The following is a 55,055-nucleotide window of genomic DNA, read 5'->3' as shown; positions in this document are numbered from 1 at the left end:
GCGCTGGTCGCTGCATGTACGTTGGCGTCGGTGATGTCGGCGAACTGGTGCGTCAGCTGCGTCAGGTTGCCATAGGTGGTGGTCGAGGCGTCGAGCACCGACTTCAACGCCGCGGCGAAGACATCGCCACCGAGCGGCGCATTGGCCGAGGTCTTCTCGATCGCCACTGCGGCATTGCGGGTGAAGACGTCGTATTGCGCTTCGACCACTGTCGCGAGTTCCTTCTGCAGCTTGGCGGTAAGCGCGTAAACCTTGCTCGAATAGTCGATCAGCTTTTCGATGTTCGGCTGCGCCAGCGAGGCATTTAGCTTCGCCAGATCCTGCGGGTCCTTGGCGCTGAGCAGTTGTTGCGTGCTGCTGACGCTGGCATTGAAGAAGTCGCGGCTGGCGGCGATATTCAGCGCGGTCAGTTGTTCGACGCCGCTGAAAGCCGTGCGCACCAGAGAAGAGAGTACATCGGCGCTGGCCTTTTGCGTCTGGGCCAGTTGTTCAAGAGGGTTGTCGCTCATGATTGCTCCTTACGATCGTGGATCGAAAAAGTGCGCTGGCGCAGGCTACTGGTCCGGCGCGTAAAAAAGCCCCGGCCGTGGCCGGGGCTTTCAGTCTTGCGTCCTGCTTGACTCCGTTCCGGCTTACTTCTTTTTACCGGCAGCGCTTGCAGCAGCGGTCGTCGCGCCGACAGCCTTGACCGTCGCGTTGGTGGCGGCGGCAACATTGGCTTCGGTGATTTCGGCGACTTGCTTGGCGGCCTTGTTCAGGCTGTCGAAAGCCGAGTTGGCAGCGGCGAAGGCCGACTTGACGGCGGCGACGGCGACGTCGGAACCGGCCGGGGCGTTCTTCGAAGCCTGGTCGAGCAGACCGGCAACGGTCTTCTGGAATTCGCCGTATTGCGCTTCGAGCAGCTTGGCGACTTCTTCCTGCGACTGGGCAGAGATTTCGTAGAAGCTGCGCGAGTAGGAAACGACCTTCTCGACGTTCGGTTGTGCCAGCGACGCCTGCACGGCGACGACTTCCTGCACGTCCTTGGCGCCGAGCAGCGCCTTGGTGTTGTTGACGCTGTCTTCGAGCAGCGAGCGGGCGGTGTTCAGGTTGAGCGCGGCAACGCGTTCGGCGCCGGCCAGCGCGGTGTTGGCAAGGCTCAGCAGCGCTTCAACGGAAGCCTTGTTGGCGGCGGCGAATTGTTCCGGGGTGGTAAACAGCGACATGGCGATTCTCCAGAGAGGTAGTTTGAATTCGGTCCTGAATGGCGATCGGCTACGCATCCGCACGGACGGCGCTGCCGGGCTACTGCGGGTTCTGCTGCGCGACTGGTGCCGCGTCGGCATTGCTGCGCTGCACCATGATTCCGATTATAGGTCGGAAGATGCGCCTGTCAAGTGCTTTTTGCTGCGCCGCACAAAAAATTAGCGCTTTGTTATTGCTTTAGTTTTTATATCGATTTGCGCGAGTGCGGTAGCAATGGCCGAGCCCGTTCGTGGAGTTCTCGGCGGGTGTTGCGAGGCTAGGCAGGTGGCCTGAAAAGGCGGCGGAAACCCGGATTCCCCGGGCCGGAGCGGCGCCACCGTTCCGGCTGCCCGCGCCGACGAGTCTAGCGGTGGCGGAACTCCGGAGGCCGCTTTTCGCTGAAGGCGGCCATGCCTTCCTTCTGGTCCTCGAGGCCGAAACTGGCATGGAAGCTGCGCCGTTCGAAGAGCAGTCCTTCCTGCAGGCTGCTCTCGAACGAGCGATTGACCGCTTCCTTGATCATCATCACTACCGGCAGGGAGAAAGAGGCAATGCGCGCAGCCGTTGCCAGCGCTTCCTCAAGCAGACTGGCGGCGGGAACGACGCGCGCAACCAGGCCGGCGCGTTCGGCTTCTTCGGCGTTCATCAGGCGACCGGTCAGGCACATCTCCATGGCTTTCGCCTTGCCCACCGCGCGCGGCAGCCGTTGCGTGCCGCCGGCGCCGGGCAGCGTGCCGAGCTTGATCTCCGGCTGGCCGAACTGCGCGCTGTCAGCGGCGAGGATGAAGTCGCACATCATCGCCAGCTCACAGCCGCCGCCGAGCGCATAGCCGGCGACCGCGGCGACGACCGGCTTGCGACAGGTCTTGACGCGTTCCCAGTTGCGCGTGATGTAGTCGCCGCGGTAGGCGTCCATGTGGCTGAAGTCCTTCATCGCCGTGATGTCGGCGCCGGCGGCGAAAGCCTTTTCCGAGCCGGTGATGACGATGGCGCCGATGCCGTCGTCGGCTTCGAAGTCGTCAAGCGCGGCGACCATCTCGTCGACCAGCGCGTCGCACAGGGCGTTGAGCTGTTTCGGCCGGTTGAGCTGGATCAGGCCGACGCGCTCGCGCCGTTCGACGATCAGGTACTGGTATTCCATGGCCTTACTCCTCGCGCGGACGGACAGTTTGTGCAGGTTTCAATGTCAGCGACTCAGCGGCGACTGGCGCCGGTGTCTTCTCGTCGCCATGCGACTTCGGCATCAGCACGGCACGCACACGGCCGGCCGGGACGCCGGGGACCTTGGCGGCGGTGCCGGTGGTGCTGCTGCCGGCGGTGACGAGATACTTTTCGGTCAGCGAGTCGTAGGCGATGTAGTTGCCGCGCACTTCGTCAGCGCCGTTCTTGACCCAGGCACGGACGAAGAACTCGGTCTTTTCGTTGCGCGCGTCGTGCTCGATGGTTTCGCCTTCTCCCTCGACGTACTCGTCCTTGCCCTCGCGCTTCTGGCGGAAACGGGCAAGGCCCTTGGCGCCGCCGATGGCCTTGCCGCGCTGGAAGCCGTCGGCGTCCTGGGTGACGATCAGGCGGTCGGTGCGGATCTGCAAGGTGCCCTGAGTCAGGACCACCGCGCCTTCGTAGATCTGCACCTTCTTGATGTCGTCGACGCTGATGCGGTCGGCTTCGAGGTTGATCGGTTTTTCGCGATCGGCACGCTCGGCCAGCACCGGCGTCGTGCCGCTGGCGAGCGCAATGCCGAACAGCGCGACGCTGAAGATTTGGCGCAGCGGTTTGACGCCGCTCTTGACGGTGGAGGTCTGCGGGAAAACAAGCGGGCTGGGCATGATCTTCTAGCGTTTCTTGGCGTGGGGGCTCTCGAACTGGCCGACGGCCTGCGAGTCGAGGAAGTAGGTTTGCGTCGCATTGTCGATGCGCATGCCGACGCCGGTCAGCCATGAACTGCCCTCGGTAATGCGCACCGGGCTTTTCGTGAACGCCTTTTCGTCGTCGGGCAGCACCGTCAGTTGCGGCATCGTTGCCAGCATCGCGTCGCGCTTTGCCGTTGCCGCGCGCTGCACGCGAACGTTGTCGTAGAGATCGACGCGCTCGCCGTCCTGGCTCATGTGCGCGCGGTCAGCCGACATCGTTGTCGTCGGCTTGCCGGGGCCGACGTGCACCAGATGCGGCAGCGTGATGTCGGTCGTGTCGTCGTCCGGATAGTGGCGGACTTCGCGGCTGGTCAGCGTGTACTGCAGGCGCCCGTGCTCGTCGAGCTTGCGCAGTTGCGAATCCTCGATGATGTAGTCGGGGTCGTGGCGCGTCTTGCCGTCGTGCTTTACCGCGGGCAGTTCGACCGCACCGCGCAGCCACCAGGTCAGCGCTGCCAGCGCCAGCAGCACCGCGAGCGGAAAAAACGCGCTGGAAAGGCGGGCGCCGGCAAAGGGATTCATCAGTTCGCCGAGGGCGGAGTGGGCAGCCACGGGGCGAGCGCGTCTTCAAGCAGTCCTTGCGCGTCGAGGATGAACTCGCAGACTTCGCGCACCGCGCCGCGCCCGCCGCTTTTCTGCGTGACCAGCGCCGCCTGCCGCTGCGCCAGTTCGTGTCCGTCGCCCGGTGCGGCGGAAAAGCCGCAGATGGCCATCACTTTCAGGTCGACGATGTCGTCGCCCATGTAACCGGCCTGGCTGGCGTCGATGCCGAGTTCGGCGAGCAGCCCGGCGAGCATCGTCGCCTTGTCGCCAACACCCTGGAACAGATGGGTGATGCCGAGATCGGCAGCGCGGTTGGCGACGCAGGGCGAACGCCGGCCGGTGATGATCGCGGTGACGATGCCGGCTTCCTGCAGCAGCTTGATGCCGAGTCCGTCGCGTGTGTTGAAACCTTTCAGTTCGATGCCGGCGTCGGAATAGAAGAGCGATCCGTCGCTCATCACGCCGTCGATGTCGAAAGCCATCAGGCGCAGGCGGCGCGCGCGTTCGATGGCGTCGTTGCGTGAAGCCATCAGATCACCTTGGCCTTGAAGAGGTCGTGCATATTGAGTGCGCCAATCAGCGCGCCGGCGTCGTCGACCACCGGCACCTGGTTGATCTTGAACTGTTCCATCATTTCCACTGCTTCGACGGCGAGCTTGTCGGGGCCGATGCAGCGCGGACGGGCGCCCATCACTTCGCCGATCGTGAGGCCGCGCAGGTCGATGTTCTGCGCGAAAGCGCGGCGCAGGTCGCCATCGGTGAAGATGCCGAGCACTTGCAGCTGCGGTGAGACGATCACGGTCATGCCGATGCCGCCGCGCGAGATTTCGAGAATGGCGTCGGCGACGCTGGCTTCCGGCACGACCGCCGGCACGTCTTCGCCCGCGCGCATGACGTCGCGCACGTGCGTCAGCAGACGGCGGCCAAGCGAGCCGCCGGGATGCGAGCGGGCGAAGTCGGTCGCCGAAAAACCGCGCGCATCGAGCAGCGCCACGGCCAGTGCGTCGCCCAGCGCCAGCGCGGCGGTGGTGCTCGCCGTCGGCGCCAGGTTGAGCGGACACGCTTCCTGTGCGACGCCGGCGTCGAGGTGCACGTCGGCTTCACGTGCCAACGACGAGGCGGCGTTGCCGGTGATGGCGATCAGCTTGGCACCCTCGCGCTTGACGATCGGCACGATGGTCAGCAGTTCGCTGGCTTCGCCCGAGTTGGAGAGCGCGATCAGCGCGTCGTCGCGAGTGATCATGCCGAGGTCGCCGTGAATCGCTTCGGCGGGGTGGACGAAATAAGCGGGGGTGCCGGTCGACGCCAGCGTCGAGGCGATCTTGCGGCCGATATGTCCGGACTTGCCGATGCCGCTGACGATGACGCGGCCACGCCGCGAGAGGATGAGGGCGACGGCGGCATCGAAGCTGCCGTCGATGCGTTCGGCGAGGGCGCTGACGGCGTTGGCTTCGATGCGCAAGACCTGCCGTGCCAGCGTCAATGCCGGCGAGGAAGACTGAGTTTGGTTCATCGGGAGTGAGCGGTTATGATTGCAGCGAGTATAGCAGAAGCGAATTCCGCGCCTTGACCTGACTCCGGGCGCAGCCAGCGCCCACCGGCGCGCGCTGCCGCCTGTCGGTGGCCTGCCGCAGCGCCGGCTTCCCCGGGCACGCAGTCTCCGGCCTCACCCCAGATACGTATCTGGCCTGCCGCCCTTATTGCTTCGCGTACGCACTCCGTCTTTATGGAAACACTGCCGATCGTTCTGCTGCTGCTCGGCGCCTCGGTGGCGGCGGTCATCGTCTTTCGCCGCCTGAACCTGCCGCCGGTTCTCGGCTATCTGTTTGTCGGTGCCTTGATCGGTCCGCACGCTTTCAATCTGATCCACAAGGTGTCGGCGGCGCAGCATCTGGCCGAGTTCGGCGTCGTCTTCCTGATGTTCTCGATCGGCCTCGAGTTCTCGCTGCCGAAGCTCTACGCGATGAAGCGCATCGTCTTCGGGCTGGGCTTCCTGCAGGTGGCGCTGACGCTGGCGGCGACGACGGCGATCGTGCTCGCTTTCGGTCTCACCTGGCAGGCCGGCGTCGCGCTGGGGGGCGCATTGGCGATGAGTTCGACGGCGGTGCTGACCAAGCTGCTGACCGACCGTCTCGAACTCGATTCGGCGCACGGCCGCGAAGTGATGGGCGTGCTGCTCTTCCAGGATCTGGCGGTGGTGCCGCTGCTCATCCTGATTCCCTCGTTCTCGCGGCCGCCCGAGGAAATGGCGGTGATGATGGCACTGGCGCTGCTCAAGGCGGCGGTGGTGCTGGCGGTGGTGCTGTTCCTCGGCCAGCGGCTGATGCGCAAGTGGTTCTTCATCGTCGCGCGTGGCAAGTCGGCCGAACTGTTCATGCTCAACGTGCTGCTGATCACGCTGGGCCTCGCGCAACTGACCGAACTCGCCGGACTGTCGCTAGCGCTCGGCGCCTTCGTCGCCGGCATGCTGATCTCGGAAACCGAATACCGGCATCGCGTCGAAGAGGACATCAAGCCTTTCCGCGACGTGCTCATGGGTCTCTTCTTCGTCACCATCGGCATGCTGCTCGACATGCCGCTGGTGCTCAAGAACCTGCCGTTGATCCTGGCGGTGCTGGCGAGTCTGCTGCTCGTCAAGTTCGCGCTGGTCGCCGGCCTGTCGCGCCTGTTCGGTTCGCCGACGGCGACGGCTTTGCGCTCGGGGCTGTGGCTGTGCGCCGGCGGTGAGTTCGGCTTCGTGCTGCTCGCCGAGGTCAAGAAGATGCATTTCGCGCCGTCGACCGCGCTGCAGGCGGTGCTGGCGGCACTGGTGCTGTCAATGCTGCTGGCGCCGATCATCGTCCATTACAGCGACCGCCTGGTGCTGCGCTTCGCCGCCAGCGAATGGATGCTGCGCTCGATGGCGCTGACCAATATCGCGGCGCAGTCGATGGGCGCCGAGAAGCACGCGGTGATCTGCGGTTTCGGCCGCAACGGCCAGTATCTGGCGCGCTTCCTCGCGCAGGAAGGCGTCAGCTACGTCGCGCTCGACCTCGATCCGGAGCGCGTGCGCGAGGCCGCCGCTGCCGGCGAGACGGTGGTTTATGGCGACGCGACGCGGCGTGAAACGCTGGTGGCCGCCGGGCTCGCGCGCGCCAGCGTGATGATCCTCACCTTCGCCGATACGCATTCCGCCGAAAAGGCGCTGGCGCACGCGCGCGAACTGCATCCTGGCTTACCGGTGGTGGTGCGCACGCACGACGAGAAGGACTACGAACGCCTGCAGGCCGCCGGTGCCGCCGAGGTGGTGCCGGAAGCGATCGAGGCGAGCATGACGCTCGCTTCGCACGCGCTGATCCACGCCGGCGTGCCGATCAATCGCGTCCTCAAGCGGGTGCGCCAGACGCGCCTCGCGCGCTATCGCACGCTGCGCGGCTTTTTCCGCGGTGGCAGCGACCGCGACGAAAAACTGCACGAAGCCGAGCAGGCGCGCCTGCATTCGTTGCCGCTCGCTGCCGGCGCCTGGGCGATCGGCCGCACGCTCGGTAGTACCGGCGTTGCCGCGATGGGCGTCGAGGTGACCGCGGTACGCCGGCGCAATATTCGTGCTCTCGAGCCTAGCGACGAGTTGTGCTTCGAGATCGGCGATATCGTCGTCCTGCTCGGTTCGCCAGCGGCGCTGGCGGTGGCTGAGGCGCGGTTGCTGAAGGGCTGAGGTCCCTTCAGGGTCAGTCCTTCCTGGCTCGCGGAAACGCGACGAAAAAAACCCGCCGGGAGGCGGGTTTTTTCTGGATGGGCATGCTTACATTGACATGCACACCGTGTAGGAGTCGTCGTCAAGAACTGCTGTTGTCGCCAATGCAGGATCCCCTCGCTTGTGGCTGGTGCTGACGACGCGCAGCGAACCGGTGTTGGTTACGCCGTCGTCGAGGGTGATATCGAGTTGTTTGGCAAACTTGCCAAGAATGCTCTTTGAGCAGACAACATACGATCCGGTAAGCGCGGCCGTAGCGGGGACGGCCGGTGGCCCGGAAGATCCTGCCGTGGCGCCAATATAGCCCGACAGGCCGGACTCAATGCCGATGATGCCGCCTTCTGCGTTTTTCGGGAGGTAAGAGGCGTCGGCAGTGGCGGTCGGCCCTGCTGCAAGACCTGCAAGCCTGACGTGCTGCCAGAACAGGTAAGACTCGTCCGTGACGGTTGTCGAATCCCAATTGCCGTTGATGACACCATTGCCAACGGTCGTGGTTGCAGGCGAAGTTGCCAGCGTGGCGGCGCTAAGGTGAGTGGTCACCGATTTGTCGTCGCCGGGAATTGCCTTGAACTTGTCCTGGTAGCCATAGATGAACAGCGGGATATTGCGGAAGTCAGTCGCAAAGTTCTTAACTTTCGCGCTGTTGATCAGCTCCTGCCCCTTCAGCACCCCACCGAGAAGCAGGCCAATGATGACGAGTACAATGGCAATCTCGACCAGCGTGAAGCCCGACTGTTGCCTTTGCATGTTTTTCGCTCCGATGACGATGGTTATGGACTTGTATAAGCATATGCCGTGCCTACGTTTGAAGGGGATTTCACGGCCAGACGCGCGCGAAAGTGTCGGCTATCTGGCGCTTGTGTCGAGAAATCGTCACTCGCGGGCTTTTGCCGCCCATTTCTGCACAAAGGCCGGGGCGTGAACAGTTTTGCCGCGATCGGCGAGTTCCTGATGCGGCGCCAGCGTTGGGTGCTGATTGCCCTGCTGGCTCTGCTGCATGTCACCCTGGTAAACGGTGTCAGCTCGCTCGGCCTGACCGCGTGGATGGTCGACGTCGGCCTGTTCATCCTCTGGCAGCCTTTCATCCGTGCGCAGCGCAAGCTGGGTGTCGTCGGCATTGCGCTACTGGTCGGCGGGCTTGCCGTTGGCGCATTGTTCTTCGGCTGGTGGCTGTTGATCTGCTGGTGCCTGGTGCTCGCCGCGCTCGTTGGCGGGCGGGTGATGTTCACCGAGCACCGGCTGACGCGCGTCTTTTATCTCCTGGCCTTCTCCTATCTGCTGCTGGCACTGCTGCTTTGGCTGCTGCCACGCGTGGCGCCGGATGGATTGCGCGTCGATCACGTGCTCGAGGTGATTTTCATCTGGGGCTCGTCGCTCGTTTTCCTGCTGATGGGCTTGCTGCCGGACGATCCGGAGAGCGCAGCGGGCGGGCCGGCGGTTGTCGATTTCTTTTACAGCCTGTTCATCTTCCTGCTGCTCGCCGTGCTCATGTTCGGCAGTCTGGCTTTCATGTTCCTGCGCCAGGCGGGCTACGTCGAGTCGCTGATTTATGCGCTGATCGGTCTGGCTGCGATGCTCTTGCTGATCGGCTGGGCGTGGAACCCGCGTCCGGGATTCAGCGGTGTCGGCATGGTTTTCTCGCGCTACTTGCTCACGGTCGGCCTGCCTTTCGAGAAATGGTTGCATCGATTGACTGCCGAGGCCGAAGGCGAGGCCGATCCCGAGCGTTTTGTCGGCAAGGCGCTGGCGGCGATGGCCGAATTGCCGTGGGTTGAGGGCGGCAGCTGGCGGACCGCTCGCAGTGCCGGCGAGTTCGGCACGCAGAGCCGACACTGCCAGAATTTTCGCAGTCCGCCGCTCGCGCTCGCGCTTTACACCCGCTATCCGCTCAGCCCGGCGCTGGTCTGGCACTTTCACCTGCTGGTGCAACTGGCTGCCGAGTATTACCAGGCGCGGCTGCGCGCACGCGAACTGCAGCATCTGAGCTACCTGCGCGCTGTTCATGAAACGGGTGCCCGCCTTACGCATGACGTAAAGAACCTGCTGCAGTCGCTCAACAACCTGTGCTACCTGGCGCAGAACAGTGGTGGCAGCGATGCTGCCGAACTCAACCAGCTATTGCTGCGGCAGTTGCCGCAGATCAGTCAGCGCTTGCGGCAAACACTGGACAAGCTGCAGAAGCCGCAGAACGCCTCACTCGAAACCCAGCCGGCGGCGCAGTGGTGGGAAAACCTGCAGCAACGCTACGCCGGCGGGGCAATCGACTTTTCGCCCTCGCCCCTGGCGGCGGATGCGAGCGTGCCGGCGGCGCTGTTCGACAGCGTGGTCGATAACCTGCTGCAGAACGCGCTCGACAAACGCCAGCACGAATCCGCTTTGCGCATCGCAGTCGCACTGGCCGCCGATGGCGAAGTGCTTGCCGTTGCCGACGATGGCAGCCCCCTGCCGGCGGCGTTGCTGGCCGATCTGCTGCGCGCGCCGGTCGCATCCGAGAACGGTCTCGGCATCGGCCTCTACCATGCCGCGCAGCAGGCGGCGGTCGCCGGGTTTGCGCTGGCGCTGGTATCCAACCGTCATGGTGACGTGCGTTTCGAGTTGCGGCGCAACCAGCTTTAGCGCTCTTCCGCCGTTCGCTTGCTGGGCGCGCAGCGACCGGCAAGGCGATGCACCAGCATCGGCCCCTTGCCCTTGAAGTTCCCCGTTTCTGCCGGCAGGAAGGCGAAATGGCCGGCGATGCGGCGATAGGTGCAATCGTCGACCTGCACCTTGCCGGGAACGCCTTCGCTGGTGATGCGACTGGCGATATTGACGGTGTCGCCCCACAGGTCGTAGATGAACTTCTTCTTGCCGACGACGCCGGCAACGACCGGGCCGCTGCCGATGCCGATACGCACCTCGATGCGTGGCTCGCCGACAGCGAATTCGCGCTGCAATAGCTCGCACATGTCGAGCGCCATGTTGGCGATTGCCACCGAATAGTTGCTCTGCTCGCCGTTGAGGCCGCCGGCGACCATATAGGCATCGCCGATGGTCTTGATCTTCTCCAGTCCATAGCGCTCGGCCAGTTCGTCGAACGCCGAAAAGATGCGGTTGAGCATCGAGAACACCTGCTGCGGTGTCAGTCCGGCGGCGAGCTCGGTAAAGTTGACGATGTCGGCGAACATCACCGTGACGTCGGCAAAGCCGTCGGCGATCGTTTGGCTGCTGTTTTTCAGTCGCTCGGCGATGGGGCCGGGGAGGATGTTGAGCAGCAGCCGCTCCGAGCGCTCCTGTTCGATCTGCAGCAGGCGGTGCGCATCCTGCAAGCGCGCCTGTGCCTTCTGTTTCTCTGCCGCCGAGTAGCGTAGCAGCAGGTAGACGATCGTCGATACCGACGCAAAGTTGAGCGCAAAGAAAAACATCGTCGCCTGCGCCGGAACCGCACTGCGGCCGGGCAACAGCGAATCGGCGAGATAGATGTCGAAAGCGCCGGAAAGCGCGGTGAGGAAAATGTAGGCGAAGAACCAGGCCAGCGACTCGTGTGCGCCGATCACCAGCACCGCACCGATCGGCGCCAGCAGTCCCCACAGGCTGATGCCGCTGGCGGTGATGAAGTTGCCGATACTCCATTGCGCGACGAAAGGCAGGAACAGGAAGATCGACAGCTGGCTGACGCGAAAGGCGTTGAAGTTCTGCGTCTTCAGGAAGAGCAGCAGGTTGCCCGCGAGCAGCAGTTGAAAGACGAAAGGAATGGTCGAGGAAAAGCGCGGGCCGACCTGCCAGTAAAGCAGCAGCCAGAGCACCGAAGTCAGGCAGGCCAGACCGGTGGCAAAGATCAGCAATGATTTCTGCAGCTGAAGCTCTTCCGTGTCGCTCGGCGAAATGCCGGCAATGCGGAGCTTGTGCAGCAGGGAATCCGGTGTGCTCATCTCGCGGCGCTAAAAATGTGACAAATGTCACAGAAGAAGCGGCGATTTGAACGCAAAGACCGGGGTCGGTCAATGGCGGCGGGATGGCCGGAGGAAGAGGCGTGGAGGCCGCGGCGCTCAGCGGGAGTCCGCGGCGGCGTGCGCTGTTGACCTCCGATTCGTCGGCCTTCCAGGCTGTGTCAGGGCAAGCGGCCGGCTGCGATCATGCGGTTGTAAAGGGTGAAAGGAGGTATCCAGACGAGAATGTCGTCGAATTCTCCTCCCGTCACTTCCGTGTTGTCGGTTGGCGTGCGTGCCATAAACAGAGTGCCGTTGATCGAACCCGTATCGTTTGCCTGTTCATCCGTGTTGCTAGCAGTGACACCTGACAGTGCTGTTCCGTCGATACTGGTACCGAATCTCTTGCTCCCGTGCGAAAAGACAACGGCAGCTGAACATGCTTGATCGGTGGAGTTGCATGCGGCTGCCTGCCCTACGAGATAGACGCTAGTGCCGGTATTGTCTCGAGTCTGAACCTTTTTGCTGGCTTTGCTCGACAGATTGAAAGTGGCATTAGCGAAATCAGGGCTGACACTGTAACGGATAAGCTTTCCCCGGCTGTCGGCCCTCTGTGTTCCCAGTACCTGCCAGGGAATAAATCCTGTGCACTGGGTATCACTAGCGCATAAGCCGCGTTCAGTGCCGTCAGTCGCCGAGACGGCTGGCCGTGGCAAGCGGCCGTTCGCAACGGCAAAACCAATCAACGCCTCCCTTGTTTCATCGAGTTGCCTCTTAGTCTCCGCGTCGTTTCGGTTTTCCTGCAGCGTGCTTAGCGAAACCATCATGCCGCCGAGCAGCAGGCCGACGATGACCAGCACGATGGCGAGTTCAACGAGAGTGAAACCGGCAGTGCCACGTTGGGGCTTTGGTGTCATGAAGGAGGAGGGTATGTGAAGTCCGTGACAAGACGGACTCAGATCATTACGCAAAAAGAGTAGCGGACGGTGCGGCAATGCTATGGGAGATTGATGCAAAGTACGACATCGACCGTAGGCGTCAGTTTGTTATAGGCCATCGCGCCTGTAAGCACGTTTGAGTTAGAGGTGATTGCGCCGAGAACGCTGCCCTCAAAGTAGGACGAGAGATCGGCTTTCTGTGCTGCAGTACGCGGCCCGCCACCGTTGCGTTCGCCGCTGAAAACCAAGGCGCCCCCGCAGGCCATACCATTGACGAGCATACATTCGGTCTGTGGCGAGCAGACTAGATAGCGGATCTGATCGTTCCACTTGCGTTGCCATTCTTCAAAAAGTGGCAGCGGGGCGCTGCCGCTCGCGGGAACGTAACCGACCAGCTTTGCGCCCTGCGCTACGGAGCCTGTTGGATTGGGGAGCTTTGCAGTCTTAAGCCAGGCCGCGATTTGCCCCAAGAACGTGTTCGTTTGTGTGGCAAAGTCATTGTTTCCGCGCTGTTTGATACGCGTGAATATCTCGCGTGGTGTGATCCACAGTAGTTGGTCGTTTGTCGCCACGTCGCCGCGTCGGCCTTGTTTGACCGTGGCGACGCCGTTGGTGGGGAAGGTGCCCGAATCGACATAAGCAGAGTAGTCGTTGTCGATAGAGCCGCTGCAGGCCTGGTCGCCGATTTGTCGCGCTTGCCCGGTGATCGGTGCTCCCGGCGCAAAAATCACCGCCGCCGCGCCTCCATCGTTGCCTGCGAGATCGTCAGCGGCGGCGAGCACGGTGCCACTCTGTGCATCAACGATGCGTAGGCTGCCCGCACTGTCCCAGTTCAGTAGGTCCGGTTTGGGATTGTTTTTAAAGCTGCCCGAAACGGCGTACCACAGACACTCGCCGTCAGCGTCGCGAAGGTCTGGCAGTTCAAGTGTGCGCCAGGGTAGATGGCCGACGACACTTTCGTCCATCTTGCCGCAGCTACCAGGGTCTGCACTGCCATCGTTATTGGTGTCTGGACAGGGAAGGAAGCCGAACGGTTGTCCAGGATGAGTTTCGCTGTAGGTGATCGCATACCCGATCAGCGCGTCACGCGCTTGCGCGAGCGCGGCGGCGGTCTGTTGATCGCGTGCTGCATTGGGCGCGCTGTTCAGGCGCTGGAACAGCATGCTCATGCCGGTCAGCAGGATGATGAGAAAAACGATCAGCAGTGCCGCACCGCGCTGGCGGCCGGGATGCTGGCGGTGCTCGACGCGGCAGGCCATGGCGCGCCTCAGCGGCGCTCGTCGCCGCCGCGGCGATGGACGACGATCCGCCCGTCGTCGAGCAGGCTGTGTGTTTCGCCGGTGCTGCGGTTGATCGTCTCGCCAACTCTGGCGCGGGTGGCGGGCGATTCTCCCGGGCGCACGACCACACTGGCGGGGTCGTGCGCGCGCGGTGTTACGGCCACCCCCGAGTCGATGTCGTTCTCGTTTTGCGGCACGCCGTTGATCCAGGCCGTGCGTTTGCCACTGCTGCGCGTGACGACGCCGTTTATCGTCAGCGTCGCGTCTTCGCTGGCCTGCGCCCGGTCCTCCTGGTGCAGGGCGCGCTGGCGGTCAAGCGCCTGCCGTCGCTCCGGGGTGAAGAACAGGCGGCCGAGGCTTTCCTCTGTCGCGGTCGCCGGCGAGCCAACGGCAAACAGCAACAGCAGTCCGAGCCAGCTCCGCCGGCCGCGGACGAGAATGGACAGAATGCGCCGTAGCGCGGCCTGTACAGCAGGCTGGGCGTTGGTGGAAGGACGGGGCGGGGCGAAGCTCATGGCTCGGTTCAGGGCGTGGCACTGGTGCGAACGGTGATCCAGTCGATCTGGCATTCTGCCTGCAATTGGGCGGCGCTGCCCGCGCGCTCGATGCCACTTCGCGGCAGGCGGGTTACTCCGCAACTCTTCACCTGGATCAGCGCTTTTGCCCGCTGCTGAAGTTCTTCGACCAGCCGGATCAGGTCTTCCTCATGCAGGAGTTTCAGCTGCAGCTTCATGCTGCTGACGTAGAAACGGAAGCCCGCCGCATCGCCGGCACTGTTGGCGTCGCCGTTCCTGCTGTCGCTCTCGAGCGGGCGTTGCGGCGAGATTTCGTACTGCAGGTCGATCAGGCGGTGGGTGTCGCGAATGTCGCGGAGCAGTTCGACCCACTCGAGGCGCTGCTCTTCGCCGATGACGCCGCGCCTCTGCAATTCGCCGAACAGCGAGGACTTGAGCTTGATCTCCTTTTCTTCCTCGCTGACGCGCTGCAGCTTCTGCTCGAAGGAACTGCGTTCGGCGGCGGCGGCGCGTTCGTCGCGTTCGGCATTCATTGCCCGGTCGCGTGCGCCGATGACGCATGCCGCGCCGATGGCGATCATCAGTACGCTGGCCAGCAGGCTGCCCTGCACTGCGCGCAGATCGCTCAAGGCGAACTTCATCGTTCAGCCCTCCGTCCGATGGCGATGGTGAAGGCGCGCGGTTTTTCATTGTCGAAAAGTATCTCGCCGCCGCGCAAGCTCTTCCCTGACTCGACGTCAAAGGGCTGCTGGACGACGCTGACGCGCCATTGCGGATCGGCTTTCAGCGAGGCGACAAAGGCATTGAAGGCTGCCAGTACCTGCCGTGGCGGCGCTGCTGCATCGAGGCGCAGAAAACCGCGCAGCACGGCGCCGTCGATCTCGCCGGCGAGCAGACCTTCGCCGCTGCCGCTTGTCGCCGGTGCGCCGCTGCTGCTGGCCGCCTGCCAGTCGATCGCTTCGAGTTCAATCTGCGGCGCGCTGTCGAGCGCGTGACTGAGGCGGCGGTAAAACGTTTGCGGTGTGCTGCTGTGCGTTTCGATCTCGGCGTAACGGTTGATGATGCGGCGCAGCGTCTCGTTGTCGGTGGGGATTGCCGGAAAGGTACGCACGATGTCGGCGTAACGCAGACGGGCGCTCGCTGCTGCTGCGCTGAATTCTTCCTTTTGCGCCAGGCGCTGTTCGCTGTCGATCAGTTGCTTGCCGGCAAACAGCAGACAGGCAGCCAGCGTTACCGCGCCAATGCCGACGATGCCGCGTCGTAGCTGCTGCAGGTGGAATGCGTGGCGCTGGTCGTCGTCAGCGAACTGCGCCTTCGGCGGGGCAACGGCGAGCAGGTGCAGGAACAGCGTCTCCGAGCGGCAGTCCGCAGGCGGGGTTTTCAGGCCGCAGCGGTGCGCCGCGTCCGCAAGGTCGAGCAGCCGGAAGCGCAATGTTTCGCCATCGACGCAGCTGGCGGCGATGGTCTTGTGTGCACTGGCGTGTGCCAGCAGGCAGGCAGTGATCGGCTGGTTGCGCGCGACCAGCCGCTGGCTGGTGAGGTACTGCTGCAGCTTTCTCGCTTCGCCGGCCAGCGCCTGCGCGATGCCGCTGATGCTGCTGTCTGGCAGCGAAGCCTGGCGGGAAAAGCGCAGCTCGCCTTTCTCGAAGTAACTCTGCCGGATGCTCTGATCCTGTACCGTCAGCAGCAGGCAGCGTTCCTCGTCGACGTGCAGGCGGCGCAACAGTGTGCTGCCGAGCAAGGCCTGCGTATAGATTCCCGACAAGGCGCAACCGGCTTGCTGCAGCGCTGCCAGCCACGGCGTGAAGAATCCCGGATTGGTCAGCCCGGCGAGCAGCAGGCGCTCCTCGCGTCGCCGGGTCTGCTCGCGTCCGAGCGAGACGGCGGTGCTCAGGCTGCTGCCGAAAAACTGTTGCCCGAGCTTGCGCCGGATGACGGTGGCGCGGTCTGCGCCGCTGAGGAAGGGGATGGTTTCCAGCTGGAATCCCTCCTCGGCGACGTTGGCGAGCAGGGCGAAGCTGTCGCGCGGGTGGCGCGCGAGGTAAGCGGCGAACTGCGCTGCACCGCGTTCGCCGATCTCGAAGCTTTCTTCCTCGTCAAGCTTGGCCGCCTGCCAGCGGTAGGCAGTCAGGTGATAGGCGTTGAGGTAGAGAAGGCGACGGCTAGCCATGGCTTACGTCTTGATGTGGCTGATCACGTCATACACCGGTCCGAGCACCGAAAGCATGATCCAGCCGAGCAGGCTGCCGAGCAGTACGGTGAGCAGCGGTTCAATGATCTGCTGCACCTTCTCGACAGATTCGCGCACGTCGCGGTTGTAGAAGTAGCTGACGTTGGCGAGCGCCTCGTCGAGCGCGCCGGTCGACTCGCCGACGCGCAGCATGCGGATCACCAGTGGCGGGAACAGGCCGACGGCGTGAAAGGCGCCGGTGACGTTGCGCCCCTCGCCGATCAGCTGTTCGGCACGCTCCAGTCCGCGGCGGATGACCAGATTGCCGACGACACCCTGCGTCGTGCGGATCGCTTCGAGGATCGGGATACCCGCGGCGTAGAGCAGGGCGAAGGTGTTGGCGAAGCGCGAGAGGATGATCTTGCGCAGGATGCCGCCGACCAGCGGCAGCCCCAGCTTGAACGCATCGTAGCGCAGGCGCGCCAGCGGGTTGCGCAGGATCATGAAGCGCAGCGCAAAGAGGGCGGCGACGGGCGCCAGCAGGAAGAGATACCACCAGGCAACGAGCAGGTCGGAGACGAAGAACAGCGCCTGCGTCTGCAGGGGAAGCGTCTGCCCCATGTTCTTCACGAAGATCTTGAGCTGCGGCACCATGTAGATCATCAGGAAGAAGGTCGCGGCGACGACGATGCTGCCGACGAAGGCCGGATAGAGCAGAACCTTCTTCGTCTGCGAGGCGAGTTCGTCCTCCCACTTCAGCGACTCGGTCAGCCGCTGCAATACCTCCGCCAGTCGCCCCGAACTCTCGCCGGCGCGGATCAGGCTGACGAACACCTTGTTGAAGTCGCGGCCCTGCCCGGCCATTGCCTGCGACAGTGTTTGCCCGCCCTCGATCGACTCGATCAGGTTGGCGACGACTTCGCGAAAACGCGCGTTTTCGAGGCTGTCGCGCAGGTCGCCGAGTCCTTCGAGGATCGGCACACCGGCGCGCGCCAGTTGTTCGAGGTGGAAGCAGAAGTTGATCAGCTCGCGTCGTGGCACGCGCTTGGCACCGAACAGGCCGCGATGGCTGACTGGTTCGCCGTCGATCAGGTCGAGCTCCATGCGCCGCAGGCGCATTTCGAGGTCGATCAGGTTGAGCGCGTCGATACGCCCGAGGGCGCGTTTGCCGCGGGCGTCGATCGCGCGATAGCTGAACAGCGGCATCGGCCTTACATCCGGTCGGTGAGGTCGATGACGCGGCCAAGTTCCTCGATCGAGGTCGAGCCGTCGAGCACGCGGCGCAGGCCGTCTTCGGCCAGCGTACGGAATCCCTGCCGGTCGGCGATGTGGCGCAGTTCGCGCGCGGTGGCGCGGCGCGCGATCATCTCGTCGAGATCGGCGTTGACGCGCAGCAGCTCCATGATCGCCAGACGGCCGCGATAGCCCTGGAACTCGCAGCGCTCGCAGCCGCAGGGACGGTAGAGCACCGGCCGCTCGCCGTCGCCAGCGATGCCGAGCAGACGGATTTCGAACGATTCGGCCTGATACGGCGTCTTGCAATGCACGCAGAGCTTGCGCACCAGTCGCTGGGCGACGATGCCGATGATGTTGCCGGCCATGATGTCGGGCAGGATGCCGATGTCGAGCAGGCGCGGGATGGCGCCGATCGCCGAATTGGTGTGCAGCGTGGTGAACACCTGGTGCCCGGTCATCGCCGCGCGGAACGCCATTTCGGCGGTGGCCGAGTCGCGCACTTCGCCAACCAGAATCACGTCCGGGTCCTGGCGCATCATCGAGCGGATGCCGTTGGCGAAGTCGAGTTTCGCCGATTCGGCGATCGACGTCTGCCGCACCATCACCATCGGGTATTCGACCGGGTCTTCGAGGGTCATGATGTTCAGACCCTCGGCGTTGATGTGATTGAGGATCGAATATAGCGTCGTCGTCTTGCCGCTACCAGTCGGCCCGGTAAACAGGACCATTCCTTCCGGGCGGGCGATCATCAGCTTGAGCTGGTCGAGATGGTCGGGCGCCAGCCCCAGGCCTTCGAGCGGCACCAGACCCTTCTGCCGGTCGAGGATGCGCAGGACGACGTTCTCGCCGTGAATCGTCGGCTGCGCGGCAACGCGGAAATCGATCGCCCGGCCGCTCATGTTGAGCGAGATGCGACCATCCTGTGGCGCGCGCGTTTCGGCGATGTTCATCCCCGACAGCACCTTGATGCGTACCGCCATCGCCGGCCAGTAGGATTTGTGCAGGGCGCGGATCTGCCGCAGCATGCCGTCGATACGGTAGCGGATGCGCAGGAAGCTCGCTTCCGGCTCGAAGTGGATGTCGGAAGCGTCGCGCTTGACGGCGTCGGTGAGGATCGAATCGACCAGTCGTACCACCGGCTGGCTGTATTCGTCGGTCGAGGCCTGCAGGCTGCGCACGTCGATTTCGCCGGTTTCGATCTCGTGCAGGATGCCGTCGATCGACAGTTCGTAGCCGTAGTACTGGTCGATGGCGCGGTCGATTTCCGAGTCGCTGGCAAGCAGCGTCTCGATGTCGATGTCGTCGCCCACCTGCGCGCGCACGCGGTCAAGGGCGACCAGGTCGTTAACGTCGGTCAGCGCCAGCGTCAGGCGCTGGCTGTGGGTGTCGTAGTCGAGCGGTAGCAGGCGATGACGCTTGGCCAGTTCGCGCGGGACGAGCTTGAGGCCGGCCGGGTCGACGATGGCGTGCGCGAGGTCGATGCTCTGCTTGCCGAGGCTTTCCGACAGCGCCTCGCGCAGCGTTGCTTCGGAGACGAAACCCAGCGAGACGAGCAGCTTGCCGACCGGCTGGTTCGACTTCATCTGCTCGAGCAGCGCGATGCGCAGCTGGTCCTCGCTGAGGATACCCTGAGCGATGAGAATCTGGCCGAGTGCGCGGTGCTGCGAAGACGGGGCGTTCATCGGGGACGAATTATCGGCAGTGCGTGAGCTGACGGGGAAAGCGTTGGGGCCGCCTGGGCATGCCGGGATCAGGGCTGCAGTTCGGCAATTCGGCGTTGTACGGCGGCACTGTCGAACGCCGCCGGGCGTCGGGCACTGGCGTCGAGCGCCATGCGGTAGTGCTGCGCGGCGAGCTTGCTTTGCCGCAGATGGTCAAGGCTGACCGCCAGGTTGTAGACAATGTCGGCGTTATCGGGCGCCGCCGTCCATGCCCGGAAATAGGACTGCTGCGCTTCGGCCCAGCGGCTTTGCCGCGACAGCACGTTGCCGAGCGCGAAGTTCAGCGCCGCGGATTCGGGCTGGCCGGAGAGCAGTATCTTCAAGCGGCTTTCCGCCTGCAACGGGTCGCCCTGAGCACGCAGATTGATCAGTCCGGCCTGCGCGTCCGGGTCGGCCGGGTTGGCTTCGAGCGCGCGCAGGTAGAGCGCCTCGGCTTGCGCGTAGCGTCCTTGCCGGCTGGCGACAAGGGCCAGACCGAGCAGGGCGTCGAGGCTGCGCGGGTCGCGCTGCAGCGCCAGTTCATAGTCGCGCTGTGCCTCGTCGGTCCTGCCTTCCTGCACGGCAAGATAAGCGCGCGTCAGGAGCGTGTCCGTTCTGGGTCCGCTGCTGCTCAGGCGCAGCGGCTGCTCGCTCTCGCCCGCGGCGGCTGTGGACGTGGCGGGCTGCCGCGAAGCGGACCGGCGAGCGGCAGGGCGCGCGTCAGCAGCCGCGGCGTCGACCGCGACCAGACCGGCAGCTGCCGCAAGGGCGGCGTTTGCCGCGGCCGGCTTTGCTGCGCCAACGGACATTTCTTCGCCGGGGCCGCTTTTGTCCGCCAGTGGCGGCTTGTCCGCGCCGCCTGCTTGCGCGCTGTCGCGGGGCGTTGCCGGAAGCGTCGGGGTGGCGTTGCCGGCGCTGGCGCCGGATTCATCTGGCGGCAGTGTCGCCGGGGTCGGGGCGGCAGTCACGCCGGCGGGCGCAAGCGACGAATGCTTGCCGGCTTGCAACTGCCACCAGAAGTAGCCAGTGATGAGCAGCGCGGCAAGTATGGCAAAGCCGATGAAAAGAATGATCGGCTGGCGCGTCGGTGCTGGCTGCTTGGCGGCGAACAGTTGGCGCGCGGCGGCACGTTCAGCGGCCTCGTCCGCAGCCGCGGCCGGGGGGGCGCTGGTCTTTGCCGAACGTGACGATACCGGCTCCAGCGTCAACTCCGCCGGATGGCCCGGCGCCGTTTGCGCATCTGCCTGTCTCTTGCTCGCTTCCGCCTTTTTCAGCGCGTCCATGAGCAGACTCACCGCGCGGCCCCCGGTTGTGGCGTCGACGTGAAGAAATCGTCCTTGGGCAGGAAGCGGCGCATCTCGCCAAAGTCGCCATCAATGCTGGCGTCCTTGAGAACGATCGGGCGCAGGAAGACGACCAGTTCGGTCTTGGTCGTCGTGTCATTGCGTTGCTTGAACAGTTCGCCGACGTAAGGTATCCGCGATACGCCGGGAACGGCGTTGTCGACGTAGTCGATTCGGTCTTCGATCAATCCGCCCATCACGGCGATGTTGCCGTTTTCGACGCGCATCACAGATTCCATTTCGCGCGTACGCACGACTGGAATCTCGCTGGTTATGGCCTTGACCTTGCATTCATTACCGTTAGTGATGGCGCCGCAAGGATAGGCAAGTGCCGGATTGGGGTCTGTAACCCAACGCACGATGCTCGAAATGCTCGGTCGGATGTTGAGCATCACCGTGTCGCCGTCGCCAACCTGCGGCGTCACGTTCATGACGAAGCCGACGGGGACTGACTGCAGCGTCGTCGTGAAGGTTGTTGTCGAGGTGTTGGCAGTGGACGTGGTGTCGGCCTTGAGCGTGAAGTAGACCTCGTTATCGACGACTTTGAGCACCGCGGTCTGGTTGTTCATTACCGAGAGTTTCGGGCTGGACAGCACCTTCACTGTACCGAAGGCGTCAAGCAGCTTGACTGCTGCTGAAATATCCCCATAGCGCGATGTGGCGTTGGCATAGGAAAGCTGGAAGAAAGTGTCGGGTAGTTTGGAAATGTTCTTACTGTCGGCAGTCGTTATATTGCCTTGGTTGAACGAGAAACCAGCACTGCCAAGCTTGGTCGACTTCCAATCAATTCCCTGCTGATAATTGTTGGACAGCTTCACTTCAGCGATGGTCGCTTCGATCAGCACCTGCCGCTTGACGCTCTGCATCACCTGATCGATGAACTCCTGCACCTTTTCGTGCTGGCGAGCGGTGGCGCGCACGGTGATCACGCCCGATTCGGCGTTGGCGATGACCGATGCGGCTTCGCGGAAGGTCGAGCGGCGAACGACGGTGGTGCCACTGTTCTGCAGCGTCGCCGGATTGGGGCTGCTGGCCAGCGAGGGAATCGACGTTGCGTTGCGGCCGCCGAGCGCCGCCGGGTTGGCGCCGGTGCCGGTGGTGCTTTGCGCGTTGTTCTGTTCGACCACCGTCTCGCTGGTACCTTCGGGCAGGATCTTGTCGGTCTCGCGCAGGATGTCCTTGATGTTCTGTTCGAGCTTTTCCCAGAAGTGGTTCTGCGCCTTGTTTTCAATGCGCGTGATCGAGTTGTTGGCGCTCGCCGTTGCCGTCGCCGTGCCGCCAGTGCCTGTTCCCGGAGTCCCTGACGCGACTTGCGTCGTCACTGCGACGGTTCCCGTCGTGTCGCGACTCATATTTACGTAGTCGACCTTGTAATTCTTCAGGTAGGGCGTGTCGGGCATGACGACGAGATTGGCACCGTCGAGTTCGAAGCGCATGTCGACCTGGCTGGCGATGCGCTTGAGCAGCTGCGGCAGCGTCTGATCGATGGCGTTGAGCGTTACCGAGCCGCTGATTCCGGGGTGAATGTCGACGTTGATCTTCGCGTCGCGCGCCAGTGCGAAGAGCAGATCGTGCACGCGCACGCCGTTGACGACGACGCTGTAGGTTTCGGTTCTGGCGGTGGCGCGGGGTGGCGGCAGGGCGACCGATTGCTGCACCGGCGGCGGGATCGTTCCGGCGCGATTGTCGGCGTTGTCGGCGCGCAGATGCGCCGGCGAGGGGTCACGGATGGTCGGCGCAGTGCAGGCGGAGAGCAGGACCGCCGCGGCGGCGGCGCAGGCGGATCGCAACAGCATACTCGGGCTCGACTTGGCAGAATGTCGTCGTGATGATAGCACGCGCAATCCTTGCAGCCGCAAGCGAATCGGGCGTTCTCGCGGCCTCCGCCGGCGTTGCTGCACGCCGGGTTTTTCAGCGCAGCTTGCTCACCTGACGGACGTACGGGCGCGACTCGCGGATGGCGGCCGGAAGCCGGGCGAGCGCGCTTTCGGCAGCGGCGACCGACGGGTAGTCGCCGTAGATGACGCCGATTTTTTCGCGGCCGCTCAGTGCTGAGCGATAAACGTGGATCTGTTCCGGGTCGAGATGCTGCTGCACGTTGCCAAGAAAGCGCTCGGCGGCAGCACGGTTGCTGGCGTCGGTGCTGAACAGCTGGATGAAATGGTGCGTGTCGGGCGCACGGCGCAGCCACTCTTCACTCGCGCCGAGGCGTTCTTCCAGCGTCTTGCTGATGCCGGCCGACGGCGGCGCGGTGGCGACGGCAACGGCCGGAAGCAAGGTGGGTGAGGCAGCAGGGGGCGCGGGTGTCGCGGCTGGCAAGCCCGCTTGGGCGCTGGCTGGCGTGCTGCTTGTGTCGCCGCGGTTTGCGCCGTCCATGGGTTGCGGCGTAGCGGGTTCACGCGCTCTTGTCGGCGCTGCCGGATCGTTGCTGGCCACCGTTGGCAAGTTGGCGCTGGCGGCTGCGTTGAGGGGCGCTTCAGCGCCGGTGTGCGTGCCGGCGAAATAGGCCAGAGCGGCGACGACGATCAGCGCAGCGGCGCCAACGCCGGCGCGCAGCTGCCATGACGGCGGCGTCGAGCGCATCGGGCCGAACTGGGCGTCGGCGATCGCTGCCTTGACCTGGCGCGCGTCGATCATGTGCCCGCCTTCCGAAAATGCGGCGAGCAATGCCTTGTCGGCGAGGATGTTGATGCGCCGCGTCAGTCCTTCGGAAGCGTCGCTGATCAGCTGCCGGGCGGCGGGAGTAAACAGGTCCGGGCCGCGATAGCCGGCGGCGCGCAGGCGGAACATCAGATAAGCGCCGACGTCATTGCGACGCAGGGGTTCGAGCGCGAAGTTGTGCGTAATGCGTTCGCGCAGTTGCCGCATCGACGGGTTGGACAGGTGCTGGTCGAGTTCGGGCTGTCCGAACAGCGCGATCTTGACGAGTTTGTGCCGGCTGGTTTCGAGATTCGAGAGCAGGCGGATCTCTTCGAGAGTTTCCGGCGGCATGGCATGCGCTTCGTCGATGAGCACGACGACGCGGCGGCCGCTGGCGTAGATTTCGATCAGCCGGTCCTGCAGGGCGCCGAGCAGCAGACGCGTGCGCTCGTCGGGCAGCGGCGCTTTCAGCTCGCTGGCGATGGCGAAGAGGATTTCCTCGCGCGTCAGCGATGGGTTGGCGAGGAATACCGTTTCGAAGTCTGGCGACAGTTTTTCGAGCAGCATGCGGCAGAGCATGGTCTTGCCGCTGCCGACCTCGCCGCTGACCTTGACGATGCCTTCATCGTTGCTGATGGCGTAGGCGAGGGCGTCGAGCGTCGCGCCACGGTTGGCGCCGGCAAAGAAGAACTCGGTATGCGGGGTGATGCGAAATGGCGCCTCGCGCAGGCCGAAGTGTTCGAGATACATGCTTATGGCTCCTTGGCCAAGGATTCCATGCGATTGTAGAGCGTCGTCCGGTTCAGACCGAGCAGTCGTGCCGCCTGGCTGACGTTGCCGTTCACCAGCTTGAGCGCGGCGTCGATGTAGTTGCGTTCGACGTCGGCGAGCAGGTGGTCGAGACTGAACGCTTCGGCCTGCTGCAGTCGGCGCAGGGCGCCGGCAAGTGCCTGCGGCTCGCCCACGTCGTATCCGCTTGCCGGCAGCGCTGTTGCTCCGGCCACCGGAAGTGGCGCGAGCACCGGCGCCCTGGCGGTCTCTTTGCTGTCGGTGGCGGCAATCAGGTCGAGTTCGGATTCAAGCTCGCTGGCCGAAACCTGCGCGCCGGCGTGTCGCGCCATCAGCCGGATGACGATGTTGCGCAACTCGCGCACGTTACCGGGGAATGGGTAGTCTAGCCACAGCGACTCGGCGGCAGCATCGAGACGGAAAGGCGCCTGTTGCGTCTGCGCCGCATAGAGTTGCCGGAAATGGTCGAGCAGGAGCAGGCGGTCGTTGCCCAGTTCGCGTAGCGGCGGCACGCTGACCGAAAAGACCGAAAGCCGGTGGTAGAGATCGGCACGGAAACGGCCGGCACGCACTTCGCTGCGCAGGTCGCGGTTGCTGGCGGCGACTATGCGCGCCCGGCTGAGGCGTTTCTGCGTTTCGCCGACGCGCTGATATTCGCCGTTTTCGAGTACGCGCAGGAGCTTTGCTTGAAGTTCAAGCGGCAATTCGCCGATTTCGTCGAGAAACAGGGTGCCGTCGCCGGCATCTTCGAAGTAACCCGCTTTCGCCGTCGCCGCACCGGTGAAAGCGCCGCGCGCATGGCCGAACAGCGTCGGCTCGACCAGCGTCGGCGAGATCGCGGCGCAGTTGATGGCGAGGAAAGGGCGCTCGCGCCGTCGTGAGTCCCAGTGCAGACAGCCGCTGGCGACGATTTCCTTGCCACTGCCCGATTCGCCTTCGATCAGCACCGGAAAGGGCGAGTTGGCTACCTGTCTGAGCTGGATGCGCAGGCGCTGCATCGGTGCGCTGTCGCCGATCAGGACGGCATTCGCCGCGGTGCGCTGGCTGGCTTCGACAGCACGGAAAGTCAGCGCACGGCGCAGGGTTTCGAGCAGATCGCCGGGGTCACAGGGTTTGGGGACGAAATCGACGGCACCGATAGTGCGCGCGTGGCGGGCGTTGCTGTCGTCGCTCTGGCCGGAAAGGACGACGATTTTCATCTCCGGCGAGTTTTGCAGCAATTCGCCGATCAGGGCAAAACCCTCGTCCGGGCGATGCGGCTGCGGCGGCAGTCCGAGATCGATCAATGCCGCCTCGGGCGGGCGGCGCAACTCACGCATCAGTTGCATGCAGTGCGTGCGCGAGTGACTGGCGATCACTTCAAAGGCCTGCTGCATCGAATAGCCCAAGGTGTCCGTGATCAGCGGATCGTCGTCCACGATCAGCAGCAGCGGTTTCTGTTGTGTCGGGCGCTCCGGTGTCTCGAGCATCGGGTAGGAGTGAGTGAATTTAAGCAAAGTCTATTATTTCACAAATATATATGCCCGCAATTTTGCCCCGGAACGGGCGTAATCCGTCAGGTATAATCACCGACTGCTTTTTTCTCGGAATGCACTGGTGCCAGACCACGACAGCCTGGTCAGAATCAAGGACCTCAGCTTCTCTTACGATGAACGACCCGTTCTCGACGGAATCAACATGGAGATTCCGCGAGGCAAAGTGGTGGCCATCATGGGCGGTTCGGGCTGCGGCAAAACGACACTGTTGCGCCTGATCGGCGGTCAGTTGAAGCCGACGCGTGGCGATGTGCTGGTCGATGGTCGCGCCGTCAATCGCATGGGGCACGAGGAGTTGTATGCCTTGCGCCGGCGCATGGGCATGCTGTTCCAGTTTGGCGCGCTGTTTACCGACATCTCGGTGTTCGAGAACGTCGCTTACCAGATGCGCGAGCATACCGACCTGCCGGAAGAACTGATCCGCGACCTGACCTTGCTCAAGCTCAATGCCGTCGGTCTGCGTGGCGCGCACGCGCGCATGCCGGGCGAGCTGTCCGGCGGTCAGGCGCGGCGTGTGGCGCTGGCGCGCTCGATTGCGCTCGATCCGATGCTGATGATGTACGACGAGCCCTTTACCGGCCTCGATCCGATTTCGCTCGGCGTCATCGGTCAGTTGATCCGCAAGCTCAACGACGCGCTCGGCGCCACCTCGATCATGGTCACGCACGACATCCACGAGTCGCTGCAGATCGTTGATTACATCTATTTCATGTCGGCGGGTCGCGTCGTCGCGCAGGGAACGCCGGACGAGATCCGCGCCTCGACCGATCCTTTCGTGCACCAGTTCGTCAATGCCGAAGCCGACGGGCCGGTACCATTCCATTATCCGGCGCCGCCCTACGGCGAAGAGTTGCTGCGCGGAGCCGCGCATGGCTAGTCGAATGCTCGACCTCGTTGCCGCGCTCGGCCATCGCCTCAACGAGAAGCTGATCCGGCTGGGTTTTGCCACGCGCTTCTTCTTCATGCTGCTCGTCTATTCCGGGCAGTCGTTCACGCGTCTGCATCTGACCATCCGCGAGATCTACTTCTCGGGCGTGCTGTCGCTGCTGATCATTCTCGTCTCGGGCTTGTTCGTCGGCTTGGTGCTCGGCCTGCAGGGCTACGAAACGCTGCAGCGCTATGGTTCTTCCGACGCGCTCGGTGTGCTCGTCGCCCTGTCGCTGACGCGGGAACTCGGGCCGGTCGTCGCTGGTCTGCTTTTCGCCTCGCGTGCCGGTTCGTCGGTGACCGCGGAAATCGGCCTGATGAAGGCGACCGAGCAGCTGACGGCGATGGACATGATGGCGGTCAATCCGATTGCGCGTGTCGTCGCGCCGCGCTTCTGGGGCGGCGTCATCGCGATGCCGCTGCTGGCGGCAATGTTCTCGGCAATGGGGGTCTTCGGCGGTTATCTGATCGGCGTCGTCTTCATCGGTGTCGATGAAGGCGCTTTCTGGTCGCAGATGCAGTCTTCGGTCGATTTTCGCGAGGACATCGTCAATGGCGTCATCAAGAGCTTTGTTTTCGGTGTTGCTGTCTCGCTGATCGCCGTTTTCGAGGGCTATGACTCGGCGCCGACCGCCGAGGGCGTCTCGCGCGCCATCACGCGCACTGTCGTCACGTCCGCGCTCGCCATTCTGGCGCTCGATTTCGTGTTGACCTCGTTCATGTTCCGGGGGGTTTGATGAATCGCAAGCTGCTCGACCTGTGGGTCGGTGTTTTTGTTGCCATTGGCATCGCTGCGCTGTTGTTTCTGGCGCTAAAGGTCGGCAACATGTCGGCCGCCAACTTCGTCGAGACTTACTCGCTGACGGCCAAGTTTGATAACATCGGTGGCCTGAAGGTGCGTGCGCCGGTGAAAAGTGCCGGCGTTCCGGTTGGCCGGGTCAGCGAAATCCACTTTGATCCGCAGACCTACGAAGCGGTAGTGACGATCAACGTCGATACGCGTTATCGCTTCCCGAAGGACACGTTTGCTTCGATCCTGACCTCCGGCCTGCTCGGAGAGCAGTACATCGGACTGGATGTTGGCGGTGATGAGAAGATGCTGGCGGCGGGCGGCGTGATCGCCAAGACGCAATCGGCCGTGGTGCTGGAGAAGCTGATCAGTCAGTTCCTCTTCAGCAAGGCATCTGATGGCCCGGACAAGAAATAATTTGATAAAGGTGGGTTCGTGAAAAAGCAGACCGCGCAGCGTCTCCGTCGTATCGTCCCGCTGATTGCCCTCGCTGTGCTCGCGCGCGGCGCCATGGCGGCCGACAATCCGAAAGACCCGTTCGAGGGGTTCAATCGGGCGATGTTCCAGGTTAATGAAGGCATCGACGTCGTCGTCAAGCCGGTGGCCAAGGGCTACGACGAGGTGGCACCCTTGCCGGTCAAGGCTGTCGTCGGCAATTTCTTCGGCAATCTTTACGATGCGTGGACGGCGGTGAACAATCTGCTGCAGGGCAAGCCGGGCGATGCTGCTTCCGATGCCGGCCGCGTGCTGGTCAATACGGTGGTCGGTATCGGCGGTGCTTTCGATATCGCCAGCGAAATGGGCCTGACCAAGCATTCCGAAGATTTCGGCCAGACGCTGGCGGTCTGGGGCGTCGGCGATGGCCCGTATTTCTACTGGCCGATCATCGGGCCGCGTACGACGCGCGACACCGCCGGCTGGGCGGTCGACTCCTGGGCCGATCCGGTATGGGGCCTTGACGAAGTGCCGGTGCGCAACAGTCTGGTCGCGGTGCGTTTCATCGACACGCGTGCCGCCCTGTTGCCGTCCGACAAGGTTGTCGAGGAAGCGGCGTTCGACAAGTACAACTACATTCGCGACGCCTACCTGCAGCATCGGCACAGCGCGATTCGCGACGGCGCACGCGAGAAAGACGATCTGACGAACTAGCAGGCGCGGCGCCGGTCAATCCGCTGCGCTCTTGATTGGCCGGCTCTTTCGGGACGCCGGCCAACTGATTTTGTAAGCTCCCTTTTTGCTATTGCTGGAAGTCATCCATGAAGGCACTTGTTTCCCGCGTTGTCACTTTCTGTTTCGGGCTGTCAATGTTTGTAGCGCTGCCGGCGCTGGCGCAGCAGGCGGCTCCGGACGCCCTGATCAAGCACGTCACCGAGGATGTTCTCGTCGTCGTTCGCGCCGATCGCGACATCCAGAGCGGCAACACCAAAAAGGCCATTGATCTGGTCGAAACCAAGGTTCTGCCGCACTTCAACTTTCAGCGCATGACTTCGCTTGCGGTCGGTCGCGACTGGAGCAAGGCGACGCCCGAGCAGAAGAAGCGGCTGTCCGACGAATTCCGTACGCTGCTGGTGCGCACCTATTCGAATGCGCTCACCGCCTACCGCAACCAGACCGTCGCCTACAAGCCGCTGAAGTTCACCGATGCCGACACCGACGTGGTCGTCAAGACCGAGATCCTGCAGCCGGGCAACAAGCCGGTGCAGCTCGATTACGCGCTGGAGAAGCAGGCCGATGGCTGGAAGGTGTACGACGTCATCGTCGGTGGCATCAGCCTGGTGACCAACTACCGCGATACCTTCCGCCAGGAAGTCAGTGCGGCGGGAATCGACGGCCTGATCCAGATGCTGGTGACCAAGAACCGCCAGCTCGAAGCCGGCAAGTCCGCCGACAAGAAATGATTGAACAAGCTGGCGACCGGCTACGCGTCACCGTGCCGATGGTGATCGGCAACGCGCGCGCGCTGCTCGAAGCCGGGCGCGCGCGTCTCGGCGCCGGCGAGAATGTCGTCGATCTGGCGGCGGTCGATGAGTCGGACTCGTCGGCGCTGACCGTCATCTTTGCTTGGGCGCGCAGCGTGCAGGCGCCGGGCAGCAGCTTGCGCATCGTCAATCCGCCGGCGAGCATGCTCAGCCTGGCTGAGCTCTACGGCGTTGCCGAGTTTCTTCCGCTCGCCTGATTCCCGGGCAGCGCAGCAGTCGCGGAGGGCGTCATCGCCGTCGCAGTTTCCATCCGGCAAGTCGAAAAGCGATTCGGGGCGCTGCGTGCGCTCGACGGTGTTTCGCTCGAAATCGGCGACGGGGAGTTCTTCGGCCTGCTCGGCCCGAACGGCGCCGGCAAGACGACGCTGATCTCCTGTCTCGCCGGTCTGGCGCGTGCCGATGCCGGCCGCATCGAGGTGCGCGGACATGACGTCGTCGCCGACTACCGCAATGCCCGGCGCATGCTCGGCGTGGTGCCGCAGGAACTCGTCTTCGACCCGTTTTTTTCGGTGCGCGAGACGCTGCGCATCCAGTCGGGTTACTTCGGCATTCGCAATAACGACGACTGGATCGACGAGATCCTCGCCGAACTCGACCTGACGACGAAAGCCGACACCAATATGCGCCGTCTTTCCGGCGGCATGAAGCGGCGCGTGCTGGTGGCGCAGGCCCTGGTGCACAAACCGCCGGTGATCGTTCTCGACGAGCCGACCGCCGGCGTCGACGTCGAACTGCGGCAGGGCTTGTGGCAGTTCGTCAGCCGCCTCAACCGCGAGGGCCACACTGTCATCCTGACCACGCATTACCTCGAGGAAGCGCAGGCCTTGTGCGGGCGCATCGCCATGCTCAAGGCCGGGCGGGTGGTCGCGCTCGATACCACCGAAAACCTGCTGGCGCACCATTCCACGCGCTCGTTGCGTGTTCGTCTGGCGCCGGGTAGCGAACTGCCGTCGGCGCTACGGGCGCGTGCGCAGGCCGATGGCGACGGCTGGCGCCTGCGCTACGTCGATGCCAATGAAATCGAGCCGCTGCTCGCCGCACTGCGCCTTGCCGGCTGTCGTCTTGAAGACCTGCAGTTGTTGCAGGGCGATCTCGAGGACGTGTTCATCGAACTGATGCAGCAGAGCGGGGCCGGCGCATGAGTGGCATGACGACGCTGCTGCGCAAGGAGGTGCTGCGCTTCTGGAAAGTGAGTTTCCAGACCGTCGCCGCGCCGGTGCTGACGGCCATCCTCTACCTGCTGATCTTTTCGCATGTGCTCGACGAGCATGTGCGCGTGCACGGCGTTCCCTATGCCGCCTTCCTCATACCCGGTCTGGTGATGATGTCGGTGCTGCAGAACGCCTTCGCCAACAGTTCGTCGAGCCTGATCCAGTCGAAGGTCACCGGCAGTATCGTCTTCGTGCTGCTGCCGCCGATCTCCTACGTCGAGTTCTTCTTCGCCTTCGTCGGTGCTGCCGTTCTGCGCGGTCTGGTCGTCGGTCTGGGCGTCTTTGCCGCAACAGCGATCTTCGCGCCGCTGTCTTTTGCCGCGCCGCTGTGGATTCTCGTCTTCGCCGTGCTCGGCGGCGGCATCATGGGTGCGCTCGGCGTCATCGGCGGCATCTGGGCGGACAAGTTCGACCAGCTCGCCGGTTTCCAGAACTTCCTGATCATGCCGCTGACCATGCTTTCCGGCGTCTTCTACTCGATCGCCTCGCTGCCGCCTTTCTGGCAGCAGGTTTCGCACTTCAACCCCGTTTTTTATATTATTGACGGCTTCCGTTTCGGCTTTTTCGGCGTTTCCGACGCTGCGCCGGAACTGAGCGTCACCGTCGTCGCTGCCTGTTTTGTCGTCGTCACCGCGGTGGCGCTGGCCTTCCTGCGCAGCGGTTACAAGCTGAGGAACTGATTCATGATGCATCCCGAGCAAGTCCGTGACCTGATCGCCGCCGGTCTTCCCGGCGCCGAAGTCGAGGTGAAGGGCGACGGCCAGCATTTCGAGGCGCTGATCGTCAGCGCCGAATTCGCCGGCGAGAACCGCGTGCAGCGGCAGCAGCGTATCAATGCGCTGCTGCGCGCCCATTTCGACAGCGGCGAACTGCATGCGCTGTCGATGCAGACCTTGACACCGGAAGAACGGAGCGCCAGCCGTGGATAAGCTGCTCATCCAGGGCGGTACGCCGCTCGCCGGCGAGGTCGCCATTTCCGGGGCGAAGAATGCGGCGCTGCCGATCCTCTGCGCCAGCCTGCTCTCGGCCGAACCGCTGCAACTCGCCAATGTGCCGCATCTCAACGACATCGCGACGATGCTGCGCCTGCTCGCGCAGATGGGCGTCGAGGTGACGCTCGACGGCAGCGAGGGACTGGCGCTCGACAGCCGCGTGCTGAGCAATCCGCAGGCGCCCTACGACATGGTGAAGACGATGCGCGCGTCGATCCTCGTTCTCGGCCCGCTATTGGCGCGTTGCGGCGAAGCCAAGGTGTCGCTGCCCGGCGGCTGTGCCATCGGTGCGCGCCCGGTCGACCAGCACATCAAGGGCCTGCAGGCGATGGGCGCCGAGATTCGCGTCGAGAACGGCTACGTCATCGCCCGCGGCAAGCTGCGCGGCGCGCGCATCGTCACCGACATGGTAACGGTGACCGGCACCGAAAACCTGATGATGGCGGCGACGCTCGCCGACGGCGAAACGGTCATCGAAAACGCTGCGCGCGAACCCGAAGTCGTCGACCTCGCCAACTGCCTGTCGGCGATGGGCGCGCAGATATCCGGCGCCGGCTCCGGTGTCATCCGCATTCGTGGTGTCGAGAAGCTGCACGGCGCGACGCATTCGATCATGCCCGACCGCATCGAAACCGGCACCTACCTGTGCGCGGCGGCGGCGACCGGCGGCAATGTCCGGCTGACGCGCACTTCGTCGGCTTTCCTCGACGTCGTCATCGACAAGCTGCTCGACGCTGGCTGCGAGATCGACATCGAGCGCGACGCGATTGGCATCAAGGCGCCGGCGCGGCTCAAGGCGGTCAGCCTGCGCACGGCGCCGTACCCGGCATTCCCGACCGACATGCAGGCGCAGTTCATGGCGATCAATGCGGTCGCCGACGGCGCGGCGGTGATCCGCGAGACGATTTTCGAGAACCGCTTCATGCACGCGGTCGAGCTGATCCGGCTCGGTGCCGACATCCGCATCGACGCCAACAACGCCATCGTCACCGGCGTGCCGCGCCTCAACGGCGCGACGGTGATGGCGACCGACCTGCGCGCATCAGCCAGTCTGGTCATCGCCGGTCTGGCGGCGCAGGGCGAAACGCTGATCGAGCGCATCTACCACCTCGATCGCGGTTACGAGCGCATCGAGGAGAAGCTGTCGCGCCTCGGCGCCTCGGTCCGGCGCGTGCACTGAGTGTTCGGCGGGCGGCAGTGCCAGACGCTGTCGCCCTGTTGCCCCAGCCTGTCGCGGCATCGTGTGCCGGAGCCGCGTCTGGCCGCCCGCCGCTTTGCCGCGGCAAGGGCCGGCGACGTGCGGTAAAATCGCCTCTTTATCAAGCAGGAAGACGCCGTGAACGGCATCACCATCGCCCTCTCCAAGGGCCGCATCTTCGAGGAAACGCTGCCGCTGCTGGCGGCGGCCGGGATCGTTCCGCAGGAGAACCCGGAAACCTCGCGCAAGCTGATCATCGCCACCAACCGCCCCGACGTGCGTGTCGTCGTCGTGCGCGCTTCCGACGTGCCGACCTACGTCCAGTATGGCGCGGCCGATCTCGGCGTCGCCGGCCGCGACGTGCTGATCGAGCACGGCGGCGAGGGACTCTATCAGCCGCTCGACCTGAATATCGCGCGCTGCCGCATGATGGTTGCCGTTCCCGAGGGCTTCGACTACGAGAATGCCGTGCGCCAGGGCGCGCGCCTGAAAGTGGCGACCAAGTACATCAACACGGCGCGTGAGCACTTCGCCGCCAAGGGCGTGCACGTCGATCTGATCAAGCTCTACGGCTCAATGGAGCTGGCGCCGCTGGCCGGGCTCGCCGACGCCATCGTCGATCTGGTTTCGTCGGGCGGTACGCTGAAGGCCAACCGGCTGGTTGCCGTCGAACACATCCTCGACATTTCCTCGCGTCTGATCGTCAATCAGGCCGCGCTCAAGCTCAAGCACGCGCAGCTGTCACCGATCCTCGACGCCTTCACCGGGGCCGTCGCCGCATGATCGCCATCAAACGCTTTTCATCCGCCGACGCCGATTTCAAGGCGCGTCTCGATGCGCTGCTGGCCTTCGAAGGCGCACAGGACGACACGGTCGATCGTACCGTCGCCGGCATCCTCGCCGACGTGAAGACGCGCGGCGACGCGGCGGTGATCGACTACACCAACCGCTTCGACCGCCTGTCGGTGAGCAGCATGGGCGAACTCGAGCTGCCGGCGAGCGCGCTGCAGGCAGCGCTGGACGGTCTGCCTACTGCGCAGCGCGCGGCGCTGGAAGCCGCTGCCGCGCGCGTGCGCAGCTACCACCAGCGGCAGCCGCTGCAGGGCTGGCAGTACGAAGAAGCCGATGGCACGCTGCTCGGCCAAAAAGTGACGCCGCTCGACCGCGTCGGTCTCTACGTTCCCGGTGGCAAGGCCGCGTATCCGTCGTCGGTGCTGATGAACGCGATTCCGGCGCACGTCGCCGGTGTCGGCGAACTGATCATGGTCGTGCCGACGCCGGGCGGCGAGAAGAATGCGCTGGTGCTCGCCGCCGCGGCGCTCGCCGGGGTGGATCGTGTGTTCACCATCGGCGGTGCGCAGGCGGTCGGCGCACTGGCCTACGGCACGCAGACAGTGCCGCAGGTGGACAAGATCGTCGGCCCCGGCAACGCCTACGTGGCTGCCGCCAAACGCCGCGTCTTCGGCGTCGTCGGTATCGACATGGTTGCCGGACCTTCCGAAATCCTCGTCGTCTGCGACGGCCAGACCAACCCGGACTGGGTGGCGATGGATCTGTTCTCGCAGGCCGAGCACGACGAACTGGCGCAGTCGATCCTGGTCAGCCCCGATGCGGCCTTCCTCGATCGCGTCGCCGAGGCTATCGAGCGCCTGTTGCCGACCATGCCGCGGCAGGCAGTGATCCGCGCTGCGCTGGAGAATCGTGGCGCGCTGATCGCGGTGCGCGATCTCGACGAAGCCTGTGCGCTGGCCAACCGCATCGCGCCCGAGCACCTTGAACTGTCGATCGCCGACGCCGAAAACTGGCTGCCGAAGATCCGCCACGCCGGCGCCATCTTCATCGGCCGCTACACCTCGGAATCGCTCGGCGACTACTGCGCCGGCCCGAACCACGTGCTGCCGACTTCGGGCAGCGCGCGCTTCTCGTCACCGCTCGGCGTCTATGACTTCCAGAAGCGCAGCAGCCTGATCCGCGTCTCCCACGCTGGCGCGCAGACGCTCGGTCGCATCGCCGCGACGCTGGCCGAAGGCGAGGGGCTGACCGCGCACGCGCGCTCGGCCGAGTACCGGCTCGACTGATCGACTAAGCGACTGAGTCCGCCGGCGCTCCGCTCGCAGTGGGCGCCGCCCTGCCAGAACGAAAACGCCGCAAGCGTCTGCCTGCGGCGTTTTCGTTTCCGGGGGCGGCCAGTCGCGCGCTAGAAACCGCGGAAGCTGGTGAAGGCCGAAACGGGCTCGCGCTCGGTGACCAGATGGTTTTCCGGCGCATCCGGGTCGGCGTAGCCGAGCGCCAGACCGCAGACGACGAGTTCGTTGTCGCCGATGCCGAGCACTTCGCGGATCGTCTGGTGGTAGTCGGCAAAGGCCGCCTGCGGACAGGTATCGAGCCCGCGCGCGCGCGCCGCGGTCATCAGGTTGCCGATGAACATGCCGTAGTCGATGAACATCCCCTGGCCGAGCTTGCGGTCCATGGTGAAGATCAGGCCGACCGGCGCGTCGAAAAAGAGGTAGTTACGCGCCGTCTGCTGCTTCATCGCCGCCTTGTCTTCCTTGCCGATGCCGAGCAGGCTGTAGAGGCCGAGGCCGACCTTGCGCCGCCGGCCGATCCACGGCTCGACCCACTCCTTCGGGTAGTAGTCGAACTCGCGCGTTTCGATCGGGCCGGCGTTGAACTTGTCGATGATCGCCGCCGACAGTCTGGCCTTTTCCTCGCCGACCAGCGCGTACACTTTCCATGGTTGTACATTGGTTCCCGAGGGGGCGCAGGCGGCGAGGGCGAGCAGTTCCTCAAGCGTCTTGCGCGCCACCGGTTTCGCCAGGAAGCGGCGGATCGAGTGGCGCGAGCGGATGGCGTTGTCGACCTGGGCGACGATTTCGCGTTGGGCTTCGTTCATGGTCAGAGAATTTCCCTCAGGGCGGAAAGCAGGGCAGTGCACTGGTCGTCAGTGCCGATGGTGATGCGCAGATACTGGTCGATGCGCGGCAGGCGGAAGTGGCGGACGATGATCGCACGCTCGCGCAAGGCGGACGCCAGTGTCGCCGCGTCGAGTTGCGGGTGGCGGACGAAGATGAAGTTGGCGGCCGAGGGAACGATGTCGAAGCCGAGCGAGTGCAGGTCGCGCGTCAGCTGTTCACGGCTGTTCATCACCGCGCGGCGCGTCGTGTCGTAGTGCACGCGGTCGTTCATCGCCGCGACGCCGCCGGCGATCGCCAGACGGTCGAGCGGGTAGGAGTTGAAGCTGTTCTTGACGCGTTCGAGCGCCTCGATCAGTTGCGCGTCGCCGATGGCGAAACCGACACGCAGTCCGGCCAGCGAACGCGACTTCGACAGCGTATGCACCACCAGCAGGTTCGGGTAGCGCGCGACCAGCGGGATGGCCGTCGGCACGGCCTCGGCGGCGAAGTCGATGTAGGCCTCGTCGATGACGACGACCGAATCCGGGTTGCTGGCGACGATGCGCTCGATTTCGGCGAGTGGCAGCAGGCGTCCGGTCGGCGCGTTCGGGTTGGGGAAGATGATGCCGCCGTTGGGCCGCAGGTAATCGTCGGCGACGATCGAAAAGTCGTCGGCGAGCGGCACGGCGACATGCTCGATCTCGTACAACCCGCAATAGACCGGATAGAAGCTGTAGGTGATGTCGGGGAAGAGAATCGGCCGCTCGTGCTTGAGCAGCGCCTGGAATACGTGTGCCAGCACCTCGTCGGAACCGTTGCCGACGAAAACGTTTGCTGCCGAGACGCCGTCGGCAGCGTAGAAGCTGGCGATGGCGGCCTTCAGGCGATCGCCGTTCGGATCGGGATAGAGCCGCAGCTTGCCGCCGTCTTCGCCCAGCTCACCGGCAATCGCGGCGACGGCGCGCTCGCTCGGCGGGTAGGGGTTCTCGTTGGTATTGAGCTTGACCAGCTGGCTCAGCTTCGGTTGTTCACCCGGGACGTAGGGGATCAGCTTGCGGGCGACGGCACTCCAGTATTTGCTCATGCGCTTCTCGGCGACTCGAAAAAGTGAGCGCAGGCACTGGCGCGGCGATCGGCGCCGGATTTGCTGCGCGATGGTGACCCGGCTGCCGGCGTATGCGTCCGGCGATCCGGCGAGGCCGGCTGCCGCCATGCCGAAGCTCGTTATCCAGCCTCTTGCGGACACTAAATCGATGGTTAATTCGGAATCGATCTCAGGTCGGAATGGTATCATGCCCCTCTGTTCCAATCCCTTGTGGCGCTTACGATGCGGCAGGCTGAAATCACACGCAACACGCTCGAGACGCAGGTCAGCGTCAAGCTCGACCTCGATGGCAGCGGCATCGGCCGCTTTGCGACCGGCGTTCCCTTTCTCGATCACATGCTCGACCAGATCGCGCGGCACGGCTTGATCGACCTTGCGGTCGAGGCGGTCGGCGATCTGCACATTGACGCGCATCACACCGTCGAGGATATCGGCATCAGCGTCGGTCAGGCGCTGGCGCGTGCGCTCGCTGACAAGAAGGGGCTGCGTCGTTACGGCCACGCCTATGTGCCGCTCGACGAAGCGCTGTCGCGCGTCGTCGTCGACCTCTCGGGCCGGCCAGGTCTGGTTTTTGACGTCGATTTCACGCGTGCCCAAGTTGGCGCCTTCGATGTCGATCTGGTCCGCGAGTTTTTCCAGGGCCTGGTCAATCATGCGTTGATCACGCTGCACATCGACAATATTCGCGGCGACAACGCGCACCATCAGGCGGAGACGATATTCAAGGCCTTCGGTCGCGCGCTGCGCATGGCCAGCGAGGCCGATCCGCGCGCTGCCGGCAGCATTCCCTCGACCAAGGGAGCGCTCTGATGGCGGCTGAGGGAATGATTGCCGTCATCGACTATGGCATGGGCAATCTGCGCTCGGTTTGGCAGGCGGTGGTGCATGTCGCCGAGGGCCGCGAAGTGTGCGTCACCGCCGATCCAGCCGTCGTCGCTGCCGCCGAGCGTGTCGTATTCCCCGGGCAGGGCGCCATGCCCGACTGCATGCGCGAACTTGATGCGCGCGGGTTGCGTCCGGCGCTGCTCGATGCCGCGCATGACAAACCTTTCCTCGGCATCTGCATCGGTCTGCAGATGCTCTTCCAGCACAGCGAGGAAGGTGATGTCGCCGGACTCGGCCTCTTTGCTGGCAGCGTTCGCCGCTTTCCTGCCGCGCAAATGGTCGATGCCGCCGGCGTTCGCCTGAAGGTGCCGCACATGGGCTGGAACGAGGTAGGTCAGACTGTTGACGGCGCTGGCGTGGCGCATCCGCTGTGGCAGGGTATTCCCGACGGCGAGCGTTTCTACTTCGTGCACAGCTACTTCGTCGATCCGGCCGATCGCGGCATCGTTGCCGGCACGACCGACTACGGCATCCCCTTTACCAGTGCAGTGGCGCGGGATAATATCTTCGCAGTTCAATGCCATCCGGAGAAAAGCGCACAGGCAGGCCTTGCCCTGCTGGCCAATTTCATCCACTGGTCGCCCTGATGTCGCGAAACCCCTGTTTTCGTCGGCAAGCTCGCTCTCTCCCGGATTCTTTTACGTCCCCCTTCTTCACTCCCTTGCTCCGCCAATATGCTGATCATTCCCGCGATTGACCTGAAAGGCGGCCAGTGCGTCCGTCTCAAGCAGGGCTTGATGGACGACGCTACCGTTTTTTCCACCACTCCCGGTGCGCAGGCGCAGCACTGGCTCGATCAGGGCGCGCGTCGCCTGCACGTGGTCGACCTTGATGGCGCCTTTGCCGGACAGCCGAAGAACAAGGCTGCCATCCGCGAAATCCTTGCCGCCGTTGGCGAGGAGATTCCGGTGCAGCTCGGTGGTGGCATCCGCGATCTCGACACCATCGAGCGCGCACTCGATGCCGGCATCAGCTACGTCATCATCGGCACCGCCGCGGTGAAGAACCCCGGTTTCCTGCACGATGCCTGCGGCGCTTTTCCCGGGCACATCATCGTCGGTCTCGACGCGCGCGACGGCAAGGTCGCCGTCGACGGCTGGTCCAAGCTGACGCGTCACGACGTCATCGATCTCGCCAAGAAGTTCGAGGATTACGGCGTCGAGGGCATCATCTATACCGATATCGGCCGCGACGGCATGCTTTCCGGCTTCAATATCGAGGCTACGGTCAAGCTGGCGCAGTCCCTGCGCATTCCTGTGTACGCCAGTGGCGGCCTGTCGTCGATCGCCGACATCGGCGCGCTGTGCGCGGTTGAATCAGAAGGCATCGTCGGCGCCATTGCCGGTCGCGCCATTTACGACGGTTCAATCGATTTTGCGGCGGCGCAGGCCGAAGCCGATCGTCTCGGCGCAAGCTGAGTCGGGAAAGGTTCCGGGTCTTCGCCTTGGCGCTCGCCAAACGCATCATTCCCTGCCTCGACGTCACCGCCGGTCGCGTCGTCAAGGGCACCAACTTCGTCAATCTGCGCGACGCCGGCGATCCGGTCGAGATCGCTCGCCGCTACGACGAGCAGGGCGCTGACGAAGTTACGTTCCTCGACATCACCGCTTCGTCCGATCAGCGCGACATCATCCTGTCGATCATCGAGGCGTGCGCCTCGCAGGTATTCATCCCCTTGACTGTGGGCGGTGGCGTGCGCGTCATCGGCGATGTGCGCCGCCTGCTCAATGCTGGCGCCGACAAGGTGAGCATCAACACGACGGCCGTGCAGAATCCCGATCTCGTCGCCGAAGCGTCGGCCAAGGTCGGCTCGCAGTGCATCGTTGTCGCCATCGACGCCAAGCAGGTCGCGCCCGGTGAGTGGGCGGTGTTTACGCATGGTGGTCGCAACCGCACCGAACTTGACGCGGTGGCCTGGGCGCGCCGCGTGCAAGAGCTGGGCGCCGGCGAAATCCTGCTGACCAGCATGGATCGCGACGGCGCACGCAGCGGTTTCGATCTGGCGCTGACGCGTGCCGTGTCCGATGCGGTCGATATTCCGGTGATCGCCAGCGGCGGCGTCGGCAACTTGCAGCATCTGGCCGACGGCGTAACAGAAGGTCGTGCCGATGCCGTTCTCGCCGCCTCGATTTTCCACTTCGGCGAGTTCACCGTGCGTCAGGCCAAGGAATACATGCGCGAGCGCGGCATCGAGGTCCGTCTGTGAGCCACGATCTCGATCCGAGCCTGCCCTGGCTTGACGCGCTGCACTGGGATGCCGATGGTCTGATTCCGGTGATCACGCAGGAAGCCGGCAGCGGCCGCGTCCTGACTCTGGCCTGGATGAACCGTGAGTCACTGGCCGAGACGGTGCGTTGCCGGCGCGCGGTATACTGGTCGCGTTCGCGCCAGCGTCTCTGGCGCAAGGGCGAGGAATCCGGCCATGTGCAGCATGTGCGCGATATCCGCACCGATTGCGACGGCGATGCGCTGCTGCTCAGCGTCGAGCAGGAGGGCGGCATTGCTTGCCATACCGGCCGCGAAAGCTGTTTTTTCTTCCGGGTCGAGGGCGAGCAATGGGCTGCCGCCGATCCGGTTCTGAAGGATCCGAAGGACATTTACGTAAAATGAACATCGATTTGCTGCACCGCCTGTCGGAGACACTGAGCTCCCGGCGCAATGCCGACCCGGAAAGCTCCTACACGGCGCAACTGATGGCCAAGGGGCCGGACGCCATCCTCAAGAAGATCGGTGAGGAATGTGCCGAGTTGATCATGGCCGGCAAGGAAGGCAACCGCCTGCACGTGGTCTGGGAATCGACCGACGTACTCTTCCACACGATGGTCCTGCTGGCGTACTACGGTCTGTCGATCGAGGATGTGTTGCAGGAAATGCGGCGGCGTGAAGGCATTTCCGGTATCGACGAAAAGAAAGCACGGAGCGCATAAGCGATGGATGACTGCCTTTTCTGCCGCATCGTCCGGGGCGAGATTCCCTCGCGCAAGGTCTATGAGGACGACGAGGTTCTCGCTTTCCACGACATCAATCCCTTGCGTCCGGTACACATTCTTGTCATCCCGAAGCGTCACATTACTTCGCTGGCGACGGTCAGCGCGGCCGACGTGCCGGTACTCGGCCGAGTGATGGCGGTGGCGCAACAGATTGCTGCCGATAATGGCAGCCCCGATGGTTTTCGCTTCATCATCAATACCGGCCGTATCGGGCAGCAGGACGTGCAGCACCTGCACGCGCATATCCTCGGCGGGCCGGAGCCGCTCGGACCGATGGTCAAACACTTATAAAGGAGACAGCTCATGGGTTCATTCAGCATCTGGCACTGGTTGATCGTTCTCGTCATCATCATGCTTGTGTTCGGTACCAAGAAGCTGCGCAACGTCGGCCAGGATCTGGGTGGCGCGGTGAAGGGTTTCAAGGAAGGCATGAAGGACGCCAGCGAAGACAAGCCTGCCGAAGCGGCCGCGCCGACGGCCGCGCCGCCGCAAGTGGCGGGCGGTCAGACCATCGAAGGCGAAATCCGGGAAAAAACGAAGTCCTGAGCGTCGCCGGCTGACGAGCAGCGCACGCGGCGCCCGGCGCCGCGCGGCGCTGTGACGCGGCCGCTCCGTCCAGGTCTGTCGCCATGTTCGACGTCGCCTTTTCCGAACTGCTGATCATCGCCGTGGTGGCCTTGATCGTCATTGGCCCGCAACGCCTGCCCAAGGTGGCGCGTACGGCCGGGGTACTACTCGGCCGTCTGCAGCGCTACGTCACCAGCGTCAAGGCCGATATCAACCGCGAGATCCAACTCGACGAGTTGCGCAAACTGCAGGCCGAACTCGCCGAGTCGGCGCGCAAGCTCGAAAGCCAGGTCGGCGCCGGCGTCTCCGGCGTGCAGCGTTCGCTTGACGACACCGCGCAGTCGCTGAATGCTACGGCCGCGTCGCTCAGCAGTGGCGTCACGGCAGCGGTGTCCGCACCGGCCGCTGAAGCGGTGTCGGCAACGCCGGCGGCTGCCGCCAGCGCCGCCAGTGCAAGCGACATTCCGGCTGCGTCATGGACCGCCGAGTCCTTTGCTGCGGCGTTCGGCGGCGCCGAAACCGATCCGGCGAAAGCTCCACTCGCACCCCCTGTTCCTGCCGCGCAGGTCGCCAACGAGTCGAAGGTCTGATGCTCGCATGAGCGACAACGAAGAGTCTTTCCTCAGCCACCTGGTCGAACTGCGCACTCGCCTGGTGCGTGCGCTGCTCGCCCTCGCCATCGTTTTCGGCTGCCTGTTCCCCTGGTCGAAAGAGCTGTACACGCTGTTCGCGCAGCCGCTGCTCGATTCGTTGCCCACGGGCGGGCAGATGATCGCCACCGACGTCATCGGCGTCTTCCTCGTGCCGATGAAGGTGACGCTGATGACCGCGCTGGTCATCGCGCTGCCCTACGTGCTCTACCAGGTCTGGGCCTTCGTTGCGCCGGGTCTCTACAAGCACGAGAAGAAGCTGGCGCTGCCGCTGGTCTTTGCCAGCGTCCTGCTCTTCTTCACCGGCATGGCTTTCGCCTACTTCCTGGTGTTTCCAGCGGTTTTCGGTTTCATGGCCAAGGTTGCGCCGGAAGGCGTTGCCTGGATGACCGATATCGACAAGTACCTGTCCTTCGTGCTGACGACCTTCGTCGCCTTCGGCTGCGCTTTTGAAGTGCCGGTGGTGGTGATCGTTCTGGTGCGCAGCGGGATCGTCAGCATCGAGAAGCTGAAGTCGTGGCGGCCTTACGTCATCGTCGGCGCTTTCATCGTCGGCGCGATCTTCACGCCGCCCGACATCATTTCGCAGCTGATGCTGGCGGTGCCGCTGTGCCTGCTGTTCGAACTCGGTCTGATCCTCGCCCGCTTTACCGGGCGTTCACCACAGGACGACGCCGAGGCGGCGGATCAGCCGGCTGTCGCCGTCGCGTCGGCCACTCCTGCCGTGACCGACAAGGCCTTGCCACCGGCTGGCGGCGCCGACGATACTGTGGCCCGCTAGCAGCAGTCGGCGCTATTTGTCCTGGGCGGCGCGGCGACAGTCGGCGCCTGCATGAGGACTTCTCCTTCCACGAACAGCCACAGACTGCCGGGTGGCATCGTCGTCCAGCACTCGTTGTCGGTGAGTGGCGTCGTTGCGATCACCGCGACGCGGTCCGCCGGTGTGGTCAACTCGGCAAAGTCGACGCTGACGTCCTCGTCGGCCAGGTGCGCGACGGCAAATGGCGCTTTGCGCACGACGTAGGCGAGTTGCCGCGAGCAGTGCGCGAACAGCCAGTCGCCGTTGGACAGCAGGTAGTTGAATTCGCCGCGGCTGCCGATTTCGATGCTCAGTTCGCGCAGTGCCGCGAACAGGTCGTCACGCGCCGGCGGCTGCGCACCGAAGCGTTGCCGCAGTTGGCGCAGCAGCCAGCAGAAGGCGTCTTCGCTGTCGGTGTCGCCCACCGCTTGGAAGCCGCTGGCGGTCTCCGTTTCGGCCTTGGCTGCGTCGGCTGCCAGACGGCCGAATCCGGGCAGCGCGCCGTTGTGCGCGAAGATCCAGTAACGCCCCCACAGTTCGCGCATGAACGGGTGTGTATTTTCCAGCGCGACCCGGCCATGCGTCGCCTTGCGGATGTGCGCAATGACGTTCTTCGAATGGATCGGATACTGGCGGACCAGTTCGGCAATCGGCGAGCGGCACGAGGGCTGCGGGTCGAGAAAGACGCGCGTGCCGACGCCTTCGAAGAAGGCGATTCCCCAGCCGTCGGCATGGACCGAGGTGGCGCCGCCGCGCTTCTGGAAGCCGGCGAACGAGAAGCAGATGTCCGTCGGCGTATTGCAGTTCATGCCAAGAAGTTCGCAGATTTTGCCGGTCTCCGCTGGGTGTGGAACTCGCCGGGCGCCGAGGGCGTGGCGAACGATGGCGGCGTGCTTCGCCAGTGCAAGGAGTTTAACGTAAGGCCGCGCAGCTGCCAGTGCGAGCTCGATATAAGCTCATTTCCGTGCGTCACAGGCGCTGCAGTCCGCAAACGCGAGCCCAACGAAGCGTCGGCTGCCTTGTCAGTCGCCGCCGCGGCGCGAAGCGACCGGTCGCTTGCCGACCTTGATCTTCACGTCGACCAGATTCTTGTCGCGGCGCAGCTTGAAAGCGATGCTGCTGCCCGGCTGCTGGCCGGCGATCAGGTCGAGCATGGCCTGCGGGTCTTTCACTGCCTGTCCGGCGATGGCGAGCAGGATGTCGCCGGGGCGGATGCCGGCGGCGTCGGCCGGACTGCCGCGCTGCACGCCGGCGATCAGTGCGCCGTCGGCGTCGGGCAGGCCGAAGGACTCGGCCAGCTCGGCGGTGATCTCCTGCGCCTCGACGCCGACCCAGCCGCGCGTCACTGCGCCGTTCTGGATGATCTGCTCCATCACGTTCTTGGCGGTCGACGCCGGAATGGCGAAACCGATGCCGAGCGAACCGCCGGAACGCGAGTAGATCGCGGTGTTGATGCCGATCAGCGCGCCCTGCGTGTCGACCAGCGCGCCGCCGGAATTGCCGGGATTGATCGCCGCGTCGGTCTGGATGAAGTTCTCGAAGGTGTTGATGCCGAGATGCGAGCGGCCGAGTGCCGAGACGATGCCCATGGTCATCGTCTGCCCGACGCCGAAAGGATTGCCGATGGCGAGCACGACGTCGCCGACGCGCACGTCCTCGGCGCGGCCGAAGGTGATCGCCGGCAGCCTGAGTTCCGTGGTCTGCCCCTTGACCGGGCTGACGCGCAGTACGGCGAGGTCGGTTTCCGGGTCGCTGCCGACAACGCGCGCGCGGAAGGTGCTGCCGTCGTTGAGTGCGACCTCGATCTGGTCGGCGGCTTCGACGACGTGGTAATTGGTCAGGATGTAGCCGTCGCTGCTGACGATGACACCCGAGCCGAGACCGGCGCTACGCGTTTCGCCTTCCTGCCGTTCGCCAAAGAAGTGGCGGAAAATCGGGTCGTCGAACAGCGGATTCTTCGGCAGCTTGACCTTCTGCGAAGTGAATACGTGCACCACCGAGGGCAGTGCCGTGCGTGCCGCTTCGCGGTAGGATGCTGCGGCGCTGACCGGTTCGCTGCTGGCGGGTGCGCTGGCCGGAACTTCGACGATCTGCCTGCGCTGTCCGATCCAGTCCGGTTGCACGACGCTGACGAGGAAATACAGCGCCAGCCCGACGGTGGTGGTTTGTGCAAAAATCAGCCACAAGCTGCGCATCGCGTAGGACCGGAAGAAAAGGGAAAGGGATATGCCAGAGGAAAACTCCGCGGGAATGCTGCGCGAAGAGCTGACGCGTTATCTGGATCAACTGCTTGAAAGCTCGAAGTTTCGCGATTATTGCCCAAACGGTCTGCAAGTGGAAGGACGCGTCCGCTTGCGCCGTGTCGTCACCGGCGTCACCGCCTGCCAGGCCTTGCTCGATGTTGCCGTCGCACGGGGCGCCGATGCGGTACTCGTCCATCACGGCTGGTTCTGGCGCGGCGAGGATGGCCGCGTTACCGGCCTGCGGCGATCGCGACTGGCGACGCTGCTTGCGCACGACATCAACCTGCTCGGCTATCACCTGCCGCTCGACGCCCATGCCGAGTTCGGCAACAACGCGCAGCTGGCGCAAAGCTTCGGCTGGATCGCGGACGGCCGTTTCGGCGAGCAGGACATCGCCTGGATCGGCCATACGGCGCAGCCGACGACGCTCGCTGAACTGAGCGCTAGCGTGGCCGCCGGTCTTGGCCGGGCGCCGCTGGTCATCGGCAACGGCGAGCGGCGGGTGGCGCGCATCGGCTGGTGCTCGGGTGGCGCGCAGGGCTATTTCGAACAGGCGATTGCGCTCGGCGTCGACGCTTTCCTGTCGGGCGAGATTTCCGAGCAGACCGTGCATCTGGCGCGCGAATCGGGTGTCGCCTACCTGGCTGCCGGCCATCACGCCACCGAGCGCGGCGGCATTGCGGCGCTGACCGCGCATCTCGCCGGCCGTTTCGGCGGCGATTGCGCCTTCGAGTTCGTCGATATCGACAACCCCGTGTGAATTCTGGAGCAAGCATGACTTACCTGTTTCCGCCGGCGCCGCAAGTCGCCATTCCCGTCGTCGGCAGCGACGCGCTGTTCCCGGTGCGTCGCGTCTATTGTGTCGGCCGCAACTACGCCGAGCATGCGGCGGAAATGGGCGCCGACCGCCGTGAGCCGCCGTTTTTCTTCAGCAAGCCGGCCGACGCGCTGGTTCCCGGTGGTGGCGAGGTGCCGTATCCGCCGGCAACGGCCAATCTGCAGCATGAGGTCGAACTGGTCGTCGCGCTGCAGCGCGGTGGCGCCGACATTGCGGCTGCCGATGCCGCCGATTGTGTCTTCGGCTACGCGGTCGGTATCGATCTGACGCGTCGCGACCTGCAGACGCGCGCCAAGGAAAAAAATCATCCGTGGGACATGGGCAAGGGCTTCGACCACAGCGCGCCGGTGTCGGCCCTGCGGCCAGTCGCGCTGAGCGGCCATCCCGTCGCTGGCGCCATCGGCCTGCAGGTCAATGGCCAGATCCGGCAGAGCGGCGATCTGGTGCAGATGACCTGGCCGGTCGCCGAGGTGATCTCCCATCTGTCGCGTCTGGTGAGGCTTGCTCCCGGCGATCTCATCTTTACCGGCACGCCGGCCGGCGTATCGACCGTCGTGCGCGGCGATCTGATCGAGTGCGCGGTGGCCGGCGTCGGCGAACTGAGTATCACGCTGCGTTGATCCGGGCGGCGCCCCTTGCCGGCGTCGCGCAGGCGGATTGCGTCGCTTGCCGCAGCGCTGGCCGAGTCAGCCGGCGCTGCGGCAGAAAATGCTGATCGCTTCGGGAATGCGGTCGAGCGCGACCACCTGATCGGCGGCGCCGAGCTTGATCGCTTCCTTGGGCATGCCGAAGACGACGCAGGAAGCTTCGTCCTGCGCCACCGTATGCGCGCCGGCCTCGTGCATTTCCTTGAGGCCGCGCGCACCGTCGTCGCCCATGCCGGTCATGATGATGCCGAGCGCATTGCCGCCGGCGAAGCGCGCCACCGAGCGGAAGAGCACGTCGACCGAGGGTTTGTGCCGGTTCACCAGCGGCCCGTCGACGACATCGACGATGTACTGCGCGCCGCTACGCTTGAGCAGCATGTGCTTGCCGCCAGGTGCGATCAAGGCGCGGCCGGGCGTCACGCGGTCGCCGTTCTTCGCTTCCCGTACTTCGATCTTGCACAGGCTGTTGAGCCGCTCGGCGAACATCGCGGTGAACTTTTCCGGCATGTGCTGGACGACGACGATACCCAGGCAGGTCGCCGGCAGGCGGGTAAGGACGGCTTCAAGCGCCTGCGTGCCGCCGGTCGAGGTGCCGATGGCGATCACCTGTTCGGTAGTGCGAACCAAGGGGCCCGCCGATCCGGCGGGGAGAATGACATCGGCCGTGTTTTTCGCGCGTAGAGGCAGCGGTGGTGGCGCCGCCAACGAGTATGAACCGGGCGAGGGCGATACATGTGGCTTGGTGAGCAGACGAACGTTGGCCCGTGCCGCGGCGCGCACGGCGTTAACGATGTCGTTGGCCGAGTCTTCGAGGAAATTCTTCAGGCCGGCTTTCGGCTTGGTGATGATGCTCACGGCGCCGGCAGCGAGTGCGTCGAAGGTCGCCTGGGCGCCGGACTCGGCCAGCGAAGAACAGACGACGACCGGCGTCGGGTGCTCCGACATCACCTTGCGCAGGAACGAGATGCCGTCCATGCGCGGCATTTCGATGTCGATCACAAGCACGTCGGGCCACTGCGCCTTCATCTTCTCGAGTGCGAACAGCGGGTCCGAAGCGGTGGCGATGACTTCGATACCGGGCTCACGCGCCAGTGCCTGCGATACGACCTGACGTACCAGCGCCGAGTCGTCTACGATCATTACCTTGATTTTGTCTGTGCTCATCTTTTCCGTTCTTGTTTTGCGGAGTAGGCGCATTCTGCAAGCGCCAGGTCTTACGGTTTGCGGTAGACCGTCGGCTGCACTGTGACAAGTTGGCTATTGACGTTGTTCAGCGTCTCCGAGTGACCGATGATGAAGTAACCACCGCTGACCAGGCGTGGCAGCAGGTTGCCGACGACCTGCCGCTTGGTCTCGACGTCGAAGTAAATCATCACATTGCGCAGGAAGATTACGTTGAACATGCCGATCTCGGGGTCGATCGGCTGCGTCAGGTTGATCTGGCGAAAACTGACGCGGCGGCGCAGTTCGGGTGCAATGAGAAAGCTGCCGGCTTGCGCGCGCACGCCCTTGAGGCAGTACTTGCGCAGCAAGGCCGGCGGAATCCCCTCGTTGCGGTCGAGCGGATAATGCCCCTTCTGCGCCGATGCCAGTACTTTCGTGCTGATGTCTGAGGCAAAGACCTCCCAGGGCTGGCTGGCGCGATGCTCGGCGAGCAGCATCGCCAGCGTATACGCTTCCTCGCCGGTTGAACTGGCCGCACTCCAGACGCGAAATGGCGAGGCTGAGCGGTATTCGGGAAGAACCCGCGCGCAGAGAAAATCGAAGTGCTTTGGTTCGCGGAAGAAGTAGGTCTCGTTGGTAGTGAGCAGATCAACCATCGTCTGCAGTTCGAGCGGGTTTTCGCCGCTGGCGAGCATCCGGTAATACTGGGTGAAACTCTGGTGCCCGTACTCGCGCAAACGCCTTTGCAGGCGGCCGACGACCAGCGACTTCTTCGAGTCGGCCATGCTGATGCCGGCGATCTTGTAGATGAGTCGCTGGAACAGCGTGAATTCCTGGTCGGTGATTGCCGCTTCCATCAGAACAACTCGACGTTTGGTTTCGTTGTGGGCCGCAGCTGAGCCTCAGCCCAGGCCAGTTCTTCGCGCTGGACGCTTTGCGCGCTGAGCATCGTCGACGCGATACGCCGGCAGAAGGCGTCACCGGTCTGCGGCACGAACAGGACCTTGCGCGCCCATGGCCCCTGCAGGTCGGAGGCGACCAGCGGAATCCGCTCCCGCTCCAGCCACTCGCGCGCGAACTCGGCATTGCGCTCGCCGACAGCCATCGCCGGGCTGCTCGCCTCGATCACGGCGCCGCCGCCGAAAGCCTTGGCTTTCAGACGATGGCGCACCGCGCCACGAGCGAGCATGCCATTGAGCAAGGCGGTCATGCAGGCATCACCGGCAAGCAATGCGTCGTCATCGGTCAGCGGATCGCGCTTGCGTGTCGGCAGCAGGAAGTGATTCAGCCCGCCCAGCGAACCGCCCTGATCGTAAAGGCAGACGGCAACACACGAGCCGAGCAAGGTGGCGATCGGTCGCTCGTTCTCGACGGCCCAGTCGCCGACGTGAATGTTGCGCGCCAGACGCTCGATCTCGCGTGCGGGGAGCCTGGCGTAGTCGGTCATGCGCCGGTCGCCGGCTGCTCGTGGCGAAGAACCGCATCCTTGCTCACGGCTCCCCTTCGTTCGGCGCGTCGGGATCGCCCATCGTCGTCAGCAGCGCGATTTCGGAGGCCGAGAGGGCCTTGGCGACGTTGAGGATGATGACGAACTTGCCATTGATCTTGCCCATGCCGCTGATGAAATCGGCGCGGATGCGCGCGCCGAAGGTCGGCGGCGGCTCGATGTCGGCGCGAGCGATTTCCAGCACTTCCGAGACGGCATCGACCATGACGCCGATATCGTGCTTCTGCTCGTCTTCTTCAAGTTCGACGATGACGATGCAGGTGCGCCGGGCGACTTCGGCCGCCCGTCCGCCGAAGCGGCAGGCGAGGTCGATCACCGGCACCACTGCACCGCGCAGGTTGATGACGCCGCGGATGAAGGGCGGCGTCATCGGTATTTCGGTGAGGCTGCCGAACTCGATGATCTCCTTGACGTTGAGAATGGCGACGGCAAACATCTCGCCGCCGAGCGTGAAAGTCAGGTACTGCTGCGGCGCGGCGGCGACCGCAGCGGCGGCCAGGGCTGCGTCCCAGTTGCTGCCCTGACGCTGGACCAGTTGTCCCATGGTCTTCCTCCCGCGGTCTCAGAATTTCTCGAAATCCGACTCATCGAAGGCCGTTCCGGCGACCCGTCCTGCTGCCGGTGTTCGCGCCGGTGCGTGGTGCCGCGCGGCAGGCGAGGCCGTGTTGCTGAGCATGGCCTGACGGCTGTTGCCGCGCCCTTGCGCGACGGTGAAGAAGCCCATCAGCTCCTGCAACTGGCTGGCCTGGCCACCGAGTTCCTCGGCCGTTGCCGCAAGCTCCTCGGAAGCCGAAGCGTTCTGTTGCGTTGCCTTGTTCAGCTGACCCATAGCGCTGTTGATCTGGGCAACGCCCGACGATTGTTCCTGCGAGGCGGAAGCGATTTCCTGCACCAGATCGGAGGTCTTCTGGATCGCCGGGACGATTTCGGTGAGTAGGCTGCCGGCGCGTTCGGCGAGCTTGACGCTGGAGCCGGCCAACTGGCCGATTTCCTGCGCCGCCACCTGGCTGCGTTCGGCGAGCTTGCGCACTTCGGCAGCGACGACGGCAAAGCCCTTGCCGTGTTCGCCGGCGCGCGCCGCTTCGATGGCGGCGTTGAGCGCCAGCAGGTTGGTCTGGTAGGCGATGTCGTCAATGATGCCGATCTTGTCGGCAATCGACTTCATCGCCTCAACCGTCTGCCCGACCGCTGCGCCGCCTTCGCCGGCTTCCTTGGCCGCCTTCGCCGCCATGTTGTCGGTGACCTTGGCGTTTTCGGTGTTCTGCGCCACCGACGCGGTCATCTGTTCGAGCGACGAGGTCGTTTCCTCGACGCTCGCCGCCTGTTCGGAGGACGACTGCGACAGCGACTGCGCGGTCGCCGACACCTGCCCCGAAGCATTGGAGAGCGCGTCGGCACCGGTGATGATCTGCGCGATCGTTTCCGACAGACGGGCAATGGTGTTGTTGATCGCGTCCTTCAGTGTCTGGAAATCACCCTCGTAATTCTTGGCGATCGTCTGCGTCATGTCGCCCTGTTCCATCGCCGCCATGACGCGCTGCACGTCGTTGATCGGCCCGATCACGGCATCGAGCGTCTGATTGACGCCTTCTACGATCTTGCGGAAATCGCCCTGATGTTTCGTTGCCTCGGCGCGGGTCGCCAGGCGACCTTCGATCGCCGCCTTGACCAGCGTATTGGCGTCGGCAACGAGTGCGTTGATTGCATCGATGGCGGTGTTGAGATTGTTCTTGATGGTGTTGAAATCGCCGTTGTACGAGTCGGTGATTCTCGGCGGAATATCGCCCTTGGCAATGCGGTCGACGTAGTTGGCGGCGACATTGAGCGGTCCGATGACCGAGTCAAGTGTTTGGTTGACGCCTTCGACGATCTTGCGGAAGTCGCCTTCATGCGCGCTGGCGTCGGCGCGCGTTGACAGCCGGCCTTCGATGGCCGCTTTGGCCAGCGCGTTGGCGTCGGCAGTCATCGCGGCAACGGCGGTACGGACAGCGGCAATGGCGCGCGAGACTTCGCCGACTTCGTCGTGCGACTCGTTCTTCAGTTCGAAGTTGAAATCGCCGACGGCCATCTTTTTCGCTGCGGCGACCGCCTCGTTCACCGGCCGCGTGATGCTGCGGGTGATCAGGAAGGCAAGCAGGATGGTGAGAGCGATTGCGGCACCGGTTGAAGCCAGCATCACCTTGCGCGCGGTGGCCGCCGTTTCGATCGATTCGGCGCCGCTCGAGCTCATCAAGCCGGTTTCGTAGCCGATGAAGCCCTGCAGTTCCTTCATGTAGGCGTTCTGCGCGGTACGCAGATCGCCCATCAGCAACTGCACGGCCTCTTCGTGCTTGCCCGCATCGAGCAGTTCGCTCGTCTTGGCCTGAAGCGTCGCATAGTTTTTCCGCACTTCTGCCAGACGGCTCAGGTACTCGCGGCCGCGCGCATCCTTGATCGATTGCTCAAGGTTCGCGTAGTTGTCGTTGTTTGCCTTGCGCGCTTCGGCGATCCGCTCCTTCTCCTGGGCGATCGCCGCCGGATCTTTCAGCAGGGCCGTGTTGCGCATCGCGCGCGCGACGACGTTGAGGTTGTCGATGACGTCATGCGCAACGACGGTCTTCGGAAAACGCTCATTGACCATCAAGTCAATGTCGTCGCTCAGGGCGCTGAGTCGCGTGTAGGCGACGCCGGCGATAGCGATCAACAGCGCCAGGATGGCGATGAAGGCAAACGCCAGTCGCGGGCCGATCTTGATATTGCTTAACATGACTACTCTCCTTGAACGACAAGGGTTGAGAAGCTCCTCGGGAGCTTGGATCTGCTGCCTTAGTTGCTGCTGGCAGGTGGACTTGCCAGGGCTTTTTCCTCGATGCGAATCGCGCGTTGAACCAGTGCCTGCACATCAAGTATCAGTGCCACTTCGCCGGTGCCGAGAATAGTCGATCCGCCAATGCCGTGCAGGCGGCTGAAAATGCTCGACAGCGGCTTGATCACCGTCTGGAACTCGCCCATCAACTGGTCGACGACAATGCCCGCCTTTTGCCCGGCGTACTGCACGACAACGACGTTTTCGCGCGGCGGTGCCGCGTCGGCCAGTGCGAACAGCTCGCGCAGGCGGATGAAGGGCAGTACCTCGCCGCGCAGATTGAGGAAGTTGCGATCGATACCCCTGCGGTCGAGTTCGATGCATTCGACCACCATGTCGAGCGGAATGACGTAGGCGGCGTGACCGATGCCGACCAGGAATCCGTCAATGATCGCCAGCGTCAGCGGCAGGCGGATGATGAACGAGGTGCCGCTGCCTTCTTCCGATTTGACGTCGATCGAGCCGCGCAGGCTCTGGATGTTGCGCCGGACGACATCCATGCCGACGCCGCGGCCGGAAATGTTGGTGACCTGCTCGGCGGTCGAAAAGCCCGGCTCGAAGATCAGGTTGATGATGTCCTGGTCGCCGAGTACCTGCTCGGGCTGGATCAGGCCGCGCTCGAGTGCCTTGCGGCGGATTTTTTCCTTGGGCAGGCCGCCGCCGTCGTCGCTGACTTCAATGACGACGCTGCCCGAGTCATGGTAGGCGTTAAGTCCGATGCGTCCACGGCAATCCTTGCCGTTTTGTAGACGCGTGGCGGTCGGCTCAATGCCATGGTCGATCGCGTTACGCACCAGATGCATCAGCGGGTCGCCGATTTTTTCGACCACCGATTTGTCGAGCTCGGTTTCGGCGCCCTCGATCACGAGGTCGATTTCCTTGCCGATTTCCTTCGAGACGTCGCGCACAACGCGGTTGAAGCGGGAAAAGGTTTCGCCGATCTGCACCATGCGCAGTTGCAGCGCTGCGTCGCGGATGCTCTCGACGAGGCGCGACAGCACCGAGGTCGACTCGACCAGTTCGCTGCGACCGCTACGCCGGGCGAGCAGGTTTGCCGAGGCGCCGGCGATGACCATCTCGCCGACCAGATCGATCAGCTGGTCGAGCTTGTCGGCCTGCACGCGGATCAGGCGCGCTTCGACCGCCTTCTTTTCGCTGACGCGCGTCTGCTTGCCGACGGCAGCGTCGACGACTTCGCGGTGCACCACCTTGTTGTCGACGAGGATTTCGCCGATCTGTTGCGCGCTCTGCGCGATCTCGCCGTGTTCGGCTGGTGCCGCCGGAACGAAGCCTTTTTGTTCGCAGAGGCCGGCGTCGAGTTCGGCCTGCGTCAGCGCGCCGCAGCGGACGAGAATTTCGCCAAGACGCATGTCGTCTTCAGGCAGTTCCTCGATCAGCTTCAGGTAGTCGGCGAGCTTGCTGTTCGGCGGCAGGATGCGCAGCTCACAGTCTTCGCGCACGAAGTCGAAGACGCGTTCGATATCCGCCTTGGACGAGCGCGTCTGCAGGCGGATCTCGAAGCCGAGGTAACACGACTCGGGGTCCATCGTGTCGGCCGACGGCATCGCGTCGCTGATCGTCTCGATGGCGAGGATTTCACCGAGCGAGGCGAGGTAGCGCAGGAAGGAGAGTGGGTCCATGCCGCCGCGCAGCACGTCGCGGCCGAAGCGCACCGAGATGTGCCAGCTGTCGGTGACGACGATGCCGCCGCCCGAAGCGAGGACTTCCTCTTGCTGTGCGACCGGAACCTTGCTGCCATTCGTGTCCGGCGCGATGTAGCGCGCCGACAGTTCGGCGAGCAGGGCGTCGCCGATGGCGCGGTCTGCCTCGCCGGGCGAGTCGAAGCCGGCTTCGAGCACGCCGATCAGCGTGTTGAGATGGTCGCCGCATTTGAGCAGCAGGCTGGCGAGTTCGCCGCTGACGCCGATCTCGGCATTGCGCAGGCGGTCGAGGACGTTCTCGACCTTGTGCATGAAACTCTCGATGAAATGACACTCAATGACGCCGGAGGCGCCCTTGACGGTGTGCGCGGCACGGAAGATGCCGTTGATCAGTTCGGCGTTGCCGGGATCGTCGGGTGCCTGTTCAAGGACGAGCAGGCCGGCTTCCATTTCGGCCAGTTGCTCGCGGCTTTCCTGGATGAAAACGCTGGTCAGTTCGTCCATTGCCTGTCTCACACGGCTTCGCAGGCGGTAATTACCACCGGGTCGCCGAAAAACGCCGTCAGGTTGCAGAAGTCAATCGTGCGCCGGACTTCGGGACTGTGCGCGACGATGCGGAAGTCGCAGCCGAGGCGCAAGGCTTCTCGCTTGCCGAGAATGAGCAACTGCAAGCCGGCGGTATCGATTTCGCCGACTTGCGACAGGTCAATCTCGACCGCGCCATCAGCTGCCAGGGCATCGAGCAATTGCTGCTTGTGCGTGGCGGCCTGATAGACGGTCAGGTCTTCGAGCAGGGTGACGCGCTTGGTCGCCATCTGCTGGCTCCTAGAACAGTTCGATCTTGCTGCTTTTCTCGGCCGGGGTGCGCGGGGCCTGGTTCAGTGCCCCGTCGTGCCGATGTCGTTGCGACTCCATCACGTAGCCTGCATAGATTTCATCGAGTCGCTGGCGCAGGGGCGTCAGCGGCACATTATCCTGTTCCGAGCCCTGCAGGCGCCGGGCGAGCGAATCGGCATGTTCGTCGAGGCAGTCGAGCGCTTTCAGTACCTGCTCGATCTGCTGCCGGGTAATGTCCTGAAACTGAACGCTGGCCAGTGCTTCCATGAACATGCTGGCCAGTTCGCTGCTTGATTCCTGTACGGTCTTCAGCACCTTGCTGTCGTGCTCAAGCAGTTCCAGGTAACCACCGCCGAGATTGCTCAACTGCTCGGCAAACTCGCCAAGGGCGGATTCCTGTTCGCTGACATTGCTGTTTGAAAGCTTTTCCTCGAACTGCGCCTTGATCGAATCGGCGACGGCGTTGATGCCTTCGCGGATCTTGCTCACCGCAGTATCCGTTTCCGAAGACAGCTTGCGCACCTCGTCGGCAACGACGGCGAAGCCGCGTCCTGCTTCGCCGGCGCGCGCGGCCTCGATGGCGGCATTGAGTGCGAGCAAGTTGGTTTGTCCGGAGATATGGCGGATCAATTCGACGAGCGTGCCCAGCGCCTGCGCTTCGCCGACGACCAGCGAGATGCGCTCTTGGTCCCTCTTCGCCTCCGAGCTGTAGCTGTGGATGAAGATATCCATCTTCTCGACCAGCTGCCGGTTTTTGGCGATGCGCTCTTCCGAGCCTTTGGCGATCGCTGACGATTCCTGCGTGGTGTTGCTGACGAAGCCATCGAGTGTGCTGACGACGCCATCGATCGATTGCAGACGTTCG

At 64.0% G+C, this 55,055-nt stretch carries 58 protein-coding genes (2 of these 58 only partly in view); 26 read left to right on the top strand and 32 right to left on the bottom strand.

Going from position 1 to position 55,055, the window contains the following annotated elements:
* The 7 genes from GGD90_RS06435 to GGD90_RS06405 form a co-directional block, all read right to left on the bottom strand.
* Positions 1-509, bottom strand: the 5' portion of a protein-coding gene (locus GGD90_RS06435) for a phasin family protein (protein WP_153115424.1). The gene continues 82 nt to the left of window position 1, outside the view; 509 of the gene's 591 nt are visible here — the first part of the coding sequence; it begins with the start codon at positions 507-509; its stop codon lies beyond the left edge, outside the window.
* A 123-nt stretch (positions 510-632) separates the two neighbouring features.
* Positions 633-1,205, bottom strand: a complete 573-nt coding sequence (locus GGD90_RS06430) for a phasin family protein (protein WP_153115423.1) — start codon at positions 1,203-1,205, stop codon at positions 633-635.
* Positions 1,206-1,588: 383 nt separating this feature from the next.
* Complete coding sequence (locus GGD90_RS06425; RefSeq protein WP_153115422.1) at positions 1,589-2,365, bottom strand: enoyl-CoA hydratase; 777 nt, start codon at positions 2,363-2,365, stop codon at positions 1,589-1,591.
* A 4-nt stretch (positions 2,366-2,369) separates the two neighbouring features.
* Positions 2,370-3,050 (bottom strand): lipopolysaccharide transport periplasmic protein LptA, encoded by a 681-nt coding sequence (gene lptA, locus GGD90_RS06420; protein ID WP_153115421.1) that lies wholly within the window; start codon positions 3,048-3,050, stop codon positions 2,370-2,372.
* A 6-nt stretch (positions 3,051-3,056) separates the two neighbouring features.
* Positions 3,057-3,686, bottom strand: a complete 630-nt coding sequence (gene lptC, locus GGD90_RS06415; protein WP_153115420.1) for an LPS export ABC transporter periplasmic protein LptC — start codon at positions 3,684-3,686, stop codon at positions 3,057-3,059.
* Positions 3,656-4,207 carry a KdsC family phosphatase gene (locus GGD90_RS06410; protein WP_153115419.1) on the bottom strand — a complete coding sequence of 184 codons (552 nt, stop codon included), beginning with the start codon at positions 4,205-4,207 and terminating at the stop codon, positions 3,656-3,658. The genes lptC and GGD90_RS06410 overlap by 31 nt, the downstream gene beginning before the upstream one ends.
* Positions 4,207-5,190, bottom strand: a complete 984-nt coding sequence (locus GGD90_RS06405) for a KpsF/GutQ family sugar-phosphate isomerase (protein WP_153115418.1) — start codon at positions 5,188-5,190, stop codon at positions 4,207-4,209. Before GGD90_RS06405 ends, GGD90_RS06410 begins: the two co-directional genes overlap by 1 nt.
* 213 nt (positions 5,191-5,403) lie before the next feature.
* On the opposite strand from GGD90_RS06405, the gene GGD90_RS06400 reads away from it, so the two are divergent.
* Positions 5,404-7,371: a monovalent cation:proton antiporter family protein gene (locus GGD90_RS06400; protein WP_153115417.1), complete on the top strand. Its 1,968-nt coding sequence runs from the start codon at positions 5,404-5,406 to the stop codon at positions 7,369-7,371.
* An 87-nt stretch (positions 7,372-7,458) separates the two neighbouring features.
* On the opposite strand, the gene GGD90_RS06395 is transcribed toward GGD90_RS06400, so the two are convergent.
* Positions 7,459-8,157: a prepilin-type N-terminal cleavage/methylation domain-containing protein gene (locus GGD90_RS06395; protein ID WP_153115416.1), complete on the bottom strand. Its 699-nt coding sequence runs from the start codon at positions 8,155-8,157 to the stop codon at positions 7,459-7,461.
* Positions 8,158-8,328: 171 nt separating this feature from the next.
* Here GGD90_RS06395 and GGD90_RS06390 point away from each other — a divergent pair, with 171 nt between their 5' ends.
* On the top strand, positions 8,329-10,026 hold the full coding sequence (locus GGD90_RS06390) for an ATP-binding protein (RefSeq protein WP_153115415.1): 1,698 nt from the start codon (positions 8,329-8,331) through the stop codon (positions 10,024-10,026).
* Here GGD90_RS06390 and GGD90_RS06385 read toward each other — a convergent pair.
* The 12 genes from GGD90_RS06385 to GGD90_RS06330 form a co-directional block, all read right to left on the bottom strand.
* Positions 10,023-11,318, bottom strand: a complete 1,296-nt coding sequence (locus tag GGD90_RS06385) for an adenylate/guanylate cyclase domain-containing protein (protein ID WP_153115414.1) — start codon at positions 11,316-11,318, stop codon at positions 10,023-10,025. The two genes, GGD90_RS06390 and GGD90_RS06385, sit on opposite strands and share 4 nt — an antisense overlap.
* 179 nt (positions 11,319-11,497) lie before the next feature.
* A complete protein-coding gene (locus GGD90_RS06380; protein WP_153115413.1) occupies positions 11,498-12,232 on the bottom strand; it encodes a type II secretion system protein in 735 nt (244 codons plus the stop codon).
* Positions 12,233-12,312: 80 nt separating this feature from the next.
* Positions 12,313-13,512 (bottom strand): hypothetical protein, encoded by a 1,200-nt coding sequence (locus GGD90_RS06375; protein WP_153115412.1) that lies wholly within the window; start codon positions 13,510-13,512, stop codon positions 12,313-12,315.
* Between the two features lie 8 nt (positions 13,513-13,520).
* Positions 13,521-14,048 (bottom strand): hypothetical protein, encoded by a 528-nt coding sequence (locus GGD90_RS06370; protein WP_153115411.1) that lies wholly within the window; start codon positions 14,046-14,048, stop codon positions 13,521-13,523.
* 8 nt (positions 14,049-14,056) lie between these two features.
* Complete coding sequence (locus GGD90_RS06365) at positions 14,057-14,689, bottom strand: hypothetical protein (RefSeq protein WP_153115410.1); 633 nt, start codon at positions 14,687-14,689, stop codon at positions 14,057-14,059.
* A complete protein-coding gene (locus tag GGD90_RS06360; RefSeq protein WP_153115409.1) occupies positions 14,686-16,218 on the bottom strand; it encodes a hypothetical protein in 1,533 nt (510 codons plus the stop codon). Before GGD90_RS06360 ends, GGD90_RS06365 begins: the two co-directional genes overlap by 4 nt.
* A 3-nt stretch (positions 16,219-16,221) precedes the next feature.
* Positions 16,222-17,424 carry a type II secretion system F family protein gene (locus GGD90_RS06355; protein WP_153115408.1) on the bottom strand — a complete coding sequence of 401 codons (1,203 nt, stop codon included), beginning with the start codon at positions 17,422-17,424 and terminating at the stop codon, positions 16,222-16,224.
* 5 nt (positions 17,425-17,429) lie between these two features.
* Positions 17,430-19,136: a GspE/PulE family protein gene (locus GGD90_RS06350; protein WP_153115407.1), complete on the bottom strand. Its 1,707-nt coding sequence runs from the start codon at positions 19,134-19,136 to the stop codon at positions 17,430-17,432.
* Positions 19,137-19,204: 68 nt separating this feature from the next.
* Positions 19,205-20,437, bottom strand: coding sequence for a tetratricopeptide repeat protein (locus GGD90_RS06345; RefSeq protein ID WP_153115406.1), 1,233 nt, complete (start codon positions 20,435-20,437; stop codon positions 19,205-19,207).
* 8 nt (positions 20,438-20,445) lie between these two features.
* Positions 20,446-22,293 carry a pilus (MSHA type) biogenesis protein MshL gene (gene mshL / locus GGD90_RS06340; RefSeq protein ID WP_153115405.1) on the bottom strand — a complete coding sequence of 616 codons (1,848 nt, stop codon included), beginning with the start codon at positions 22,291-22,293 and terminating at the stop codon, positions 20,446-20,448.
* 115 nt (positions 22,294-22,408) lie between these two features.
* Positions 22,409-23,887, bottom strand: a complete 1,479-nt coding sequence (locus tag GGD90_RS06335) for an AAA family ATPase (protein WP_153115404.1) — start codon at positions 23,885-23,887, stop codon at positions 22,409-22,411.
* A gap of 2 nt (positions 23,888-23,889) precedes the next feature.
* Positions 23,890-25,395, bottom strand: a complete 1,506-nt coding sequence (locus tag GGD90_RS06330) for a sigma-54-dependent transcriptional regulator (RefSeq protein ID WP_153115403.1) — start codon at positions 25,393-25,395, stop codon at positions 23,890-23,892.
* Between the two features lie 127 nt (positions 25,396-25,522).
* Between GGD90_RS06330 and GGD90_RS06325 the strand changes: the two genes are divergently transcribed.
* The 12 genes from GGD90_RS06325 to hisD all read left to right on the top strand — a co-directional run bounded on the left by GGD90_RS06325 (position 25,523) and on the right by hisD (position 34,636).
* Positions 25,523-26,338: an ABC transporter ATP-binding protein gene (locus GGD90_RS06325; protein WP_184414983.1), complete on the top strand. Its 816-nt coding sequence runs from the start codon at positions 25,523-25,525 to the stop codon at positions 26,336-26,338.
* Between the two features lie 4 nt (positions 26,339-26,342).
* On the top strand, positions 26,343-27,125 hold the full coding sequence (gene mlaE / locus GGD90_RS06320) for a lipid asymmetry maintenance ABC transporter permease subunit MlaE (RefSeq protein WP_153115468.1): 783 nt from the start codon (positions 26,343-26,345) through the stop codon (positions 27,123-27,125).
* Positions 27,125-27,595 carry an outer membrane lipid asymmetry maintenance protein MlaD gene (mlaD, locus tag GGD90_RS06315; protein ID WP_153115402.1) on the top strand — a complete coding sequence of 157 codons (471 nt, stop codon included), beginning with the start codon at positions 27,125-27,127 and terminating at the stop codon, positions 27,593-27,595. Before mlaE ends, mlaD begins: the two co-directional genes overlap by 1 nt.
* 18 nt (positions 27,596-27,613) lie before the next feature.
* Complete coding sequence (locus GGD90_RS06310) at positions 27,614-28,327, top strand: MlaA family lipoprotein (RefSeq protein ID WP_228273642.1); 714 nt, start codon at positions 27,614-27,616, stop codon at positions 28,325-28,327.
* Between the two features lie 107 nt (positions 28,328-28,434).
* Positions 28,435-29,076: an MlaC/ttg2D family ABC transporter substrate-binding protein gene (locus GGD90_RS06305; protein ID WP_153115401.1), complete on the top strand. Its 642-nt coding sequence runs from the start codon at positions 28,435-28,437 to the stop codon at positions 29,074-29,076.
* A complete protein-coding gene (locus GGD90_RS06300) occupies positions 29,073-29,354 on the top strand; it encodes an STAS domain-containing protein (protein WP_228273641.1) in 282 nt (93 codons plus the stop codon). The genes GGD90_RS06305 and GGD90_RS06300 overlap by 4 nt, the downstream gene beginning before the upstream one ends.
* Before the next feature lie 33 nt (positions 29,355-29,387).
* Positions 29,388-30,299 (top strand): ABC transporter ATP-binding protein, encoded by a 912-nt coding sequence (locus tag GGD90_RS06295; RefSeq protein ID WP_153115400.1) that lies wholly within the window; start codon positions 29,388-29,390, stop codon positions 30,297-30,299.
* Positions 30,296-31,048, top strand: coding sequence for an ABC transporter permease (locus tag GGD90_RS06290; RefSeq protein WP_153115399.1), 753 nt, complete (start codon positions 30,296-30,298; stop codon positions 31,046-31,048). Before GGD90_RS06295 ends, GGD90_RS06290 begins: the two co-directional genes overlap by 4 nt.
* Positions 31,049-31,051: 3 nt before the next feature.
* Entirely contained in the window at positions 31,052-31,297 is a 246-nt protein-coding gene (locus GGD90_RS06285; protein WP_153115398.1) for a BolA family protein, read from the top strand.
* Positions 31,290-32,540 carry a UDP-N-acetylglucosamine 1-carboxyvinyltransferase gene (murA, locus tag GGD90_RS06280; RefSeq protein WP_153115397.1) on the top strand — a complete coding sequence of 417 codons (1,251 nt, stop codon included), beginning with the start codon at positions 31,290-31,292 and terminating at the stop codon, positions 32,538-32,540. The genes GGD90_RS06285 and murA overlap by 8 nt, the downstream gene beginning before the upstream one ends.
* Before the next feature lie 156 nt (positions 32,541-32,696).
* On the top strand, positions 32,697-33,341 hold the full coding sequence (gene hisG, locus GGD90_RS06275) for an ATP phosphoribosyltransferase (RefSeq protein ID WP_153115396.1): 645 nt from the start codon (positions 32,697-32,699) through the stop codon (positions 33,339-33,341).
* Positions 33,338-34,636, top strand: coding sequence for a histidinol dehydrogenase (hisD, locus tag GGD90_RS06270; RefSeq protein WP_184414981.1), 1,299 nt, complete (start codon positions 33,338-33,340; stop codon positions 34,634-34,636). The genes hisG and hisD overlap by 4 nt, the downstream gene beginning before the upstream one ends.
* 119 nt (positions 34,637-34,755) lie before the next feature.
* Here hisD and GGD90_RS06265 read toward each other — a convergent pair whose 3' ends face one another.
* Positions 34,756-35,451, bottom strand: a complete 696-nt coding sequence (locus GGD90_RS06265) for a nitroreductase (protein WP_153115395.1) — start codon at positions 35,449-35,451, stop codon at positions 34,756-34,758.
* A 2-nt stretch (positions 35,452-35,453) separates the two neighbouring features.
* Positions 35,454-36,536 (bottom strand): histidinol-phosphate transaminase, encoded by a 1,083-nt coding sequence (gene hisC / locus GGD90_RS06260; protein ID WP_153115394.1) that lies wholly within the window; start codon positions 36,534-36,536, stop codon positions 35,454-35,456.
* 243 nt (positions 36,537-36,779) lie between these two features.
* On the opposite strand from hisC, the gene hisB reads away from it, so the two are divergent.
* From hisB to tatC, 10 genes are all read left to right on the top strand, one after another.
* Positions 36,780-37,367, top strand: a complete 588-nt coding sequence (gene hisB / locus GGD90_RS06255; RefSeq protein WP_153115393.1) for an imidazoleglycerol-phosphate dehydratase HisB — start codon at positions 36,780-36,782, stop codon at positions 37,365-37,367.
* Positions 37,367-38,029, top strand: a complete 663-nt coding sequence (hisH, locus tag GGD90_RS06250; protein WP_228273640.1) for an imidazole glycerol phosphate synthase subunit HisH — start codon at positions 37,367-37,369, stop codon at positions 38,027-38,029. Before hisB ends, hisH begins: the two co-directional genes overlap by 1 nt.
* An 87-nt stretch (positions 38,030-38,116) precedes the next feature.
* Positions 38,117-38,860: a 1-(5-phosphoribosyl)-5-[(5-phosphoribosylamino)methylideneamino]imidazole-4-carboxamide isomerase gene (hisA, locus tag GGD90_RS06245; RefSeq protein ID WP_153115392.1), complete on the top strand. Its 744-nt coding sequence runs from the start codon at positions 38,117-38,119 to the stop codon at positions 38,858-38,860.
* Between the two features lie 26 nt (positions 38,861-38,886).
* Positions 38,887-39,648, top strand: a complete 762-nt coding sequence (gene hisF, locus GGD90_RS06240) for an imidazole glycerol phosphate synthase subunit HisF (protein WP_153115391.1) — start codon at positions 38,887-38,889, stop codon at positions 39,646-39,648.
* Positions 39,645-40,052: a phosphoribosyl-AMP cyclohydrolase gene (hisI, locus tag GGD90_RS06235; protein WP_153115390.1), complete on the top strand. Its 408-nt coding sequence runs from the start codon at positions 39,645-39,647 to the stop codon at positions 40,050-40,052. Before hisF ends, hisI begins: the two co-directional genes overlap by 4 nt.
* Entirely contained in the window at positions 40,049-40,369 is a 321-nt protein-coding gene (locus tag GGD90_RS06230) for a phosphoribosyl-ATP diphosphatase (protein ID WP_153115389.1), read from the top strand. Before hisI ends, GGD90_RS06230 begins: the two co-directional genes overlap by 4 nt.
* Before the next feature lie 3 nt (positions 40,370-40,372).
* Positions 40,373-40,723, top strand: coding sequence for a histidine triad nucleotide-binding protein (locus GGD90_RS06225; RefSeq protein ID WP_153115388.1), 351 nt, complete (start codon positions 40,373-40,375; stop codon positions 40,721-40,723).
* A gap of 12 nt (positions 40,724-40,735) precedes the next feature.
* On the top strand, positions 40,736-40,978 hold the full coding sequence (tatA, locus tag GGD90_RS06220; RefSeq protein WP_153115387.1) for a Sec-independent protein translocase subunit TatA: 243 nt from the start codon (positions 40,736-40,738) through the stop codon (positions 40,976-40,978).
* A gap of 83 nt (positions 40,979-41,061) precedes the next feature.
* Entirely contained in the window at positions 41,062-41,589 is a 528-nt protein-coding gene (gene tatB / locus GGD90_RS06215; RefSeq protein WP_153115386.1) for a Sec-independent protein translocase protein TatB, read from the top strand.
* A 7-nt stretch (positions 41,590-41,596) separates the two neighbouring features.
* Entirely contained in the window at positions 41,597-42,430 is an 834-nt protein-coding gene (gene tatC / locus GGD90_RS06210) for a twin-arginine translocase subunit TatC (RefSeq protein WP_153115385.1), read from the top strand.
* Here tatC and GGD90_RS06205 read toward each other — a convergent pair.
* Together GGD90_RS06205 and GGD90_RS06200 are read right to left on the bottom strand one after the other, a co-directional pair.
* Positions 42,427-43,275 carry a class II glutamine amidotransferase gene (locus GGD90_RS06205; RefSeq protein WP_153115384.1) on the bottom strand — a complete coding sequence of 283 codons (849 nt, stop codon included), beginning with the start codon at positions 43,273-43,275 and terminating at the stop codon, positions 42,427-42,429. The two genes, tatC and GGD90_RS06205, sit on opposite strands and share 4 nt — an antisense overlap.
* A gap of 195 nt (positions 43,276-43,470) precedes the next feature.
* Positions 43,471-44,643, bottom strand: coding sequence for a trypsin-like peptidase domain-containing protein (locus GGD90_RS06200; RefSeq protein WP_153115383.1), 1,173 nt, complete (start codon positions 44,641-44,643; stop codon positions 43,471-43,473).
* Positions 44,644-44,698: 55 nt separating this feature from the next.
* Between GGD90_RS06200 and GGD90_RS06195 the strand changes: the two genes are divergently transcribed.
* Positions 44,699-45,451, top strand: a complete 753-nt coding sequence (locus tag GGD90_RS06195) for a Nif3-like dinuclear metal center hexameric protein (RefSeq protein ID WP_153115463.1) — start codon at positions 44,699-44,701, stop codon at positions 45,449-45,451.
* Between the two features lie 14 nt (positions 45,452-45,465).
* Positions 45,466-46,149: a fumarylacetoacetate hydrolase family protein gene (locus GGD90_RS06190; protein WP_153115382.1), complete on the top strand. Its 684-nt coding sequence runs from the start codon at positions 45,466-45,468 to the stop codon at positions 46,147-46,149.
* A 66-nt stretch (positions 46,150-46,215) separates the two neighbouring features.
* Here GGD90_RS06190 and GGD90_RS06185 read toward each other — a convergent pair whose 3' ends face one another.
* The 8 genes in view from GGD90_RS06185 to GGD90_RS06150 are tightly spaced (at most 59 nt apart) and all read right to left on the bottom strand, a layout consistent with a single transcriptional unit that may run on beyond the window.
* Positions 46,216-47,340, bottom strand: coding sequence for a protein-glutamate methylesterase/protein-glutamine glutaminase (locus GGD90_RS06185; protein WP_153115381.1), 1,125 nt, complete (start codon positions 47,338-47,340; stop codon positions 46,216-46,218).
* 50 nt (positions 47,341-47,390) lie between these two features.
* Positions 47,391-48,197, bottom strand: coding sequence for a CheR family methyltransferase (locus tag GGD90_RS06180; protein ID WP_184414979.1), 807 nt, complete (start codon positions 48,195-48,197; stop codon positions 47,391-47,393).
* A complete protein-coding gene (locus GGD90_RS06175; RefSeq protein WP_153115379.1) occupies positions 48,197-48,787 on the bottom strand; it encodes a chemotaxis protein CheD in 591 nt (196 codons plus the stop codon). The genes GGD90_RS06180 and GGD90_RS06175 overlap by 1 nt, the downstream gene beginning before the upstream one ends.
* 43 nt (positions 48,788-48,830) lie before the next feature.
* Positions 48,831-49,391 carry a chemotaxis protein CheW gene (locus GGD90_RS06170; protein ID WP_153115378.1) on the bottom strand — a complete coding sequence of 187 codons (561 nt, stop codon included), beginning with the start codon at positions 49,389-49,391 and terminating at the stop codon, positions 48,831-48,833.
* Between the two features lie 18 nt (positions 49,392-49,409).
* Entirely contained in the window at positions 49,410-51,593 is a 2,184-nt protein-coding gene (locus GGD90_RS06165) for a methyl-accepting chemotaxis protein (RefSeq protein ID WP_153115377.1), read from the bottom strand.
* 59 nt (positions 51,594-51,652) lie between these two features.
* On the bottom strand, positions 51,653-53,857 hold the full coding sequence (locus tag GGD90_RS06160; RefSeq protein ID WP_153115376.1) for a chemotaxis protein CheA: 2,205 nt from the start codon (positions 53,855-53,857) through the stop codon (positions 51,653-51,655).
* Positions 53,858-53,865: 8 nt separating this feature from the next.
* On the bottom strand, positions 53,866-54,168 hold the full coding sequence (locus GGD90_RS06155) for an STAS domain-containing protein (protein WP_153115375.1): 303 nt from the start codon (positions 54,166-54,168) through the stop codon (positions 53,866-53,868).
* A 10-nt stretch (positions 54,169-54,178) separates the two neighbouring features.
* Positions 54,179-55,055, bottom strand: partial view of a methyl-accepting chemotaxis protein gene (locus GGD90_RS06150; RefSeq protein ID WP_153115374.1) — the 3' portion only. 395 nt of this gene lie beyond the right edge of the window; the window shows 877 of its 1,272 coding nt (coding positions 396-1,272); the start codon falls outside the window, past its right edge — the gene reads right to left on this strand; the stop codon is at positions 54,179-54,181.

Source organism: Rhodocyclus tenuis (genome assembly GCF_014197755.1).
In the GTDB taxonomy this organism is placed as follows: Bacteria; Pseudomonadota; Gammaproteobacteria; order Burkholderiales; family Rhodocyclaceae; genus Rhodocyclus; species Rhodocyclus tenuis.
This window is presented reverse-complemented; position numbering and strand designations above follow the sequence as displayed.

What these genes read in the sequence shown, in the direction of transcription:
- GGD90_RS06350 (WP_153115407.1), bottom strand. Translation starts at nt 19,136, where the DNA reads ATGAACGCCCCGTCTTCGCAGCACCGCGCACTCGGCCAGATTCTCATC.
- GGD90_RS06400 (WP_153115417.1), top strand. Translation starts at nt 5,404, where the DNA reads ATGGAAACACTGCCGATCGTTCTGCTGCTGCTCGGCGCCTCGGTGGCG.
- lptA (WP_153115421.1), bottom strand. Translation starts at nt 3,050, where the DNA reads ATGCCCAGCCCGCTTGTTTTCCCGCAGACCTCCACCGTCAAGAGCGGC.
- GGD90_RS06395 (WP_153115416.1), bottom strand. Translation starts at nt 8,157, where the DNA reads ATGCAAAGGCAACAGTCGGGCTTCACGCTGGTCGAGATTGCCATTGTA.
- mshL (WP_153115405.1), bottom strand. Translation starts at nt 22,293, where the DNA reads ATGCTGTTGCGATCCGCCTGCGCCGCCGCCGCGGCGGTCCTGCTCTCC.
- GGD90_RS06305 (WP_153115401.1), top strand. Translation starts at nt 28,435, where the DNA reads ATGAAGGCACTTGTTTCCCGCGTTGTCACTTTCTGTTTCGGGCTGTCA.
- tatA (WP_153115387.1), top strand. Translation starts at nt 40,736, where the DNA reads ATGGGTTCATTCAGCATCTGGCACTGGTTGATCGTTCTCGTCATCATC.
- GGD90_RS06180 (WP_184414979.1), bottom strand. Translation starts at nt 48,197, where the DNA reads ATGGAAGCGGCAATCACCGACCAGGAATTCACGCTGTTCCAGCGACTC.
- mlaE (WP_153115468.1), top strand. Translation starts at nt 26,343, where the DNA reads ATGCTCGACCTCGTTGCCGCGCTCGGCCATCGCCTCAACGAGAAGCTG.
- hisD (WP_184414981.1), top strand. Translation starts at nt 33,338, where the DNA reads ATGATCGCCATCAAACGCTTTTCATCCGCCGACGCCGATTTCAAGGCG.
- GGD90_RS06425 (WP_153115422.1), bottom strand. Translation starts at nt 2,365, where the DNA reads ATGGAATACCAGTACCTGATCGTCGAACGGCGCGAGCGCGTCGGCCTG.
- GGD90_RS06345 (WP_153115406.1), bottom strand. Translation starts at nt 20,437, where the DNA reads ATGGACGCGCTGAAAAAGGCGGAAGCGAGCAAGAGACAGGCAGATGCG.
- tatB (WP_153115386.1), top strand. Translation starts at nt 41,062, where the DNA reads ATGTTCGACGTCGCCTTTTCCGAACTGCTGATCATCGCCGTGGTGGCC.
- GGD90_RS06290 (WP_153115399.1), top strand. Translation starts at nt 30,296, where the DNA reads ATGAGTGGCATGACGACGCTGCTGCGCAAGGAGGTGCTGCGCTTCTGG.
- GGD90_RS06190 (WP_153115382.1), top strand. Translation starts at nt 45,466, where the DNA reads ATGACTTACCTGTTTCCGCCGGCGCCGCAAGTCGCCATTCCCGTCGTC.
- GGD90_RS06365 (WP_153115410.1), bottom strand. Translation starts at nt 14,689, where the DNA reads ATGAAGTTCGCCTTGAGCGATCTGCGCGCAGTGCAGGGCAGCCTGCTG.
- GGD90_RS06265 (WP_153115395.1), bottom strand. Translation starts at nt 35,451, where the DNA reads ATGAACGAAGCCCAACGCGAAATCGTCGCCCAGGTCGACAACGCCATC.
- hisB (WP_153115393.1), top strand. Translation starts at nt 36,780, where the DNA reads ATGCGGCAGGCTGAAATCACACGCAACACGCTCGAGACGCAGGTCAGC.
- tatC (WP_153115385.1), top strand. Translation starts at nt 41,597, where the DNA reads ATGAGCGACAACGAAGAGTCTTTCCTCAGCCACCTGGTCGAACTGCGC.
- GGD90_RS06330 (WP_153115403.1), bottom strand. Translation starts at nt 25,395, where the DNA reads ATGCTCGAGACACCGGAGCGCCCGACACAACAGAAACCGCTGCTGCTG.
- GGD90_RS06175 (WP_153115379.1), bottom strand. Translation starts at nt 48,787, where the DNA reads ATGACCGACTACGCCAGGCTCCCCGCACGCGAGATCGAGCGTCTGGCG.
- GGD90_RS06375 (WP_153115412.1), bottom strand. Translation starts at nt 13,512, where the DNA reads ATGGCCTGCCGCGTCGAGCACCGCCAGCATCCCGGCCGCCAGCGCGGT.
- GGD90_RS06300 (WP_228273641.1), top strand. Translation starts at nt 29,073, where the DNA reads ATGATTGAACAAGCTGGCGACCGGCTACGCGTCACCGTGCCGATGGTG.
- GGD90_RS06430 (WP_153115423.1), bottom strand. Translation starts at nt 1,205, where the DNA reads ATGTCGCTGTTTACCACCCCGGAACAATTCGCCGCCGCCAACAAGGCT.
- GGD90_RS06165 (WP_153115377.1), bottom strand. Translation starts at nt 51,593, where the DNA reads ATGTTAAGCAATATCAAGATCGGCCCGCGACTGGCGTTTGCCTTCATC.
- hisH (WP_228273640.1), top strand. Translation starts at nt 37,367, where the DNA reads ATGGCGGCTGAGGGAATGATTGCCGTCATCGACTATGGCATGGGCAAT.
- GGD90_RS06405 (WP_153115418.1), bottom strand. Translation starts at nt 5,190, where the DNA reads ATGAACCAAACTCAGTCTTCCTCGCCGGCATTGACGCTGGCACGGCAG.
- GGD90_RS06285 (WP_153115398.1), top strand. Translation starts at nt 31,052, where the DNA reads ATGATGCATCCCGAGCAAGTCCGTGACCTGATCGCCGCCGGTCTTCCC.
- GGD90_RS06225 (WP_153115388.1), top strand. Translation starts at nt 40,373, where the DNA reads ATGGATGACTGCCTTTTCTGCCGCATCGTCCGGGGCGAGATTCCCTCG.
- hisA (WP_153115392.1), top strand. Translation starts at nt 38,117, where the DNA reads ATGCTGATCATTCCCGCGATTGACCTGAAAGGCGGCCAGTGCGTCCGT.
- GGD90_RS06170 (WP_153115378.1), bottom strand. Translation starts at nt 49,391, where the DNA reads ATGGGACAACTGGTCCAGCGTCAGGGCAGCAACTGGGACGCAGCCCTG.
- GGD90_RS06360 (WP_153115409.1), bottom strand. Translation starts at nt 16,218, where the DNA reads ATGGCTAGCCGTCGCCTTCTCTACCTCAACGCCTATCACCTGACTGCC.
- mlaD (WP_153115402.1), top strand. Translation starts at nt 27,125, where the DNA reads ATGAATCGCAAGCTGCTCGACCTGTGGGTCGGTGTTTTTGTTGCCATT.
- GGD90_RS06230 (WP_153115389.1), top strand. Translation starts at nt 40,049, where the DNA reads ATGAACATCGATTTGCTGCACCGCCTGTCGGAGACACTGAGCTCCCGG.
- GGD90_RS06335 (WP_153115404.1), bottom strand. Translation starts at nt 23,887, where the DNA reads ATGTATCTCGAACACTTCGGCCTGCGCGAGGCGCCATTTCGCATCACC.
- hisC (WP_153115394.1), bottom strand. Translation starts at nt 36,536, where the DNA reads ATGAGCAAATACTGGAGTGCCGTCGCCCGCAAGCTGATCCCCTACGTC.
- GGD90_RS06160 (WP_153115376.1), bottom strand. Translation starts at nt 53,857, where the DNA reads ATGGACGAACTGACCAGCGTTTTCATCCAGGAAAGCCGCGAGCAACTG.
- GGD90_RS06155 (WP_153115375.1), bottom strand. Translation starts at nt 54,168, where the DNA reads ATGGCGACCAAGCGCGTCACCCTGCTCGAAGACCTGACCGTCTATCAG.
- GGD90_RS06355 (WP_153115408.1), bottom strand. Translation starts at nt 17,424, where the DNA reads ATGCCGCTGTTCAGCTATCGCGCGATCGACGCCCGCGGCAAACGCGCC.
- GGD90_RS06385 (WP_153115414.1), bottom strand. Translation starts at nt 11,318, where the DNA reads ATGAGCACACCGGATTCCCTGCTGCACAAGCTCCGCATTGCCGGCATT.
- GGD90_RS06195 (WP_153115463.1), top strand. Translation starts at nt 44,699, where the DNA reads ATGCTGCGCGAAGAGCTGACGCGTTATCTGGATCAACTGCTTGAAAGC.
- GGD90_RS06410 (WP_153115419.1), bottom strand. Translation starts at nt 4,207, where the DNA reads ATGGCTTCACGCAACGACGCCATCGAACGCGCGCGCCGCCTGCGCCTG.
- GGD90_RS06380 (WP_153115413.1), bottom strand. Translation starts at nt 12,232, where the DNA reads ATGACACCAAAGCCCCAACGTGGCACTGCCGGTTTCACTCTCGTTGAA.
- GGD90_RS06185 (WP_153115381.1), bottom strand. Translation starts at nt 47,340, where the DNA reads ATGAGCACAGACAAAATCAAGGTAATGATCGTAGACGACTCGGCGCTG.
- GGD90_RS06370 (WP_153115411.1), bottom strand. Translation starts at nt 14,048, where the DNA reads ATGAGCTTCGCCCCGCCCCGTCCTTCCACCAACGCCCAGCCTGCTGTA.
- GGD90_RS06200 (WP_153115383.1), bottom strand. Translation starts at nt 44,643, where the DNA reads ATGCGCAGCTTGTGGCTGATTTTTGCACAAACCACCACCGTCGGGCTG.